Annotated in this window: 32 protein-coding genes and 2 tRNA genes (1 of these 34 cut by a window edge); 20 read left to right on the top strand and 14 right to left on the bottom strand. The window is 56.3% G+C overall.

Going from position 1 to position 48288, the window contains the following annotated elements:
- Positions 1-3216 (bottom strand): S6 family peptidase (locus tag HMPREF3039_RS01240; RefSeq protein WP_156473585.1); only part of this gene is annotated, 3216 nt, incomplete at its 3' end.
- Positions 3217-3421: 205 nt separating this feature from the next.
- Complete coding sequence (locus HMPREF3039_RS01235; protein WP_067951850.1) at positions 3422-7999, bottom strand: S6 family peptidase; 4578 nt, start codon at positions 7997-7999, stop codon at positions 3422-3424.
- 364 nt (positions 8000-8363) lie between these two features.
- On the opposite strand from HMPREF3039_RS01235, the gene HMPREF3039_RS01230 reads away from it, so the two are divergent.
- From HMPREF3039_RS01230 to HMPREF3039_RS01215, 4 genes are all read left to right on the top strand, one after another.
- Positions 8364-8849: a Panacea domain-containing protein gene (locus HMPREF3039_RS01230; protein ID WP_067982178.1), complete on the top strand. Its 486-nt coding sequence runs from the start codon at positions 8364-8366 to the stop codon at positions 8847-8849.
- A gap of 134 nt (positions 8850-8983) precedes the next feature.
- Positions 8984-9058 (top strand) — tRNA-Gln (locus HMPREF3039_RS01225).
- Between the two features lie 789 nt (positions 9059-9847).
- Positions 9848-10558 (top strand): hypothetical protein, encoded by a 711-nt coding sequence (locus HMPREF3039_RS01220; protein WP_067573513.1) that lies wholly within the window; start codon positions 9848-9850, stop codon positions 10556-10558.
- 202 nt (positions 10559-10760) lie between these two features.
- Complete coding sequence (locus tag HMPREF3039_RS01215) at positions 10761-11084, top strand: YbjQ family protein (protein WP_067573515.1); 324 nt, start codon at positions 10761-10763, stop codon at positions 11082-11084.
- 8 nt (positions 11085-11092) lie between these two features.
- Here HMPREF3039_RS01215 and HMPREF3039_RS01210 read toward each other — a convergent pair whose 3' ends face one another.
- Positions 11093-13072: a DUF2207 domain-containing protein gene (locus HMPREF3039_RS01210; RefSeq protein WP_067982174.1), complete on the bottom strand. Its 1980-nt coding sequence runs from the start codon at positions 13070-13072 to the stop codon at positions 11093-11095.
- Positions 13073-13330: 258 nt separating this feature from the next.
- Between HMPREF3039_RS01210 and purD the strand changes: the two genes are divergently transcribed.
- Both purD and HMPREF3039_RS01200 read left to right on the top strand, forming a co-directional pair.
- Positions 13331-14587, top strand: coding sequence for a phosphoribosylamine--glycine ligase (gene purD, locus HMPREF3039_RS01205; protein WP_067573628.1), 1257 nt, complete (start codon positions 13331-13333; stop codon positions 14585-14587).
- A gap of 92 nt (positions 14588-14679) precedes the next feature.
- The gene (locus tag HMPREF3039_RS01200; RefSeq protein WP_343124311.1) at positions 14680-15207 is read left to right on the top strand and encodes a DUF1287 domain-containing protein; all 528 of its coding nucleotides are present in this window, start codon (positions 14680-14682) and stop codon (positions 15205-15207) included.
- 142 nt (positions 15208-15349) lie between these two features.
- Here the strand turns inward: HMPREF3039_RS01200 and HMPREF3039_RS01195 are convergent, their stop codons facing one another.
- The 3 genes from HMPREF3039_RS01195 to HMPREF3039_RS01185 all read right to left on the bottom strand — a co-directional run bounded on the left by HMPREF3039_RS01195 (position 15350) and on the right by HMPREF3039_RS01185 (position 20547).
- The gene (locus tag HMPREF3039_RS01195) at positions 15350-18931 is read right to left on the bottom strand and encodes a bifunctional proline dehydrogenase/L-glutamate gamma-semialdehyde dehydrogenase (protein ID WP_067951848.1); all 3582 of its coding nucleotides are present in this window, start codon (positions 18929-18931) and stop codon (positions 15350-15352) included.
- Positions 18932-19093: 162 nt separating this feature from the next.
- Positions 19094-20089 (bottom strand): hypothetical protein, encoded by a 996-nt coding sequence (locus HMPREF3039_RS01190; protein ID WP_147549742.1) that lies wholly within the window; start codon positions 20087-20089, stop codon positions 19094-19096.
- An 8-nt stretch (positions 20090-20097) separates the two neighbouring features.
- Entirely contained in the window at positions 20098-20547 is a 450-nt protein-coding gene (locus HMPREF3039_RS01185; protein WP_067573525.1) for a Jag family protein, read from the bottom strand.
- A gap of 890 nt (positions 20548-21437) precedes the next feature.
- Here HMPREF3039_RS01185 and katE point away from each other — a divergent pair.
- A complete protein-coding gene (gene katE, locus HMPREF3039_RS01175) occupies positions 21438-23699 on the top strand; it encodes a catalase HPII (protein WP_067573529.1) in 2262 nt (753 codons plus the stop codon).
- A 97-nt stretch (positions 23700-23796) separates the two neighbouring features.
- On the opposite strand, the gene HMPREF3039_RS13215 is transcribed toward katE, so the two are convergent.
- Positions 23797-24285: a DUF3592 domain-containing protein gene (locus HMPREF3039_RS13215; RefSeq protein ID WP_082770139.1), complete on the bottom strand. Its 489-nt coding sequence runs from the start codon at positions 24283-24285 to the stop codon at positions 23797-23799.
- 613 nt (positions 24286-24898) lie between these two features.
- Here HMPREF3039_RS13215 and HMPREF3039_RS13210 point away from each other — a divergent pair.
- Positions 24899-25888, top strand: a complete 990-nt coding sequence (locus HMPREF3039_RS13210; RefSeq protein WP_082770137.1) for a DUF2971 domain-containing protein — start codon at positions 24899-24901, stop codon at positions 25886-25888.
- A gap of 29 nt (positions 25889-25917) precedes the next feature.
- Here HMPREF3039_RS13210 and HMPREF3039_RS01165 read toward each other — a convergent pair whose 3' ends face one another.
- The 7 genes from HMPREF3039_RS01165 to HMPREF3039_RS01135 all read right to left on the bottom strand — a co-directional run bounded on the left by HMPREF3039_RS01165 (position 25918) and on the right by HMPREF3039_RS01135 (position 34658).
- Positions 25918-26742, bottom strand: coding sequence for a hypothetical protein (locus HMPREF3039_RS01165; RefSeq protein WP_067573533.1), 825 nt, complete (start codon positions 26740-26742; stop codon positions 25918-25920).
- Between the two features lie 233 nt (positions 26743-26975).
- Positions 26976-27242, bottom strand: a complete 267-nt coding sequence (locus HMPREF3039_RS01160) for a hypothetical protein (protein ID WP_067982166.1) — start codon at positions 27240-27242, stop codon at positions 26976-26978.
- Between the two features lie 580 nt (positions 27243-27822).
- Positions 27823-27897: transfer RNA gene (locus HMPREF3039_RS01155), tRNA-Val, on the bottom strand.
- Between the two features lie 180 nt (positions 27898-28077).
- Entirely contained in the window at positions 28078-30738 is a 2661-nt protein-coding gene (gene ccsA, locus HMPREF3039_RS01150; RefSeq protein WP_067573537.1) for a cytochrome c biogenesis protein CcsA, read from the bottom strand.
- A 91-nt stretch (positions 30739-30829) separates the two neighbouring features.
- Positions 30830-31405, bottom strand: coding sequence for a rubrerythrin (rbr, locus tag HMPREF3039_RS01145; RefSeq protein ID WP_067573539.1), 576 nt, complete (start codon positions 31403-31405; stop codon positions 30830-30832).
- 84 nt (positions 31406-31489) lie between these two features.
- Positions 31490-32101, bottom strand: a complete 612-nt coding sequence (locus tag HMPREF3039_RS01140) for a hypothetical protein (protein WP_067573541.1) — start codon at positions 32099-32101, stop codon at positions 31490-31492.
- A 31-nt stretch (positions 32102-32132) separates the two neighbouring features.
- Positions 32133-34658, bottom strand: a complete 2526-nt coding sequence (locus HMPREF3039_RS01135; RefSeq protein ID WP_067573543.1) for an FtsK/SpoIIIE family DNA translocase — start codon at positions 34656-34658, stop codon at positions 32133-32135.
- A gap of 524 nt (positions 34659-35182) precedes the next feature.
- On the opposite strand from HMPREF3039_RS01135, the gene HMPREF3039_RS01130 reads away from it, so the two are divergent.
- From HMPREF3039_RS01130 to HMPREF3039_RS01075, 12 genes are all read left to right on the top strand, one after another.
- Positions 35183-35842 carry a sugar transferase gene (locus HMPREF3039_RS01130; protein ID WP_082770135.1) on the top strand — a complete coding sequence of 220 codons (660 nt, stop codon included), beginning with the start codon at positions 35183-35185 and terminating at the stop codon, positions 35840-35842.
- Positions 35843-35891: 49 nt separating this feature from the next.
- Positions 35892-36677: a polysaccharide biosynthesis/export family protein gene (locus HMPREF3039_RS01125; protein ID WP_067573547.1), complete on the top strand. Its 786-nt coding sequence runs from the start codon at positions 35892-35894 to the stop codon at positions 36675-36677.
- 62 nt (positions 36678-36739) lie between these two features.
- On the top strand, positions 36740-39109 hold the full coding sequence (locus tag HMPREF3039_RS01120) for a GumC family protein (RefSeq protein ID WP_067573549.1): 2370 nt from the start codon (positions 36740-36742) through the stop codon (positions 39107-39109).
- Between the two features lie 8 nt (positions 39110-39117).
- On the top strand, positions 39118-39780 hold the full coding sequence (locus tag HMPREF3039_RS01115) for a tyrosine-protein phosphatase (RefSeq protein ID WP_067951846.1): 663 nt from the start codon (positions 39118-39120) through the stop codon (positions 39778-39780).
- A gap of 40 nt (positions 39781-39820) precedes the next feature.
- Positions 39821-40606, top strand: coding sequence for a glycosyltransferase family 2 protein (locus HMPREF3039_RS01110; RefSeq protein WP_067573550.1), 786 nt, complete (start codon positions 39821-39823; stop codon positions 40604-40606).
- Positions 40607-40658: 52 nt separating this feature from the next.
- Positions 40659-41630, top strand: coding sequence for a glycosyltransferase family 2 protein (locus HMPREF3039_RS01105; protein WP_067573552.1), 972 nt, complete (start codon positions 40659-40661; stop codon positions 41628-41630).
- Entirely contained in the window at positions 41627-42829 is a 1203-nt protein-coding gene (locus tag HMPREF3039_RS01100; protein WP_067573554.1) for a glycosyltransferase, read from the top strand. Before HMPREF3039_RS01105 ends, HMPREF3039_RS01100 begins: the two co-directional genes overlap by 4 nt.
- Positions 42826-43842, top strand: coding sequence for an acyltransferase family protein (locus tag HMPREF3039_RS01095; protein ID WP_067573556.1), 1017 nt, complete (start codon positions 42826-42828; stop codon positions 43840-43842). The genes HMPREF3039_RS01100 and HMPREF3039_RS01095 overlap by 4 nt, the downstream gene beginning before the upstream one ends.
- A gap of 5 nt (positions 43843-43847) precedes the next feature.
- A complete protein-coding gene (locus HMPREF3039_RS01090) occupies positions 43848-45158 on the top strand; it encodes a glycosyltransferase family 4 protein (RefSeq protein WP_067982155.1) in 1311 nt (436 codons plus the stop codon).
- A gap of 14 nt (positions 45159-45172) precedes the next feature.
- The gene (locus HMPREF3039_RS01085; RefSeq protein ID WP_067573561.1) at positions 45173-46435 is read left to right on the top strand and encodes a glycosyltransferase; all 1263 of its coding nucleotides are present in this window, start codon (positions 45173-45175) and stop codon (positions 46433-46435) included.
- Positions 46432-47658: an O-antigen ligase family protein gene (locus HMPREF3039_RS01080; protein ID WP_067573563.1), complete on the top strand. Its 1227-nt coding sequence runs from the start codon at positions 46432-46434 to the stop codon at positions 47656-47658. Before HMPREF3039_RS01085 ends, HMPREF3039_RS01080 begins: the two co-directional genes overlap by 4 nt.
- On the top strand, positions 47655-48288 hold the 5' portion of the coding sequence (locus HMPREF3039_RS01075; protein ID WP_067573565.1) for a glycosyltransferase family 4 protein. Its footprint extends 497 nt past the window's final position; 634 of the gene's 1131 nt are visible here — the first part of the coding sequence; the start codon lies at positions 47655-47657; its stop codon lies beyond the right edge, outside the window. The genes HMPREF3039_RS01080 and HMPREF3039_RS01075 overlap by 4 nt, the downstream gene beginning before the upstream one ends.

The following is a 48288-nucleotide window of genomic DNA, read 5'->3' as shown; positions in this document are numbered from 1 at the left end:
CGATGTGTTCCAGAAATCGGTGGAATAGTCGATGGTCAGGGCGGCCAGCTTCAGCATGGCCCCCGCGTCAATCCGGAAGACGCCGGACCGGAGCATCAGGCTGTTGCACGCCAGTTCGTCCCCGGAGGAACCGCCTATGGACAAGGTCAATTCAAAGATGGAACCGGATTCCATGGTCGTATTCCCGGACAAGGTGGCGGAACCGGTCAGGATGCCCCCATCCTTCACCAGAATATTGTTCCCCAGGCTGACTGCAACGGCATCCGCTCCCGTTCCGCCCAAAACAAGGCTGCCGCCGGAATGGACCGTTGTCTGTCCCGTCCCAAGAGCCTGATTGGAAGCGGCAACCAGCGTTCCCCCCTGGATCGCGGTTCCTCCGGAATAGGTATTCTTGCCGGACAGAACCATGATGCCGTTGCCCGACTTGGCAACGGCGCCTTTGGCCCCGGAGAAATTGACGATGTTGCCGGAGACATTCAAATCGGACGCTCCCGTACCCCGTTCCACTACAAACGCCGTGGGGCTGCCGCCCCTCAGCCGGACATTGATATTCCTGATTTCCGATGCCCTGTCCGCCGCCCTCACCTGGAAAACGGTGTCCGTCCAGACGTCCATGGCACCCTTGCCCGTCACCACCTCGCTGTCCAGCATTCCCCCCGCCATCGCAACCGTCATATTCCTGAATGTCTGGTTTCTCGTATCGTTCAGGAACAGCGTTCCCCCGTTGATCTCCACATTCCCGACGCAGGCGTCATTCCCCGAATTGCCGAAGCAGTCAACCCCGCGGAGAGCAACCGCTCCGCCCCGGTTGATCACCAAATCCCCGCGGATGATGCCTTCCTCCCCTCCTGAAATCAGGAACAGCGTTCCCGCGTTGACCGTAGTTCCCCCCGTATAAGTCTGGCGTTTCTGCACGGCGAGCACTCCGGAACCCTCTTTCACGAGAGCTCCCGTTCCGGATACCACCGAATTGAGGGAAACAGAACCGGAGGCGTTGAAGGAAAGAACGCCATTGTTGACCACCGGACCGGAGCCCAGGGAACCGTTCCTTTCCCCGTCACCCACGGCCAGGATTCCCGCCTCAATCGTGGTTCCGCCGGAATAGGAATTGGCCCCGGTCAGCACCAGCGTTCCTTCCCCGGTTTTCACGAGGGAACCGGCTCCGGAAATCGCGCCGGACTCCATGGCGGAACCGGAATCCACCTCCGCCCGGAATATGGATGCCGCGCCGGACAGCACCACATTTCCACTGTGGCTGCCGCCGGAAAGAATGCCGAACATTCCTCCGTCCGCCACGTTGACGGAGGAAGCCACCTCCGCATGCGCTCCCGCCGTAAACCGCGCGCCATTCTCCACCTGCACTGTTCCGGTGGCAAAAACAGCCGTCTGCCAGTCGTTCTCATCCACATACCCTCCCGCGTGCAGGGTAGGAACTCCAGCCACCTTTACTTCCCCACTCTGCACCTTCCACGTTCCGGAATTGAGGATGACGCCGGACAGGTTCCAGACGAAACCTTCCGCCGCTCCGGGCGCGTACGCCACGTTCAACTGGCCGTTCTTCAGGGAACCTCCATCCAGAAAAGAACCCAGATAATGCTGTTCCCCGTCTCCCGTGAACGTGAATGTCACGGCGGAATTGGCTAGGAAATTGCCAAAGCACGCTCCGGAATCCAGATGCGTAATGGCAGACAAAGACATGTTGTGACCATACATGTCCACCATGCCCCCGCGGTGGCCGAAGATGAACTCCCCGGACAATTGGTTTTCTCCCGCCAGGCGCACGACCGCCCCGCCGCCGTTTATTTTTACGTTATGGGCCGCATAGCCGTCCCGGTCCAGGACCAGCATGCCGCCGCCGCCCACATTGATGTCCGCCGCGTTGTTCCCCTGGCCGCCCACGATCAATGTTCCCTCCCCGATCTTCCGCCACTCGTCCCCGGAAGTTCCGGTCAGCAGCGTGGTGACCACGGCCCCTTTATTGACCACGAAACCCGCCGTATTCAGGCGGTAGGAGGTATTGCCCCCGTCGCTCAATACGTAGTCGCGGTTGAAGGTCACGGAACCCGCTCCCGTGTCCACGGTGCCCTGAAGCACAATCGTTCCGCCCGAACCGTCAAAAATCAAATTGGTGCAGGCATTCAACTGTTCATTGGTCGCCTGCGTGCCCAGCGTGGAGGTGTCCCCGCGCACTCCGGAAACCAGGCCGATGTACTCCGTGGCGAGGTCCCCCTGCACGAAGGTGCCCTTACCATCGGCATCCGTCACATTCCACAGCACGTCCCCGCCCCCTGCCGATACGCTGACGGTGCGGTTGAAGCTGTCCACGTAAGCCTGCGCCCACTGGTTGCCGGAACGCATCTGGGTAGTCAGCCCATAACCGCTTCCGCCGGCAGACTGGGCGGCTCCGACCCATTCCCATCTGCCGGAATTTTCATTGTACACGTAGCTGGGACTGCCGCTGTCTCCGGACAACCCACCTGAAGGCAACGGATTGGCCTCGGAAGGCCTCTTGAAATTGTACCAAAACCGGTATGCCGGGTAAGTCTTGGCATTCTCCGGATCCGGCTCCCCGGTCCCTTCTACTTTTGCCTGCCCCTCAAAAACCAGAGTTCCTCCGGTCAAATAACCATAGGAACCGTCAATCTTTTCCTGCTTGCCGTTTCCGGTGGCGACCGCCTGAACTCCGGAACCGGCCCTCATGACCAGCCTTCCCTTCATGTTGTCCAGGTATTCCGGGTCCGTCAGGTAGGGAACGTATTCCGCCTCCGTCACAATCTTGCTCAACCGCTGCACGCGGTAATCGTATGTAAAATTGGAATCGTCTCCCCATGCATCCTTTCTGGTGACGCTGCGGTAGGAATCGTAAAACGGAGTTCCGGGCGTGGCTCCAAAACGTTTGGTGAATGTAACGAAATGATTGTAATAATCATGCGCCACCGTCGCAATGAAACCGGGCCCTCCCACCAGCGCGGCCTCCCCGATATGGGCATCCGCCACACTGTCGAAATTCATCATTTTGGGAATGGTGCCCACGTAATTGCCCTCCTTGTCATAGATGGCAATGTCCTTCGCATTGATGTCAAAAACGCCCCGGTTTTCCGCAAAATCACGGTAGGTCTGGACATCAAAGGCGTCAGACATCAGTCCTCCGTAAACGGGAGAAAGGAGGCAGGCCGCACCCACCAGTCCGGAATGGTAAATATAATGTAAATTCATGATATGATGGAAACAGAGAATTAATTTACTTGTATATCATGTACTATCCATATTCAAACACATTTTTTCAATAAAACCCATTCATCAATTAAAATATTAAAAAGCCCCTGCCTCCGCCGCTTTCCTCCAAAACCGGGCATGGCGGCTTTAGAAGGGAACGGCCGGGACAGGGGCTGTTTCAATCAACAGGAAATCAACAGGGCTCTTATTCCGCACGGGGCACGGAACGGCGGACGGCACACGCTCCCAAGGCCGCCAGCATCAGCATCGCGGCGGAAGGTTCCGGAACCGGCAGCGGCGCCGTAGCGGTAAATACCGCAGTCAGCGCGGGAGATACTTCCGGCGCGGCATTCGGCGTCCAGACCATGTTCATATCTTTGGAATCTTCACTCTTTTGCAGGCTCCACTGACCGTAGGCCGAGTAATTCCCCGCGGCGGACGTATCCAGCGTGAAATTGCCCGTCAGCGTGGCATTGTCCCCGCCGTCGATGAAATTCAGGATGTGCGATGTGTTCCAGAAATCGGTGGAATAGTCGATGCTCTGCGCCGCCAGCTTCAACTTGGCTCCCGCGTCAATCTGGAAGAGTCCGGACTGGAGCATCAGGCTGTTGCAAGCCAGTTCGTCCCCGGCTGAACCGCTCATGGTCAAGGTCAACTCAAATGTGGAACCGGACTGGAGCGTCGTATTCCCGGTCAGGGTGGCGGAACCGGAGAGAATCCCCCCGTTTTTCACCAGGATATCGTTTCCAAGAGCCACGGAGGAAATATCCGTTCCGAGTCCCCCCAGCGCCAGGCGCGCGCCTGAATTGACGGCAGCCGCACCGGTTCCCAGAGCCTGGCTGGAAGCTGCTACCAGCATTCCCCAGTTGACCGTGGTACCCCCGGAATAGGTATTCTTGCCGGAAAGGACCATGATGCCCGCGCCCTTCTTGATGAAAGAGCCTTTTACCCCGGAGGAATTGACGATGTTGGCGGAGACGTTCAAATCGGACGCTGCCGTGCCGCGTTCCACCATGAACACCGTAGGATTGGCGTCTCTGAGCTGGACATTGACATGCTTGATTTCCGAAGCTTTGCCGGCCGCCTTCACATTGACGACGGCCTTCGTCCAGATATCCATGCGGCCTCCCGTGACGCCATCCACAATGCCCCCGGTCAGGTTGAACACCGTATTCTGAAAGGTCTGGTTGTTCTTGTCCCCAAAGTACAGGGTGCCCCCGTTGATATTTACGTTCTTCACGGATGCGGCGCCGCCCGAATAACCAAAGCTGTCGCCTCCCTTTAATGTCACCTGCGCTCCTTCCCGGATGGCCAGATTCCCGCGGATCATGCCGTTGGCGCCGCCGGCGCCCAGCACAAGCGTGCCTTCATTCACAGTGGTTCCCCCGGTGTAGGAAAGCTGCTTCCGGATCGTCAATGTTCCGGAACCGTTTTTCACCAGCGATCCCGCTCCGGACATGGCCGTATTGAAAACGACGGCATCCGATCGGTTGAAGACCAGCACTCCGTTGTTGAAGACGGCTCCGGTTCCCAGAGAACCGCCGGTTCCTCCATCGCCCACAGTGAGCGTTCCCGCGGCAATCCTCGTGGCTCCGGTGTACGAATTGCTGCCCGTCAGCACCAGTTCCCCGCTGCCTTTCTGGACCAGGTTTCCGGTACCGGAAATAGAGTTCCCAACCGTCGTGCTGTCTGTCCTGTTGAACGACAGGGTCCCGTCATTGGCGACAGCTCCCGTTCCCAGGGTGCCGGACCTTCCTCCATCGCCCACCGACAGGGAAGCCCCGGACAGGATGCGCGTTTCACCGGAATAGGAATTATCCGCCGCCAGAATAACGCCGCCGGCCGAACCCATCCCCTGGGTGTCCACCGTCAGGGAATGGCTGCCATCCAGAGAACCGGCGACGGTCAATGTCCCGCCGCCGCCGAACAAATACCCCTGGGTTCCGGCCTTCACGGAACCGGACAAAACGGCCTGCCCGTCAGCACCGATGTAGGCGGAATTCAGCCCCATCCCGGCCATATCCAACACCGTGGTACGTTCCCCGGACAATAGCAGCACGCCGCCGGAAGAGTTGGAAACATGGGCCAGGGCCGCATCCGCTTCCGCACCGAGGGCGAAGGACGTACCATACTTGACGCGCACGTTCTTGTTCTCCACTCCCAGGGAGCGCACGTCCGTATAAACGAGGTTGACTCCTCCGTTCAGCTCAATGGCGCCGGAAAAGGCGTCGCCGCCTTCCGAATCACTGTTATGGGCGTTGGCAAGCACCACGGTGCCCGCATTGGAACCGTTGCCGATGGACAAGGTACCGGTGCCGCTGAGCTTCAAATTCACCGTCAATGTTCCGCCGCCTCCCCCCAGGGACCAGCCCCCGTCCGCGGTCCAGCCGGAAAGCAGTGCCGTGGTTCCCTGAGTCCCCAAACTTACCTTTCCCGCCGCACCTACGGACAGGTTCCGGAATCCGTCCAGGCCCTCGATCGTTGCCTGGTCTTCAAGCAGCACGAAAGTGCCGGAGGAAGACTGGTCCAGCCGTCCGGCCACAGAGGAGAAATCGGAACCGTCCACGGCCAGGGAACCGGGAGCGTTCAGCGTCCAGACCGCCTGTCCGAGAGATCCGGCGGAAGAAGCGTGCACCAGCCCGTCTTCCACCCGGGCGGTTCCGGAAAAACTGTTGTTCCCATTCTTCAGAAGCAGGGTACCTTCCCCGGTTTTCACGAGGGAGCCGGCTCCGGAAATCACGCCGGATTCCTCAGCGGAACCGGAATCCACTTCCGCCCTCATCACGGAGGCCGCCCCGGACAGCACCACGTTTCCGCCGTGATTCCCGCCGGAAAGAACTCCATACGTTCCCCCGTCATCCACCTGCACGTCAGAGGTCACCAGGGAATGACCGCCGGTGGTAAACCGCGCGCCGCTCTCCACCTGAACCGTTCCGGTGGCAAAAACGGCCGTCTGCCAGTCGTTCTCATCCACATATCCCCCCGCGTGCAGGGTGGGAACTCCGGCCACCTTCACTTCCCCGTCGCGCACCGTCCATGTTCCGGAATTGAAGATGGCTCCGGACAGGTTCCAGACGGAACCCTCACCCGTGCCGGGCGCGTACACCACATTCATCAATCCCCGGGAGGCGCCCCCTCCATCGTGCAGGGCCCCCAGGAACTTCTGCTCCCCGGAACCCGTGAATGTGAACGTTACGGTGGAACCGCCCAGGTAATTGGCAAAAACGGCTCCGGAATCCAGATGCGTGATGGCATCCAGCGTCAAATGGTGACCGTACAGGTCCACGGTACCCCCGCGGTGGCCGAAGATAAACTCTCCGGACAACTGGTTTTCTCCCGCCAGGCGCACCGTCACCCCGCCGCCGTTCAGCTTCACGTTATGGGCCGCGTAGCCGTCCCGGTCCAGGACCAGCATGCCGCCGCCCCCCACGTTGATGTCCGCCGCGTTGTTCCCCTGGCCGCTGACGATCAAATCTCCATCTCCCACCTTCCTCCATTCGTCTCCGGAGGTTCCGGTCAGTAGCGTCGTGACGGTGGCGCCCTTGTTCACGACAAAGCCGGCCGTATTCAGGCGGTAGGAGGCATTTCCCCCGTCGCTCAACACGTAATCCCGGTTGAAGGTCACGGAACCGGCTCCCGTGTCCACGGAGCCCTGGAGCACGATCGTTCCGCCCGAACCGTCGAAAATCAAGTTGTTGCATGCGCCCATCTGCGCATCCGCAGCCCGTGTGCCCTGTGTGGAGGTATCCCCGCGCAATCCGGAAGCCAGTCCGGTATAATTCGTGGAGAGGTCTCCCTGGATGAAGGTTCCCGCTCCGGAGGAATCCGTAGTGCTCCACAAGACATCCCCGCCTCCGGAAGATACGCTGACGGTCAGATTAAAACTGTCCACGTAATCGCTGGCCCACTGGTTGCCGGAGCGCATCTGACTGAACGCCCCGTAACCGCTGCCGCCACCGGACTGCCCGGCGCCCACCCATTCCCACCGGCCGGAATTCTCATTGTACACGTAGCTGGGGCTGCCGCTGTCCCCTCCCAGCACTCCGGAAGGCAGAGGGTTGGATTCGGACGGCTTCTTGAAATTATACCAGAAACGGTAGGCCGGATAAGTCTTGGCGTTTTCCGGGTCCGGTTCCCCGCTTCCGTTTACTTTCGCCTGTCCCTCGAAAACAACGGTCCCACCCGTCAGGTAGGTATATGCGCCTGCCACTCCCTCCTGTTTTCCATTTCCCGTGGCTATGGCCTGCGTGCCGGAGCCGGCCCTCAGCACCAGGCGTCCTTTCATGTTGTCCAGATATTCCGGGTCCGTCAGGTAGGGAGTGTATTCCGCCTCCGTCACGATCTTGCTGAGGCGCTGAACGCGGTAGTCGTACGTATAATTAGTGCTGTCCCCCCACGCATTCTTGATCACCACGCTGTGGTAGGAATCATAAAACGGAGTTCCGGCCGTAGCGCCAAAACGTTTGGTGAACGTGACGGGCTGGTTGTTGTAATCATGGGAAACGGTGGCGATAAAGCCGGGACCGCCCACCAGTGCGGCCTCTCCCGCATGGGCGTCCGCCAATCCGTCAAAATTCATCATTTTGGGAATGGTGCCTACGTAATTGCCCTCCTTGTCGTAGATGGCAATATCCTTCGCATTGACGTCAAAAATGCCGCGGTTTTCCGCAAAATCACGGTAGGTCTGGACATCAAGGACGTCAGACATCAGTCCCCCGTAAGCGGGAGAAAGGAGGCAGGCGGCACCCAAAAGGCCGGAATGGTAAATATAATGTAAATTCATGGCAGGATGGAATTAACGGGTTAAACGGTTTGAATGGTAAAATTTTCTTTATGTTCAAAATATTTTTGCAATTCAATCCATGAAGTTCAAAAAACGTATGGAATGAAAACTTGCAGCTTTCTTCGTCATTTGTTGGAAATGATCAAATCCATTTGTTCCCAATAATATTCATTACATTCCTGTTACGAAAAGAACGGCAGCGGAATTACGGCAGCAATATGACACGGAAAATTCCTCATCCTCATTTAAACCGGAAACATGTGCTGCATGAATTCCGACTTCCCGCCGTTTTTTCCGCAGGAGCCTTGAGGCGGATCAAACTGCGCCGTGTTTAGTATTGTGAAAAACACCCGCGCTTTCTATAATGGCGACAACAACTATCAGCATGGCCAATCACATTACCACGCAAAAACTCTGCAACTGGTTCATTCAACGGGCAAATGAAAGCGGAACTCCCCTGAACCCCGTCAAACTCAACCATCTGGTCATCCTGGCGGACTGGTGGCATCTGCACAGGAACGGAACGCGCCTCATCAACGAGACGGCCGAAGCATGGCCCCAAGGGCCCGTGCTTCCCTCCATCTACCACGAATACAAGGACGAGGTGCCCTGGTCCGCCATCGAACACCCCAGCCGGCGCCAGCCACCGCTGGAACCGGAGACGGACGCCATTCCCTTCCTGGAGCAGATATGGAAACAGTACGGCAAATACACGGCCCAGCAGCTGGCCCGCAGCGGCATGTCCGCCCATTCCCCCTGGCAGCTTGCCCAGGGACGCCACGGCACGCCGGAACGCCAGCAGATCACGGAAGAATACGTGCAGGAATACTTCCGCTCCCTGGCAGACTGAACCGTTAGGGAAAGGGCGGCCGCCCTTCATTCCCTCTTTTTTTGCCTCCGGACGTACATTTAAGTGAAAAAAAACTTGCAAAAAACGGCCGTTTCCGCTTAAATCCGCCCGCACCGCAAAGGTGCCCGTTACATAGCCCTATAGTGTAATCGGTAACACAGCGGATTCTGGTTCCGTATTTTGGGGTTCGAGTCCTCATAGGGCTACCACTTCAGGCTTTATCGCCATTCAAAACTCCTTGAGAAATCAAGGAGTTTTGCATTTCTTGCTTTCACAGCATCAGGCGAAATACTTCCCCCGATAGCGCATATCTTGTTGCCAGGCCTCTCTCCCCAACTCAAAAAAATCATGGTAGGACCAAGCAAAGTAAAAAACAAACGGATAGCTACCTTCTCGGTAGCCGGGCACAAGGTTTGTAAATCTACAAGTGTTGACATCATGCCTGCCTCTATTTCTCTGGACAAGAGCAAGGACCACCTTCTGAAGGAAGGTGAAGCCAAAGCCTTCATTATGGCCGGATAATTGGAAAAGCAGCCCAATGGTGAACGCGAAGACGCAGAAACTGTTAAGGCAGTTTCTTCAAATGAACGCAAAGCCAAGAAGATTCTAAAGGATCATCCTACATACAAGGAGTGCGTGATTATCCAGCTGAATGGAGGAGGACACGCAAGCCCTGTCTGTGAAGCAAAGATAAAAAGACAGTAGAACAGTTTCCGGCTTTCCCAGGTGATAACCAAGATATGCCGCTTGATATGATCAAGCCTGAACACAACCGCAAATTCATGGGGCGAAAACTTGAACGAGTCAAATCAGGTGGCGTTGGACAAGACTGCAACTTCAAGATTGTTGAAGGATGGTAAAGTAACACGATTCTTTACCTGTCTTTTGTAAACGTTTATATATAAGGGATTCTGTAATGCTAAAAAATGTGGTTATTTGAAAAACGTGGTTGAGATTCATTAGCTTATAATATAGAGAGTATCTACTCGACACACCTGATGAAAATTCTTACTACATTCCTTATCACCACCGTAGCACTACTGCTCACAAGTTGCGGTGGAGTGGGCTGGAACCTCTTCTACTGCGTCCGCGAACTGCCAAATACCTGCACGGGTGTCGATTTGACGAAGCCTGTGGGGGGAACCGTCTATGTACCGCAGTCAAAGGCGGTGGACAAGTTTCCTTCGGCGGTGGTCATGCAAGTGCCCGAAGTGACCTACAGCCCCTCCACCCGCCCGGTCTGCCTTGGAGACTTTGCATTTACCAACCAAGTGTATGCCCGTGGCGTGGAACCCACGGGACGCACTCTCTGGGTGAAGGTGGACAAGTACGAACACGGGGTAGAATTGCTTCCCGGACTGCCGAAGCAGGTGGAATATACGAAATGGTCGCAGGAACCGAACAGGAAAATCCGCCACCGCGAGACGCTGGTGCCCTACCGTGGCAAGAACAACTTGGTCCGAGTGGATGGCATCCATAACCCGCCGGGGCTTGCACAGCTCTCGACCTCTCGCAGCGCATGGGGCCCCCTCGCCACGATGGCTGCGCTGCCGCTTTATCCCGTGGACTGCGTGCTGGGGCTTGCCAGCAACACACTCTTCTATTCCGGCGGGCTCCTGTGGGCTGCCGTCAATGGTGCCCAGCAGACGGAGCCTAAGTCCTATGAGCAGTCAACGTCTCCACTGCCGGGCGAGGGGAAGGAAAAGTAAAACCTCCACGGCATTCTTCAGCCTGCTGAATAGGACGGCTCCCATGATTGCCGCAGAAGAGCGTAGAAACGAAAACTTTTTCTACAAGTCATTTTTATTCCTTCGGGAACGTCTCTGCACCTTCCGCACCGGGTACGGATGCGGATGCTCTTTCTCCGCTTATTTGCTTGATTTTCCTGCCCTTTTGCCAGAAACATGTTTCATGTACGTCAGCACTCTTGAAACAACTCCCGGCCAGTCCATTGAGAAGGTTCTGGGCCACGTGACCGGAAACGCCGTCAAGGCCCGCCATGTGGGCTCCGATATCATGGCAAGCCTGAAAACCCTGGTAGGCGGAGAGATCACACAGTATTCCCAGCTCATGAACGATACCCGCGCCCTGGCCATTGAGCGGATGCAGGAGAACGCACAGGCCATGGGGGCCAATGCCGTCATCGGACTGCGTTTTGCCAGCAGTGAAATCGGCCAGGGCCTCAGCGAATTGCTGGCTTACGGCACGGCCGTCGTCCTGCGTCCGGAGCCGTGATCCGGCTTTTACCACGAACCGCCGCCTCCGCCCCCGAATCCCCCTCCGCTGAATCCTCCGCCCCCGGAGGCCCCTCCCCTGCCGGAAAAGGAGGATGAGGAGCCGGCATCCCAGGGAGACATGCCGTTTCCCGGACCCGAGGGCAAGGACAGAAGGAACATGTTCAAATGGCAGGACAGGCTCCACGCAACGGCGTAAAACACCGGATTTTCAGCGTTCATCCCGCCCTGATACCATTCCGGGACAGGCATTTCCAAAGTCTTGAATTTCTGAATCCACTTGTCATCCACGCCCCATGTGTACGCATACGGAAGCAGGGACCAGAAATAGCCGGGGTTTGTCTCCGCCAGCCGCCGGAGCCGGTCCGGTTCCGCGTTTTTCATGAAGGCCAGCAGTTCCGCGGCCTCCGACGCCGTTTTTCTTTTGTAGGCGGATTCCTTACGGGCAAGCGCCAGGGCCAGAAACACAGTGCAAACGGACCCCAGGCAAACCCACAGCCACGCATCATAATAGAAGTTCACCATCACCGCATCGGCCAGAAGGCGGAAGGCCGCCGCCACGCCGAACAGCAGCCCGGCCATGCAGAGACCGGGAAGGACAACCCTGATCCACAGCCCCCTTCCCGAGTGCCTGCCGGATGTATAAATCATGCCCGTCCCCAAAAAGCCCAGCACGATCGTGCCGCCCATGATGGCGCAGAAATGGACCATGAAGGAATGATGCCAGCCCGCCAGGCTGATGGCGGCGGAGGCCGCCAGGGAAATGGCAAAAGCCATCAGCGCCATGCGGCCGCCCAGTCCGTTCCCAAGCCTGCGTTCTCCCCGGAATCCGTCCTCAAGCTGTTGAAAGGATTTCTCCAGCACGCGGGAAAAACCGGACCGGAAGAGTCCCAGGGGCACCCAGTTTCCCTTGCCGGATGCGAACAGGCCGTGCAGGAACGTGCGCGCATGCGGCGGCAGATGATGCGCACCCTTCATCAGGCGCACGAAAACGGTCCCATCCTCTTCCTTCACCTTCATGCAACCCTTGGAGACCAGCCAGAGAACCAGGGAAAGAAGCAGCCTGTTGCGCGGAACGCCGCCCCGTGCAAACGCCAGGGAGGCACTGTCCAGTTCCGGAGGAACAGGAAAGGGACTCCCCGTTTCCCTTTTGTGATTTCTTCCGGTCCGGAAGGTCCGGAACATCAGGCAGACAGCCCCGGCGGCCAGACCGGCACACACGGCGGCAAAAACGGAAATCAGGAAGGAAGGGGGCTTGGGAGCGCCTTCAAAATACCCTTCCGGCAGACGTACATAAGCCGTTAACCCCTCATGCGCCCCCAGCCTGCCGTCCACCGTTCCGCGAACGGCATTGCCGGAGATTTCATAGTCCATTCCACGTTCATCCCTGCTTCCATAGGTTTCCCGGTACATCCGGAAGCCGGACAAGTCGGCGGCCTTGTCAAAGGCAATGGAAAAGCGCACGCCGTTCAAAGGGACTTCCCAGTCCGTGCCGATGATATTGTAGTAGAATTCGTCGTATTCCTTCACCAGGTCATCGGGCATTTGCACCGTGTAGGAAAGCACATATTCGGCATCGCCCTTCTGCAACCGGTCCGGGTTTCCAGCCCGTATCAGAAGGCTTCTGCCCTCATCCTGCTGTCTTTGGCAGGAGAAGCCGCCACCCTGCACCCTGACGTCGTCCACCCGGAGGCGGTACAGGTATTCCTTTTCCCGTCCGTTGACGATGCGCTTCATGCGCAGGGCCGTGGGGATGGTGCGGTACAGGCCGTGGCTGTATTCGCTGAAGAAGACGGAGATGCGCTCCGTTACGGAAACGCCCGCATTCCGGGAAACCCTCATTTCCACATCATACCCGCGCACCTCCCAGGAGGCCCCGGCCGCCCGCATTCCTCCGCAAACCGCCAGGAACACGAGAAAAAGCGGCAGGCAGGCTCCCGCCATCCAACGTATCCCGGCATGGCTGATGTGGTATGCGGCATTCATCATTTCCCTTTTTCCGGCCTCCCCCCGCAGACGGCGAGGGAAAACCGCTGTCATTAAAACAGAAGGAGTCCCGCCCGGCAAGATTGGAAGTGCATGGAATACCACGGAAAAACACGGCGGGGATTTTTTCCGTGCTGTTTTCATGAAATTACCGCACAAACGGGAGAGCCGCGCCCCCTGGCGGACATGCCCTCAAACGGCCCGTTTCTCCATTCATTTCAGCTTGGCAAATTCGCTCCGCGCCTGCATACTCATGTGCGTATGAAAATTGCCGTCATTGGAAAAGGTGGGCGTGAACACGCGCTGGTCAAGGCACTGAAGGAATCTCCGTCCGCTCCGGAAATGTATTGCTTCCCGGGCAGCGACGCCATCAACCGCCTGGCCGAGCCCATTCCCGCCAGGGATCTGCCTACGCTGATCGACTGGATGGTTTCCAATAAGGTGGACCTGTGCGTAGCCGGGGAAGAAAGCTACCTGGTGAAGGACGAAGGACTGGCCAACGCCTGCGCCAGGGTCGGGATTCCATGCTGGGGGCCGGTCAAGGAAAGCGCCCAGCTGGAAGCCAGCAAGGAATTCGCCAAGGAGTTCCTGCTGCGCCACCGGATTCCCACCGGGCAGGCCCGCGTGGCCGCCACGCTGGAAGAGGCGCAGGAGTTCATCGGCGGCGTTTATCCCACCGTCCTGAAGTTTGACGGACTGGCCGCAGGCAAGGGCGTGGCCGTGTGCATGTGCCGGGAGGAGGCGGATGCCTTCCTGAAAGAGGTGTTCACGGACAGGCGCTTTGGAGAAGGCCGCCTGCTGGTGGAAGAGTTTTTAACCGGACCGGAGGTTTCCATCTTCGGAGCCCTGGTGGACGACCATTACCTGATCCTGTGCCCGGCGCGGGACTACAAGCGCCTCAAGGAGGGCGACGCCGGCCCCAACACGGGCGGCATGGGCGCCGTGGCATCCCGCCAGCTGGTAGAGCCTGAAATGCTGGAACGCATTGAGAAGGAAATCGTGGCCCCGACCGTGGCCGGCCTGAAGAAAGACGGCCTTCCCTACCGCGGCTTCCTGTACTTTGGGCTGATGCTGACTCCGAACGGCCCCAAGGTCATTGAGTACAATTGCCGCTTCGGCGATCCGGAATGCCAGGCCGTGATGCCCCTGCTTTCCGGCGATCTGGCTTCCTTCTGCCTGCACGGCGCCAGGGGGGAATTCACGCCGGAGGAAATCTCCTTTAAGAATGGCTGGAGCGTCTGCTGCGTTCTGGCTTCCAAAGGGTATCCGGAATCATCCCATTCCGGGGACGCCATCAGCGGCCTGGACGACGTGGCGAATGCCTCCGTCTATCACGCCGGCACCCGGTGGAACGGAGACAGGAACTGCTATGAAACCAACGGCGGCCGCGTGCTGGCCGTGGTGGCGCAGGGAGAAACCCTTTCCGAGGCGCGCCAGCGCGCCCATAACGAAACGAAGAAAGTGAGCTTTGACGGCTTGCAGCGCAGGCCGGACATCGGCTTTGCCAGCTTTGTCTGACCTTCCGCACACTTCCGCAACTCTCTCAACAACGACCTATGAAATTTGCCGCCGCTCTCTCTTTCCTGTTCCTCTCCTGTTCCGCGTTCCTGATGGCGGACAACGCCGCGCTGGCCGCCAAGGCGCGCGAACAGATAGGGGTGACCACCTCCTACGATGGTTCCTACCAGGTCATCCCCTACCCCAACGGGGATGTTCCCAAGAACACGGGCGTATGCACGGACGTGGTCATCCGCGCCCTGCGGGCATTCGGCCTGGACCTCCAGAAAGCGGTGCACGAGGACATGAAGGCCAATTTTTCCAGGTACCCGAACCTGTGGGGCCTGAAGGGCACGGACCGCAGCATCGACCACCGCCGTGTGCCCAACCTGCGCACCTTCTTTACCCGCAAGGGCTGGTCCGTCCCCGTCACGAAGACGGCGGCGGATTACCTGCCCGGCGATCTCGTCACGTGGAATCTGGACGCAGGGGGCGTTCCGCACATCGGCATCGTTTCCGACAAGAAGACAAAGCAAGGCACGCCGCTGATCATCCACAACATCGGCAGCGGCACGCAGGAGGAAGACTGCCTGTTTTCCTTCACCATCACCGGACATTACCGCCCGGTGCTGAAACGCTGACACGCGGAACGACATTCAAAAACCTGTTAGGAAACGAGGCGGGGAGAGCCCATACTCCCGCCTCGTTTTCAAGACGATATTCCGCGGATATTCCGGGCCCGGAGAAATATCCTCCGGAGCGGCGGAAACGCACGGTATTGTTTTAAGCCGTAGCTCCCTTGAAGCTGTCCGGCGGAGGAATGATGTTGCCGTAACGGTGCACCGTCTCGGAAACGGCCTGTTCCCGGAAAAAGCCGAGCAGTTCCAGGCGGCCGTTGGCCAGCACGGGACGGACCAGCACTTCCAGTTCCCGGACGCGTGCTGCGTCAAACAGGGCGTTGGAAATGCCCTTCGCGCGCAGGAATTGCACGCCTCCGGCTATTTCCGGCAGGCGGTCGATGAGCTCCGACTCCGTTTCCACGGCCAGGGAGGCGTAATAACCGTTCATCTTCTGAATCCACGGACGCCCTTCCTCCACGCTGAGGTGCAGTTCCACGCCGCACAGCTTGGCGCCCAGCAGCAGGATGGCCACATCGTCGTCCGCCATGCCTTCCGTCCGGACCAGGATTCCCTTCACGGGAACGTAGCGGAATGTGTTGTTTTCCCCATAAACGCGGGAGGGGTCATGTTCCACGCCGAATTCCTCCATCCACCACTTGGCCTGGGAGCCCGCGGCGGAACGGATGCGCTTGGCGCAGTCCGGCAGTTCGGAACACAGTTTTTCCACCAGTCCGGCGATGCGTTCGCCGGGAGTCCGCAGTTTCTGGGGAAGTTCCTTTTCCGACCACCGCCCGAGCATGGTCAGGTAGTTGGGCCCTCCGGCCTTGGAGCCGGGGCCCATGGAGGAGTGTTTCCAGCCGCCGAAGGGCTGACGGCGGACGATGGCCCCGGTAATGACGCGGTTGATGTAGGCGTTGCCCACCTGTACCTTGCTCTTCCACAGGGCTATTTCCCGTTCATCCAAGGATTGCAGGCCCCCGGTCAGGCCGAATTCGGAGTCGTTCTGAATGTCGATGGCTTCTTCCAGATTTTCCGCGCGGATGATGCCCAGCACCGGGCCAAAGCATTCCGTCTGGTGGAACCAGCTTCCCGGCTTCACGCCCAGGCGGATGCCGGGCGACCACAGGCACGGGTTGTCTTCCGACTGCTCCGGCTTCAGCAGCCATTCCTCTCCGGGCTCCAGCTGGGTGAGCGCCCGCAGCAGATTGCCTTCCGGTTCCTTGATAAGCGGCGTCACCACGGAGTTGACCTCCCAGGAGCCGCCCACCTTCAGGCTGGCGGCGGCGTCCTTCAACTGGCGCAGGAAGGCGGGGTTGTCATAGACGGAAGCCTCCACGATGGCCAGGCTGGCGGCGGAGCACTTCTGCCCGGAATGGCCGAAGGCGCTTTTCACCAAGTCTTTCACGGCCTGGTCCGGGTCCGCCGTGGCGGTGATGACCATGGCGTCCTTACCGCTGGTTTCCGCCAGAACGGCCAAGTCCGGACGCAGTTCCCGCAGCATTTTTCCGGTGCGGTAGGAGCCCGTCATGATCACGCCGTGCAGGCGCGGGTCCGTCAGGAATTTGTGGGAGATTTCATTGCGCGGCATGGGCACGAACTGAAGCACCTCCTTCGGCACTCCCGCGCGCCAGAATGCCTGGACAATCTGCCAGGCCGTATAAACGGCCAGCTCGGACGGCTTGAAGACCACCGTGTTCCCGGCCATCAGCGCGGCGGCCACGCCCCCGGTGGGAATGGCAAAGGGGAAGTTCCACGGGGACATCACGCAAACGGTACCCAGCGGGGTCATTTCCACCCCGTCATTCATGCCGTCCCGGTCCAGGCCTTCCGCATAATAACGGCAGAAGTCAATGGCTTCACTCACTTCCACGTCCGCTTCCGTGGGCGCCTTGCCCGCATCCCTGACCATGGCGGCAATAGCCTCCCCGCGGATGGCGGAGAGTTCCCGCGCGGCGTTGTGCAGGATTTCCGCACGCTCACCGACGCTTCTGGCCGCCCAGGAAGTCCGCGCCTTGTCGGCCGTGTCCAGGGCATGTTCAACCTGGTCGAAGTCCGCGTAGGCGAACTTGTAGGAGACCTCGTTGTGCCGGGACGGGTCACGGCCCACGCCCCACAGGTTGGTCGTGATCTGCTCACCGTTGATGACCAGGGGAATTTCCTCCCCGGATTTCTCCTTTTCCGCGGCAATCAGGCCGTTGATCCATTCGGAATTCTGCCGCAGGGACCAGTCCGTGTCGCGCTCGTTGGCAAAGGCGTCCCGGTAATGGGTGGGTTCCACGGGGTCCGTGGCGCGGTTCTGCGTGCGGTTGGGACCGTACTTGACGCTGTCCTTCTCCTGGCAGGCTTTCAGGAAGCGCCTTTTCTGGATGTCCCAGGTACGGGAGCCCGGCGCCATGCCGAAGAGGTCGTGCAGGAAATTCTCCTCGCTGGTGTTCTCGTCCAGACGGCGCACCAGATAGGCAATGGCGCTGTGGAAGTCCTCCTTCAGCACCACGGGGGCGTACAGCAGCAGGCCGTCCGCGGATTCCCTGATCACGCGGGCCTGGTGGTTGGCCATTCCTTCCAGCATTTCAAACTCCACGTAGTCCTTCACGCCCTCGCGCTCCCGCAGGAGCATAGCGTAGCACAGGTCAAACAGGTTGTGGGAGGCCACGCCGAACTGGACGTACCTGGCGTTCTCCGGCATGCAGCCGTAATGCAGCATGCGCTTGTAGTTGGCGTCCACCTGGGCTTTCGTTCCGTACGGGGCCTGCGCCCAGTCGTGCATGGAGGCCTCCACCTTTTCCATGGCCAGGTTGGCCCCTTTCACCAGGCGTATCTTGATGCGGGCGCCCCCCTGCTCCACGCGCTCCTTCGCCCAGGCGCACAGCTTCATCTGTTCCTCCCAGGAATCCGGCAAATAGGCCTGGAGGACGATTCCGGCTTCCAGATGCATGAACTCCTCCTCCATCAGCGTGCGCTTGAACGCCTCCGCCGTCAGGTGGAGGTCCCGGTATTCCTCCATGTCCAGATTCACGAATTTGGGCTTTTTGGAGCCGTCCGGCAGCGTGACCGCATTCGTGATGGCCGCACGGTAAAGAATGCGCAGCCGCTCCTGGATCAGCTTGACCGTTTCTTCAAAGGCCACCAGATGGATCTGGCTGAAAATGGCGGAAATCTTGACGGAAATATAGTCGCAGTCCTTGTCCCCCAGGCGGTCCACCACCTGCTGGAGGCGGTGGTGGGCTTCCGACTCGCCCAGAATGGCCTCGCCAAGCTGGTTGATATTCATCCGGATGCCGGCCTTGCGCCTGCGGCGCAGATGGGGGCGCAGCTTCCTGTCCTCCGCCGGAAGAATCACGTTGGAGCTCTCCTTCCTCAACTGGCTGGTGATCATGGGCATCACCACGCCGGGGAACTGAACGGACAGCCTGTCCCCCACCTTCATGGCCAGACGGTCCATGCCGGACAGATATTTGGGCACGCCGTAGCCGCCCAGCAGGTAGCGGAACAGCTCCGCGCCGCGGGCGGGGGAAGAGGGGCGGAATACGCGGTCCGCCAGAGCCAGGGTGAACGCCTTGCCCGCGGGATCGTCCATCATCCGTTCCAATTGCTCCGCCTGCTTCCTTTCATGTCTGCGCATCCCGGCATTGGCCTGTCTGAGAATGGATTCAGCCAATTCAACCGCCTTGGTTGCCAGCTGCTGGTCGGTCCATTTGTCACGGCGCGCCGCCGCCATCATGTCCGGAATGGAGGAATCTGTCATAACGGTCCGCAGACTAGCCCGTTCCATGTGCAAAATCAAGCCAATTTGCCGGGCCCCTTCCTGTAGCCCGGAGAATCGCGCAGGAAAAGGGCATCCCCCGGTTCCGGCCCGCGCCGCGGGGAGCTTCCTGTCCGGGTTGCGGAAGACAAATTATCCGGCCCTTCAATCGTACCGCGCCGCGGCCAGCCGGGCCTTCCTCAGCTCTTCCCGGATCTGGTGCGCGCGCCTGCCGCAAACGCTGGAGCGGTCCATGTCCCTCACTTCCTCCAGCACGGCAATGGCGCTGTTGAAAGCCTCCTCGCTTTCGGCGCTGTGCGCCCCCTGGTACAGGGCTTCCTCCAGCCGAACCCAGAGGGGGTGGACCATGGCCAGCAGCAGCAACTGCCGGTCGGCCACGGGCAGCGCGGGATCATCCGCCTTCTTCCGCCACGCGGCCAGGCAATCCCGGATGGAAGAAGCATCCCGGGCCAAAAAGGATTCGCGCAGCAGGGAGGCCGTCTCCCGGTTCTTCGCCAAACGGTCCGCCGCCTCGCGGGCGGCCAGGAAGGAAGGCTCCGTGCAGTCCAGTTTTTCCAGCCTTTTCATGGTCCGAGGGTAATCCCGGTACCACGCTTCCGCAGGCACCTGCTCCATGGCGCGGCAGATGGCGGCCGCTTCCTCCCGCGGGTCGCCGCCTTTGGGAATGTCATTGACCACCGTCAGGGGCCGGACACGGGACACCTTTTCCTTCAGCAAGGCGACTTTTCCGGGCAGGGAGGCTTCATCCGCCCCTCCGGCCATCCAGTCGAAGACGCGTCCCTTGGAATCGAGCATGATCACGGTCGGCAACGCGCGCACCCCGTGCAGGGAAGCCCGGAACAACCGTCCTTCCTCGCCCCAGTCCTCCAGGGCCGGGCGGGACGGCATCGTCACTATCTGAACGTCCTTCACATGGCCGTCCAGAATGCGGCGTCCTTCTCCCCCGGGCCGGAGCGCCGCAAGCCATCGGGATTCCTCCGCGCCGGGATTTGAGGACGCGTAAACCACCAGTACGGGACTGGGCGGCGGAACGGCGGCATCGGAGGCCGCGGAACTTTCCGGCGCAGCCCGGACCACGGCGGCCAGAACCGCCGTCAGCCAGATGCCGGAAATGACCGCTCCGCGCCTCATGGAATTCAAGCGGGATGCTATACCCGGCGGATCGTGATCCGCTTGTAGCGGCCGTCCCCTTCCTCAGACTCCGTCGTGACGCCCTCCACGGATTGAAGGGCATTGTGAACCAGGCGGCGGTGATAGGCGTTGAGGGGCTGCATCTTCATGGGCTTGCCGCTCTCCTGCACGCGGGCGGCCAGGGAAAGGGCCTTCTCCAGAAGGCGCGCTTCGTTGCGTTCCCGGTAATGGTCGCAATCCACCTTCACGCGGGGCGCGTCTTCAATCTTGCGCTGGATCATGCGGTTGACCAGATATTGCAGGTCATCCAGCCTGTCCCCGTCATTTCCGATGATGTACCTGGAGTCCGGGGAGGAAACGTTCAGGCATATGATGCCGTCCGTCTCCGTTATTTCAACTTCCGCAGAAAATCCCAGTGAAGCCAGCAGGCTCTTCAAACTTTGTTCAGCTATTTCTTGCACCGTCATAACCCTTTAACATAAATGAAAGATCAGTTCCCGCACCGGACAGGCAACCGTATGAGGACGCCGCATGCCTCCGGTACGCAATTTACGGAATCATCATAACCTATTTATCCCGCACGTCTATGAAAATTTGCGGAAGTTCTGTCTCCCCCCACGGGGCGCCGGAAATTTTCCACGGAAGAAACCTTTCACCCACTACATAACCCTCCCCGCCATCCGGCACGCTTCCTTCCCGATGCCCTGCTTCCTGTTCCATCCGGTATTTCCGAACCGGCAGAAGTCATTGATTAAATTCACCACCCTGTTCCCGCCCCGCCGCCGTTCCCTCGCAGTACGTTTTACAATACGCCAACCTGGCGCAAGAACACCCCTTTCACCATGAGTAAAGCTGCCACGCAGCCTGAACGGCCGGAAACAGGCGGTTTTCCGGGAAAACGGAACAGGTGCATGCAGCAAACCCTCTTCCGGCATGACACGGCCTGCCCGGAAAATGAAAACGGGGATGGGCATGGCCGCCAGGGGCGGAAGAATTCCCGGACACGGCGGGAGTGTCCTCAGGTTCCCCATGCGGGGAATTAGGGAACTGCGGAACTTCGCCCCACCCCGTCCATTTATTAACGGCGCTATCCTGTTTTTCCCGGCAGGAGGAGAAGACACGGAAAATCCCGAGTTCCCTACTGACAGCCTACTGACAGAAACGTCATGCCAGTCAAACAGGCTCCGTTTCCGCCTCCCGTTTCCTATCGTTTATTTCATTCCTGCCAAGTCATTTTCAGCATTTTTCCATCATTTCAATTCCACATGAACTGACAAAATAAGGCAGAACATCGTCCGGGAAGCCAGGGTCGAACTCCTTACTCATAGGAAAATTCAATCCCTTCAGAAACAAGCCAATGAAAAAAAAGACCCAGCAGATGCAAGACCGGCTCGCCCCGTTCCCGGACGGGAAAGAGGCGGAACCCCATTATACGGACACCATTGATCCGGAACTGATCAAGCCGACGCCCAAACCCACCCCTCCCAACGCGGAACCTTCCGCCCCCGGCTCCATGAAAATGCCGGAAAACACCTCGGAAAAAATCAAAGACCTGGATACCATGCGCGACAACGGCATGGGAAAGCCCCTTACCACCAACCTCGGAGTAAAAATAGCCGATGATCAAAACACGCTCAAGGCAGGCAGCAGAGGACCCTCCCTGCTGGAAGACTTTCACTTTCTGGAAAAAATGGCTCATTTTGACCAGGAGCGGATACCGGAACGAGTGGTTCACGCAAGAGGTTCCGGGGCACATGGTTATTTTCAGGTATACAAATCCCTTTCCAAGTACACCAAGGCGGCCTTTCTGCAGGATCCGTCAGAAAAAACACCAGTCTTTGTGCGTTTTTCCAACGTGCAGGGATTCCGGGGATCCCCGGATACGGTGAGGGACATCCGCGGATTCGCCACCAAATTCTATACCAGGGAGGGAAATTACGACTTGGTGGGCAACGACACGCCCGTCTTCTTCATTCAGGACTCCATCAAATTCCCGGACTTCATCCATGCCGTGAAGCCGGAGCCCCACAACGAAATGCCGCAGGGGCAGACCGCCCACGACTCCTTCTGGGATTATGTCTCCCTGCAGCCGGAAACGCTGCACAACGTCATGTGGCTCATGTCCGACCGCGGCATACCCAGAAGCTACAGGACCATTGAAGGATTCGGCATCCATACGTACAAACTGGTTAACGCAGATGGGAAAAGCACCTTCGTCCGCTTCCACTGGAAACCCGTTTACGGGAAAAAATCCCTGATCTGGGACGAAGCCCAGGACCTTACCGGACGGGACCCGGACTTCCACCGCAAAGACCTGTGGCAGTCCATTGAAGGCGGAGACTACCCGGAATTTGAACTGGGCCTGCAAATCATTCCGGAAGAAGACTTGGACAAATTCGACTTCGACATCCTGGACGCTACCAAGCTCATCCCCGAAGCGCTGGTACCCGTGGAAATCGTCGGGAAAATGGTGCTGAACCGCAACCCGGACAACTTCTTTGCAGAAACGGAACAGGTCGCCTTCTGCCCCGCCAACATTGTTCCGGGCATCGACTTCTCCGACGACCCGCTGCTGCAGGGCCGCATCTTCTCCTACAGCGACACCCAGCGCCACCGCCTGGGAGGGGCGAACTTTACGGAAATCCCCATCAACCGCCCCGTCTGCCCCTTCCACAACAACCAGAGGGACGGATTCCACCGCATGCAGATAGATACCGCTCCGGCCAATTACAATCCCAACTCCATCGGCGACAATTGGCCGCGGGAAACTCCGGAAGCCGCGGAAGACGGAGGGTTCACCACCACTCCGGAACGCGTGGAAGGAATCAAGGAACGCCTCAGGAGCCCCTCCTTTGCGGAGTACTACTCCCATCCGCGCCTGTTCTGGATGAGCCAGACGCCCGTGGAACAGGAACACATCATTAACGCCTTCGGCTTTGAACTGAGCAAGGTGACCCGCCCCTACATCCGTGAACGCGTCGTGGACCTGCTGACGCGCATTGATCCGGACCTGGCTGGCGGAGTAGCCCGCAACCTGGGCATTGAACTGACCAGGGAACAGCTCAGCCGCGAATTGCCCAAGCCGGTCTGCGGCCTGGAAAAGGACCCGGCGTTGAGCCTGTACGCCAAGCCCGACGGCAACCTCAAGGGCATGCGCGTCTCCCTGCTGGTGGCGGACGGCGTCAGCCTGAAATCCGTGGAGGAAATCTGCGACGCCCTGCACAAGGAAGGAGTCCACCCCCAGATCATTGCCGCACATATGGGAACCGTTAAAACGGAAGAAGGGGAAGACCTGCTGGTGGACGGCAGCCTGGCCGCCAATCTTTCCGTCCTGTTTGACTCCGTCATCGTGCCCGAAGGCGCGCAGAGCATCCAGACCCTCCTGACGGACGGGGACGCCAAATACCACCTGCGCCAGGCCTACAGGCACCTGAAGGCCATCGGCCTGCCGGGAGACGCCAGGGAAATGCTCCAGGCCGCCTCCCTGCCCGACGACATGGACGATGCCGGTCTGCTCACCCCGAAGGACACCAAGGCGCTGATGAAGCCCTTCATCACGGCGATGAAGCAGCACCGCACCTGGGCCCGGGAACACAAGGCGCTGGACTTCGGCGCCTGACAGGGACAAGTCCTCTGAACATCACCATATGCCTGTAAGCTTAAACGCTTGCAGGCATATTTTTTAGGGGGAATTCCCGACGAAATCTGATCAATTTTTATTTATTTCTTCCTTTTAACAAATGAAATACCTCTTTAAAAACCACCACCAGGGGAAAAACAGAAAATAATAAACACATTCCTAGAGCTATCCAGATATATCCTGCGATGCCTTTTGATAAAATAGACTTTTCAGGATTACTTTCATTAACAAAAACAGGAATTTCTTTTCCAACACGCAGTTTCCTGTACGGAATGTCAAAATTGCATCCCTGGTTATCGGTATGATACATTTCCGATTTCCATTCAAATTTCACGTCAAGGTCCAAATGAATAACAGAACCATGAGTACTTGAAACGGAGCTTTCCCTTCTCCATTCAACGAACGTAATGGTACCTTTTGTCTCCGGCCATTCTTCACTGGACCAGCAGAGCCTTATTTGAGAGAACAGCCATGAAGTTAAAAAAAGGATGATAACTATTCTTGCGGATGATGCATGTGGACAGGACGTGTTTTTAAGGAAGCTCTGGTTTTGCCGTATTCCCATGCAAAGGGGGAATCAGAACCTTCAAGATTCATCGCGACTAGCCGGCCGCCTTGCCCTTATCAGGAAAAGAAAAAATCTATTGCTACAACCATCTCCCCAGCGTAGCATTTCCATATATGCCAACGTTTATCAATATTACGGCCATTTTCTTCAACCTGATTCCCCTATCATTTGCGGCATTTACCTCATTTATATAGGAGAATGGAAAATCATTACTGGATATATTGCTCTACATTTCCTCCCTCTCGACAGCATTATTAGGACGATTGCAATAACCTTCACCAATTTCTTCTGGAGCCTTATCATTTTCGCCCTATATACCATTCTGATATATTACCTCGCTATCTACGCCCTTCCAGTCCATACACTATAAGCAAATCTACTTCTTTGCCAATGGTATCGCCATAATGCCAGCACAAGAAGTACTGAAATCCGCTCAACAGTCCTTTATCTCCCTCTCTCTTATCATGGCAAAGGAACGCCATCCAAACATCATTACTTCTGCTACAACACTTATCATTCTTAGCTATTTATTTTCTTCCATTTACATTATTATTCATTTCATTTACTATTGATACAATAAAGATCAAGAGAAACCTAACCTCATATTCCTATGAAAGGGAAAAAACGATATAGAAAATCAGTAAATTCACATAAACAAATCTCTCAAGATACTCAAAATCAAGAAAATGAAAAAAGATTGCTATTATATAGATATATGCCTTATGAAGCTTTTGAAAAAACTATAGAAAACTGGTCACTAAAACTTACAATCCCTTATGAAACTAATGATCCATTTGAATTTATGCCTCGCTGCAAAAATTTAAAAGATGTTACTGATAAACAAATTCTGACTGCAAAAAAAAATCCTCCAGGAATGTTATGCTTTTCTACATCCATGACATCAGCAGCTATGTGGGGACATTATGCAGATAAACACAAAGGGGTATGCTTAATTTTTGATTTTCCTTGTATATCTAAAATGGTTCCTATCATGAGTAGAACAGACACAATTCAATCTTATATCATCGGAAAATATGAAAATTTAGAGAAAGAACCGGATCCGAAATTATTAATTTTTCCTGTCATGTACTCTTCCCAAAGGCCTCCTAGTGTTCAAAAACATGCATACGATACCTCTGGAGGTCATGACTTTGGACAACTTATTAGATTGCTTACGACAAAAGATCAATCATGGGAAATAGAACAAGAACATAGAATCTTTATCCCTATCAAAGACAAAAATAATTCTATAAAAAACAGAATGATTTTCTCTTCTTTTCACATGAAATATCTTAGAGGGGTAATACTTGGACCTCGATGCCCCTATTCAAAAAATTATATATCCCTTTGGATTAAACAGAACCATACAACATCAAAGACAAGTAATAATATTGACATATATAGTAGTGAATATCATCCAATAGAATATAAAATAATTGCTATAGAGTGGATAAAAATTCTTCGAAAAATGAAGTCCAATCTATTTTTTCTCTCAATTAGATATATAGCATTACTAGTTCGGTTAAAGATAATTCACCATCCTAATAATTCACAAAGTTTTCCTTTCACGCTCATAAAAATTCCTTGGATGCCAGCATAAAAATATTCAGGGGAAAAGTAAAAATGTTTTTATTTCTTTCTATTATTTCTTGTTTCCCAATAATTTTTCAATTCTACACCATATATCTTTCTTCCTACCTTTTTCCATTTTTTAAAATATTCTTTATATTCCATTTTTTCCTTTCTAAGATCTTCATTGCGAAATTTCTCATTATCTAAATCATTTCCGTAATATCCTGCTAAACGATCATACAACTCTTTGATATATCCATTCTTTAAATATTCTTCACCTGAAAACAATTTCATCATTAAACTGTAATCATGAAATGAAATAAAACCTTTTAAAATTTTACTAATAAGACCATCAGAAGATTTTGTTTCTTTAGCCAACTGAAGCATATTGATTCCAAATGACAACTTATAGCTGAGAGATTGCCAAAGACTCTCAAAATGCATCTTTCCATTCACGGGCACAGTAAATTCATCATAATAAATCTTAATCATATTTTTCTCAAAATCATTATAAGTATTTTTAAAATTAAGTAATTGAAAATCTAATTTATAACTAAATAATATATGAGAAATTTCTTCTAAATTTTCTTGAGGTAAATTTAAATCAATAATAAATTTATCATAAAAAGAATCTATAATAGCATTTGCGTAAACATTGCGCTCAGTTAATGCTTCGTCTTGAACGCGAGTAAACAAATCTTGAATATTATTCAACTCTACAAGATTTTTGGCATCTTCTGCAATCTGGACTGACCGTTCGGAAACCCGATAAGAAAAATACCCGATTACCATAGTAGTAATAGCCACTGAAACAGTCGCTATAGCTGATACAGCAGACCATTTATTATTCTTCTTGAGTAGAAATTCTTCTTTGGAATCCATAGCCAAATGATAATTATATTTTACCAAAAAACAATCTTTTTTTAATTGTCAAAAAATCACAACTCTGACACTTCTTCAATGCCTTCTCCGTCGCCTCAACACCGATTTAATATACATCGTCGCCACCATATAACGCAGGGAATGGAAAGACAGCTCATTCTTCACCCTTCTTTTCCCGACCTGTTTTCTGAGTCACAAATCTTCACCACTTCCTTTTTCCAATCCACAGCATCCTACCTCAGCATCGCCACATCCCCCAACCTCTGACCACCAAGATAAAGAGAACATAACACCATACTCCTCCAGAGCAAACCCTCGCCGGACAGGGCTTTCATATCCGCCTTTTTATCCTTTGGCAACTCCCCCCCCATTCTAGGATTCCTCTCAATTACTCCCAACTTAACAGCAGAATTAAAAATAGCACAAACCATCCCAAACTCTTTCTTCACCGTGTTGACGGCAAATACCCCGGCCAGTTCCAGCATAAAATCATTCATCATGCGAGGGAGGGTATACGCTCCATTGACCAATCAATCCTGTCTCCTAAAAAAGTGTAAAACTTATTTGTAGCATTACGATAATTCCGGACAGTTGCAACAGACTTCCCTCTTCTATTCAACCCAGCTATAAAATCACCAAACCATGCACACACAGTAGGAGTAGATATTTCTTCACCTGTTACCTGTACAGCTAACTCCCCAATCACCCTTCGTATATGACTTCCGAGCATCCGTCGCGGACATTCCAGCCTCAATCTTCTCCTGCTTCATCCCACTACTTAAAAGCCTCTGAGCTCCTTCTCAGATATAGCTCCTGCCGGAACAACTTCAATCTTGGTACTATGAGGACCAGTTTCCACTTCCCAGTAGCAGTAGGAATATAAAAACAAGCATGCCAAAAATGCTATCCTTTTCTGCATCTCAAAAACGCCATATAATATCATAACTAGCATCAAAAAGCAACAATTCATATCCCGTCATATCCTATCCCCTAACAAATCATTCATCAAATAACCCGCTTAAAAACAACAAAAAAGCCCGCACTTTCATTGTGCGAGCTTTTTGTTCAAAAAGAAATTTTTGGTACAGGGAGAGGGACTCGAACCCCCGACCAACTGTGTGTAAGACAGCCGCTCTACCACTGAGCTATCCCTGCATGAGGTGGCGGGAATATATACCGGACGGGATGGGACGGCAAGGATAAAATAGGAAAATGGCGTCCTTTTCCCATTTTTACTCCTGCACTGCCAGCTGCCTTCCTTCCCTTCCCTGCACAAACGGAAGTCCCGCATGTCCGCCCTTCTCCTCGGTCTGGCAAGGGAAGACCGCTACGGAATTATCCCATCTCCGCCTGCCGGAGGGCCCGGTAATGCAGGATGATGAAGAGGACGCACAGCACGGCTTCCGACCAGTAGAAGATGTCCAGGGCATCCCGCCCGGATGTGAAGCCGTAGGAATGCAGCCCCACTCCCAGCATGTTCACACCCCACCACGCAAAGGCGATGATGACGCCGCCAAGCACGTTGCTGAAGTGGAGAAGCCACGGAGAAAGCCATCCCGCTTTTCTGGCGTGAAGCACGACCAACTGCCACAGCACAATCATCAATGCCCCGTTTTCCTTGGGGTCCCATCCCCAGAAGCGCCCCCAGGATTCATTGCCCCAGATGCCGCCGAAGACGGTGCCCACCAGCGTGAAGACCAGGGAGAAGCACAGGATGCCGTATGCCATGCGGTCCAGGGATTGCTCCGTTTTCCGGCCGATCAGGCGCAGGGGGGAGGCCAGCAGATATACATGGGAAAGCACCGCCGCCAGCAGTCCGGCCGCATACCCCAGGACGATGGTGATGACGTGGGTGGAGAGCAGGAAGTTGGAACGCAGGATGGCCACCAGCGGATCCATGTGGTCCACGGCCTGGGAAGATTCATACATGATGCCCATCTGGCAGGAGAGCGCCCCCAGGATCAACCCGGCCGCCAGCACGATTCCCTTTTTGCTGAAGAGTTCCGCCGCCAGCGCGCAGATCACGCCCATGCAGGCGATGAAGGCGATGGTTTCATAGGTATTGCCTACCGGGGACCTCATGGTGATCAGCACGCGTATGGTCAGGGCGGCCATCAGAACGGCCGCGCCCGCCGCGCCCAGAATCCACGCCGGGCTGAAGCCGCCGGGCCGCAGAAAACGCCTCCAGAACGGCGCATTCCGCATGGGGCGGAACAGCGCGCAGACCACCAGGCAGACAAAGGCGGCCACAAAGACAGCCAGGGAAACATACAGCGGGTCCAGCCGGTAATAGAAGATTTCCCGGTTCAGAGCCTTCCGTTCCCCGGCGGAAGCGGCTTCATTCGGCTGTACCAGCCGTTCCATCAGCAGGTTTTCCGCCTTGGCACGCAGCTCTCCGCCTTTCGGCCCTTCTTCTTCAATGGCCTTGCGCTCCATCAGAGAAGCCATGGCTAGAAAAGCTCCGGCTCCCTTGCCCGGAACGGCGCTCCACTCCTGTTCTTCATTCCGTCCGGATGCCGGGAACCACCGGGGGAATTCCATCCGTTCCATGGCAGCGGGGTCTTCCAGCATGATGCGGGAACTGAGCATCCAGCCGCGCACCACGTCAAAGTTGCGGGAAAGCGCCAGGATTTCCTTCTGCGCCTCCGTGAGCTGCGTTTCCCCCAGCATCCGGATTTCCCTCACGGCACGGGACATTTCCTCCCACTGTCCGGCAATCTGGGCATAGGAGTATTTTTTCCTCTTGTCCGCCTGGTCCGGCAGGTGCAGGCGGCGCACTACTTCCTCCCGGTTGACCAGGAATACCGGGTATTGCTCCGCAAATTCCGGCCTGAACATGCAGTCCAGCATCCATTCCACCGGAGTGAGCTTTTTCCCGCCGTCCGGGGTGTCTATGGAGAAGCTCCTCCTGCCCAGGGTCCGGAGCAAATGGAACCCGGCATACGTGGAGGCGGGCTTGACGCGGCCACCATCCTGAACGGCCATGCCCTCCACCTTTTCTACCAGGGAGGAGGACCAGGGCGTATAGCGTTCCACGCGGACCGTATGGACGGACGGCCTGGCCGCCAGCATGCCGACGGCGAAGATTCCGGCCACCAGCACGCAGATGCCGGCCAGACGCCAGCGTTTCCCCTTCCCGGCACCATCCGCGTTTCCTCTGGATTGTTCCGGAACGGGTTCCTTTTCCAGCTTTTGTTCCGGCTTGCGGCGCAGGTACCTCCCGAAGACCAGGGCAAAATGCCACAACAACCCCACGGCAATGATGTAGGAAGACCATTTGGGCATTTGTTCCAGCGGATTGTGGGAGGCGCGGAGAATGGATATCAGCCTGCCGGGATGCAGGGAGTCCTGCCCCCAGCTCATCTGGTACAGGGTCCAGCCGGATACCCGCAGCGGTTCGTTCATCCGGATGACGGCGTCATAATGGCCGCCGGATTCCGGAAAAATGGTGACCTGGGATTCATAGGATTTAGGCTTGGACGTTCCGGGGTAGAATTCCGGAATAAAGCGGTTGAGGCGGATGTCAAAGGGAAGCTCCCGCTCATGCACGCGGTCGCCCTGCGGCAGTTCCACCTGGTCCACGGCCACGGTCATTCTGTTGCCCAGCATGATGCCGGCCAGCAGAAGGAGGATTCCGCCGTGGGCAATCAGGATGCCCGCATGCCTCCACGTCCATCTCACGCGGAACATGCCGCCCAGGAGCAGGTTGACGAACAGCAGGGCGCATGTAATGCCCATGCCGGGCAGCGGCAGGGAAATGAGGGAGTGCTCCCCGCCCAGGGGAATGAGCACGTAGGGAGCGCCGAAGAAGGATTCTATGGCCGCCTCCGATCCCAGGGAGGGAGCCAGCCGGACCTGGTGCAGGGTACCGGCAAATGTCAGCACCAGCAGGATGAGCATCAGGGCGATTCCCAGCCCGTAGCTGCCGCCGAATTTCCAGAGTTTCCGGCCGTATTTCCTCCACGCCGCTTCCGTATGTTCCCTGTCCCTGTTCATGATATGGGGTTGTCCCTGATGGAAAAAAGGGGGCCGATCACACGATCAGATCGTGAAACCGGCCCCAATCATGTTTCCGAATGGAAAATGATTAGAAGTTGTCCGCCAGCACTTCAAAGAATGCCTGGGGATGCACGCAGGCGGGGCACACCTTGGGAGCCGTGTCTCCGGTGTGGATGTAACCGCAGTTGCGGCACTTCCACTGGGTTTCCTGCTTCTTGGCGAATACGGCGCCTTCGCGCACGTTTTCCGCCAGTTTGCGGTAACGGGCTTCATGGTGCTGTTCCACCGTGGCGATTTTGCGGAAGGTTTCCGCAATGGCGGGGAAGCCTTCCCTGTCCGCCACTTCGGCAAAGGTGGGGTACATCTCCGACCACTCATCGTGTTCTCCGGCGGCGGCGGCCAGCAGGCACTCCTCCGTGGATTCCAGGGGGGCCGTGCAAACGGTGTGCGTCACTTCAATGCAGGCGTCTTTCAACAGTTTGAAGAACACTTTGGCGTGTTCCTTTTCATTGTCGGCCGTTTCCAGGAAAATGGCCGCGATCTGCTCGTAACCGGCTTTTTTGGCCACACCGGCAAAGTAGGTGTAGCGGTTGCGGGCTTCGGACTCCCCGGCAAACGCCTTGAGGAGATTTTTTTCTGTTTCTGTGCCTTTGATGGATTTCATAAACTAGTCACCAATTTGTGTAAGTGGGTTCATCCTACCGGGGGAATGCCAAAAGACAAGCATTTATTGAATGAATCTAAAAAATCACCTTGCCGATTTTTTCTCCGGACTTACCGCTCTCAAGGAGTCCTCCAAAGTACCCGGAACGGTATCCAGATCTTTCATGATTTCATCCTGAATGGAGCGGGCACCGGGGGACCGGGAGGGTTTGTCCGCGGGGGCTTCCGGCTCTGCGGGGCGCTCGCCGGGCAGCGGCAGCAGGCCGTCCGGAGATACGGGGGGGGTGATTTCCTTTCCGGGTTCGGGAGTGTCCGTGGGCTCTTCACCCGTTTTTCCGGAGCTTTCAGGCACGGCCAGATTCTGGTACAGGAACACCAGGTCTCCCGCTTCCGCCGTGCCGCTGCGTATGTCCGCCGGAATGCGCGTGCGCCCCATTCTTTCTTCCGTCACGATGAGGTTGGCGACGCGCCGGTTTTCCCCCGAGCCGGCGGATTGGGAGATGAGCACCGTTCCCGGTTCATACACGGTACCGGCCAGGGCTATCAGCACATAGTTGTGGCGGGGGTAAACCCGTTCCACTTTTCCCACGTAAACCGGACTTCTGCCTGCTTTTTTGACGGGCTGTACCTGCTGGGAACAGGAAGCCGCCAGCAGCACGCATCCCAGGAGGGCGGACACGGGAAGGATTTTATTCATGACGGAGAGGAAAGTAAGAGGGTTGTCCGTTTCATTCCACCAGCACCTTGCGCGGACGGTTGGTGTTGTCCGCAGGGGCGATGATCCCGCGGGATTCCAGCAGGTCCATCATGCGCGCGGCGCGACCGTAGCCGATGCTCAGGCGCCGCTGCAGGAGGGAGGTGCTTACCTTGCGTTCGACGACGGCCACTTCCAGGCATTTGGCGTAGCATTCCTCCTCCGCGTCGTCCAGCGGGCTGTCCGCTCCGCCGTGGGAGGCTTCGTCCAGCGTCTTCTGGACCTCTTCATGGAATTTCTGCCTGGCCTGGGACGCACAGTGGGCCACCAGGGCTTCCACCTCGTCGTCGGAAATGAATGCGCCCTGGGCTCGTTCCACCTGGGCGGAACCGGGCGGCAGGTACAAAAGGTCGCCCTTCCCCACCAGTTTTTCAGCTCCCTGCCTGTCCAGAATCACGCGGCTGTCCGTGCCGCTGGCCACCTGGAAGGCGATGCGCGTGGGAATGTTGGCCTTGATGGTGCCCGTCACCACCTGCCGCCGCGGCGTCTGCGTGGCGACAATGAGGTGAATTCCGGCAGCGCGGGCTTTCTGGGTCAGGCGGCCGATGTTGGTTTCAATGTCCGCGCCCACCGTCTGCATCAGGTCGGCAAGCTCGTCAATGATGATCACGATGTAGGGGAAGCGTTCGGGAATCACGCCGTCGTCGTCCAGGTCCAGTTCGTCATCCTCTTCCGCAGGCCATTCCCCCTGGGATTCCAGCTCCCGGGCGATGGATTCCGCCAGTTCTTCGTCCACTTCCCCGGATTCCGGTTCTTCTTCCTCTTCCGCGGGCATTTCAGGCGGCCGCTTGTTGAAGGCTTCAAAGTTGCGCACGCCCACCTTGGCAAAGCAGTGGTAGCGGTGTTCCATCTCATTCACGCACCAGCGCAGGGCGTTCGGCACCTTTTTGGGGTCCGTCACCACGGGAACGATCAAATGGGGCAGCTTGGAGTACGGCTGCATTTCCACCACCTTGGGGTCCACCAGGATCAGCCGGAGTTCGTCCGGCCTGAATTTCAGCAGCATGGAGGAGATGATGCTGTTGATGCACACGGATTTGCCGGAGCCCGTAGCCCCCGCCACCAGCAGGTGGGGCATGGAGGCCAGGTCTCCTATCACGGTACGGCCATACACGTCCTTGCCCAGGGCCAGCGGAATTTTCTTTTTGGGAGAACAGAATTCGGGGTCCTGGAGCAGTTCCCGGAGCGGCACGGCCACTTTTTTGCGGTTGACGATTTCAATGCCCACCGTGTCCTTGCCCGGAATGGGGGCCACGATGTTCACGCTTTCCGCCCTGGTCGCCAGCGCGATGTCCTTGGAATACTGGTCAAACGTGTTCACGCGCACGCCGCGCGCGGGATATACCTCATACCGGGTGATAGTCGGGCCGCGGGTGATGTCCCCCGGCGTCACGTCCACACGGAACGTCGTCAGCGTCTCGATGATTTTTTGCTGGATTTCCAGCATTTCCTCCCGGTCCGCATCCGTGGGGCCGTCCGGTTTTTCCTCATAATGCAGCAGTTCGAAGCCGGGAAGCTGGTAATCCTTGAATTCCTCCGTAGGCGGCGTGGCTATTTTGGCAAAGGGCTGCACCTTGGGAGCAGGCTTGATTTCCGCAGGCTCCGCCACCGTGATTTTCGGGGTCGTCGTCAGCGGCAGGTTCCCCTGCGTCCGCGGAGCGGAAGATTTTTTCGGGGGTGCGGGCATCCGGACAGAGGGAGCGGCGGCCACTTCGTTGTATAACCCTTCCAGGTCATCCCCGGTACGGTGCAGGCGGGAAGAAGATTCCCGGCTCCGTCTGGCGGGAGAGGGAGAAGACAGGGCCGCGTCCTCCATGCTGGCTCTCACGCGGGCGGCTTCCCTGGCCAGTTGGGAGGAACGGCGTTCCATCTTCTTTTCTTTCCTGTTCATTCTCCATGAACGGAACTCCCGGAGAACGGCGCGGAAAAGGGGACGGGGCCGCAGGCCCGCCGCATAGATCAAGGCAATGATGTATCCCAGCCCGGAAACCGCCAGAATGGCGGATACCCCAGCCAAAGGAACCAGCAGATGCGTTCCGAGAAGGTTGCCGACAAGGCCGCCCGCGCCCAGCACCTGATGACGCTCCACCCATTCCGCCCCCGTAACATGGCCGGCAGTCAGGAACAGGCACCCGCTCACCAGCAGGAAGACGCCTCCATAGATCACACCGCGGGTCAGCCGTCCCCGGTGGGTAAAACGGTAACATCCCCACCAGGCCAGCAAAATCACCAGCATCCAGGCCATCCCTCCCAGCACCCAGTAAACGATGCCGGCTCCATACAGCCCCACCACGTTCAGAAGATTGGTCGTCCCCTCCATCACCTCGCCGGATTTGTTGAGATAATTCCAGCCTATTTCCCGGACGTCAAAGGTCAGCATGGAAGCCAGCAAAGCCGCTCCGGCCAGTACGGAAACGGCGCCCCATGCCATTCCCATCCAAACGGGGGGATGGTCCTCTTCATGCTCAAATACATGACGCTCCTGCGCATCCAATGCCATACGTGGCATCTATACTAACAACACCGGGAGCCGAACTCAAGGCCAAACCAAGGGGGACCTGTTCTCTTCCTCGTGAAGATTTCTTTTCCGCCGGAACCCCTTCATCATGAAAAAAAAGGGGACGGACACCCCTTCCCGGCAGGCAACGGCCGCCAGGACTCTTTTTCCTGTGAAATTACCCCATCCGCGTTAAAAAACAATACAACCTCAAATTTCCCCATTCCGCTTCTTTTATGCGATTGATTTTGCAAATTCAACAAAACTTTTGCTACAAAAAAATTATTATATGTAATTCATATTCGAATATAAGAAAATATTCAACGGATTGCAAATCCTATCAAAATAATAGGAAACATTAAAACTATATATAATATATTAAATATCAATTTATTATTATGAACAAAAGTCATATTCGTTTATAATTTTGTTCTTATAATTTTACGGGATATGACAAATAAGTATTTTTTCTTTAACGATTACTATTGACACCGGATTTGCAATCCGCTACTCACGTCCTAGCCTTTATGTACATGCATATCTGCAAACCTGTCATCAGTAGCCTGCTCGCCGGGATGGCGCTCGTCATTCTCAGCCCGTTGCTGCTAACGATATCTGTGCTTCTTTTTCTATCTACGCGGAAATCCCCCTTCTTTCTTCAAACGCGCGTTGGATATCAGGGAAAATTGTTCAAAATCATCAAATTCAAAACGATGACGGATGCGTGCGACGAACATGGGCGCCTGCTTCCGGACAACCAGAGATTGTTCGCTCTCGGCAACTTCCTCCGCAGCAATTCACTGGACGAACTTCCGCAACTGATCAACATCCTGAAAGGGGACATGGTCATCGTAGGCCCCCGCCCCTGGATTCCTTCCCAGATGGAAGCCCTTCCTCCCAATTATTGTCGCCAGCGCTATTCCGTCCGGCCAGGCATCACCGGCATGGCCCAGATCCACGGCCGCAACGGCATTCCCTTCTGCCGCCGACTGTGCTACGACGTGCTTTACGTGCGCCGCGTTTCCTTCCTGCTGGATGTTTCACTGGTCTTCCGGACAGCCCGGAAAGTCCTGGTCCGGGAAGGCATCCAGCAATGCAACGAAGCTTTCCAGAACAAACTGGGGGAAACCCTCCTTCAGAACGATCTTTCCCTCCCCTCTACCACGGAGGCGACCAGATCCTTCTAACCCCCGTTACCAAGCCTTCCCTTTATCCTACTATATATTACTTCAACTAATGAACAAACACCATCTCCTCAGCAAAGCTCTCCTGTGTTCCGCCGCCCTGGCGGGAGCCAGCCTCCTTCCTTCCTGCGTCAGTCCCAAGGAAGTCCTGTACATCCAGGACGTCTCCGGCTACTCCAAGGAAAAGATTCAGGGCAGCTACCAAACCCTGATTCAGAAGGACGACCAGCTTTCCATCACTGTCAGCAGCAAGCAGCCCGAACTGACCGCACCTTTTGCCGTCTCTGAAATCGGCACCTCCGGCCCCAGCTCCAGCTCCCGGTCCAAAGGTTACCTGGTCGATGCCAGAGGCTACATCGTCCTGCCGGTTATCGGCAAAATCAAGGCGGCCGGCAAGACCTGCTCCGCCCTGGGAGACGACATTGCCGCCGCTCTGAGAAACAACGACTACATCAGCGACGCTTCCGTCAACGTGCAGATCACCAATTTCAAGTTCTCCATTCTGGGCGAAGTTTCCTCCCCCGGAACATACAACATTGACGGCCAGCGCCTGACCATTCTTGAAGCCATCAGCCGTGCGGGCGACTTGAGCATTGACGGCAACCGGGACGTCACGCTGATCCGTGAAACGAACGGCCACCGCCAGATTGCCAAAATCGATCTGCGCAGCAAGGATTTATTCCAGTCCCCCTATTACTACATTCAGCAGAACGACACCATTTACGTCACCCCTGCCGAACGTAAAATCAATACCCGCAGCGACACCGTCCAATACATCGGCTGGACGGCATCCGGCGTGGGCCTGATCATCGGCATCATCGCCCTGTGCGCCTTGTGACCCTTCTTCCGTAGCCGGCTTTCCGCAGACAGCGGAAAGCCGGTGAAGTATTTCATTTCCTTATGCCGCAACCTACCGTTCCGCCTGTATCTTCCCCCGCGCCCGAGACGCCGGATTCCTCCCTGTCTCTGGACATTGTCGCCATCATTCTCCGCAGGCGCTGGTACTGGATATTGTTCTGCGCCCTTCTGGGAGGAACTGCAGCCTACTATATGGCGGCCACGCAGAATTACGTATTTGAAAAAACCGCCAGCGTCATGATGAGGGAAGCCAGCAAGGATTCCTCCACAGACCGCATCATGGTGGAACTGGGGGTGGATTCCGGAGCGGCCAACCTGGCCAATGAAAGTTTTATCCTCAGGTCCTCCACCGTCATGCGGCATACGGTTGAAGACCTGAAACTGAACGTATCCTACTGGAAAAAACGGGACCTGCGCCAGATAGACCTGTACCGGGAAAGCCCTGTGGAAGTCATCTTTGAAAACATCCCCAGCGACAGGTCCTGTTCTTTCGATATTACCCTGAAAGGGGACAGCGCCCTGTCCCTGACCTACCAGGGCAGCGACGGAAAACCCGTACAGTTGGAAGAGGAACTGAAAAAGCCCGTCCATCTCCCTTTTGCAACCATCACGGTTTATCCCACTTCCCATATGCCGGAGACAATTCCAGGCACCACCATTACCGTACGGCGCGTTCCCATCAACGCCGCCGCGGACCAGCTCCTCGCCAACTTCACCGTCAAGCGCCCGGACGCCAAGGAATCCAGCCTCCTCCAGATGACGCTCACTTCCTCCAATCCCGATAAAGCAACGGATACGCTGAATAAACTGATCGAAATCTATAACGAACATTCCAGAGAAGAACGCCGCGCCATCGCCGTCAAGACGAAAGAATTCATTCGCCGGCAACTCGAACAGATCGGCGAAGAATTGAAAAGGCTGGACAGCGAACGGGACGACATCAAGTTCGAGAACGACATCATTGCCGACACGCAAGCCTCGCTGTCCGCCGATTTCAGCACCGCACAAACGCTGGACAATTCCATTTTCGAGCTCCAGACGCAGATCATGCTAGCCAATGACTTGGAAAACAACTTGAAAGCCGTCAGTAAAAAAGCGGAACTTATTTCCCTGGACACCGGCATCGCGGACTCCGGGGTTTCCCGTCAAATTGAAGCCTACAACACCGCCTATCTGGAATACCAGAAAATCGCGGGCAGCGCGGGCTCACAAAACCCCATCGTCGTTTCCCTGACCAAGAAGATGGACGCTACTCGCGCGGCCGCCTTCAGATCCCTGTCCAACTTGCGCGATAACTTGAATTTACGGCTCCAGGAGCTTACGAGGAAGCGGGAAGACATTACCAGGCGCCTGGCCGCCACATCCGGAAAGGCGCGGAAACTCACCCCTCTGAACCGCGAACACGGGGTAAAGGAAGAATATTACCTTACGCTGCTGACCAAGGAACAGGAAAATGAACTGGCTCTGGAAACCACACCTTCCTCCGCACGCGTTCTGGAAACGGCACACGGCTCCAACGCCCCGATTGCTCCCAATACCAGGAAATTCGTTCTCGGCGGGGCGGCCGGAGGCGCAGCCCTCTGCCTGTTCGCTTTCATGGGCGTGGCCATACTCAACAACAAGGTCAAAAACAGGCATGACCTGGATGCCATCACCACTCTTCCCGTGATTGCAGAGCTTCCCGCCATGAGCAAAAAGGAACAGAAACAGGTATCCCTGATGCTCCCTGACGAACATTCCGTCATGGCGGAATATTTCCATATCATGTGCCACAATGTGGACTCCATGCTTCCCTTTTCCGAGCATCAGGGCCATGTGATCCTGCTCGCTTCCACCACGCCGGGAGAAGGAAAAACCTTCATTTCCGCCAATCTGGCCCAGGCTTTTTCCAAGATCGGAAAGCGCGTGCTCCTGATTGACGGCGATCTGCGCAAGACCTCCCTCTCCAGCCAGCTTGGCGGCAAGGGCCGCAAGGGCCTGAGCACTATCCTGCTCAACAAGGTTTCCGACCTTTCCTCCGTCATTCATCCCCTTCCGGATCATCCGGGGGTGGACATCCTCTACGGAGGCCCCCATGTTCCCAATCCCGTTTCCCTGCTCTCCCGGCCCGAGATTGAGCAGCTTATCCAGTCCTTCAAGCGATCTTACGATGCCGTTATCATTGACGCGCCACCCTACGGCATTCTGGCGGATACGGCCATTTTTGCCAAACTGGCGGACATTTCCCTGTACGTCATCCGCAGCAACAAGATAGACAAGCGCTATATAGCCACTATCCAGCAGCTTGCCAATGAAGGGAAGCTTCCCAACATGGGATTTGTCATCAATGCCGTGGACTTCAAGGCGGCCGGCCATCACTATTACGGTTACGGCTACCATTACAACTACGGGTACAACACCACCAATTCCTGATTTCCGCCTTGTTCTCCGCCCTGTTCCAGCCAAAGCTCAAGCTCTGTACCCTCTGTCCGGACGGAATGGACATGCACAGCCATCTGCTCTGGGGTGTGGACGACGGCGCGCGGACGCAGGCGGAAAGCCTGGAACTCATTTCCCTGCTGAAAAAACGGGGATTCCGGGGAGCCTGCTGCACTCCCCATGTCATCAGCCGCTATCCCTGGAATACGGCAACGAGTTTAAAAGTACGCTTTCGGGAGCTTGTGAACGCCGTGCCGGACGGGGATTTTGAACTCCGGCTGGCGGCGGAATACATGCTGGACGATCATTTTGAACGGCAATTCACGGAAGAGGAGCCTCTCAGCCCGGACGGCACGCACATTCTTGTGGAACTCCCGCAATACCGCCTTCCGGACGCGTGGATGGACATGCTCCTGCTCATTAAGGACAGAGGATATGTTCCCGTGCTGGCCCATCCTGAACGCTACGGCAAAATCCTGACTCCGGAGGAACTCGCCGCCCTGGCCACACAAGGCATTCTTTTCCAGGGAAACATAGGCTCCCTGTGCGGATTCTACGGGCAGAAATGCCGGGAGCTGGCGCGGAAATTCCAACAGGAAAACCTCTATTTCTGGTGGGGGACGGACGCCCACAACGCCGTCATGATCAACAAGCTCCGCCTCTGACAGGCGGACGCGGCACGGAAAACGACTTACGGCCCTTTTCATGAAAATCTCCATCATCACGGTCTGCTTCAACAATGCCTCCACCTTGCGCGACACCATGCGCAGCGTTCTGGGGCAAACCCATCCGGATATGGAATACATCGTCGTGGACGGCGCCAGCACGGACGGGACGGTATCCATTCTCCGGGAAATGGAACCCTTGTTCCGCAGCAGGATGAAGTGGGTTTCCGAGCCGGACGAGGGGATTTACGACGCCATGAACAAGGGCATCCTCATGGCTACGGGGGACGTGGTGGGCTTTCTCAACGGAGACGATTATTACCAGGACAACCGCGTACTGGAAGATATTGCACGCGCTTTTTCCGAAAACGGTACGGACGCCGTGCATGGCAACTTGTCCTATATCAATTCCGAACGGAAGGTCGTCCGCACCTGGCAAGGCTCCCCCTACCGCCCCGGAGCGTTTCAGAGAGGCTGGAATCCCGCCCACCCCACCTTTTACTGCACCCGGGAATGCTTTGAGCGCTACGGCCTGTTTGATCCCTCCATCGGCAGCGCGGCGGACTTCGAGCTCATGCTCCGGTTTGTGGAAAAACACCATATTTCCACGCACTACCTGGACCGTTTCATGGTGTTCATGCGCACGGGAGGCTCCAGCACGGCAGGCCTCAAGGCAGTTTGTCGCAATACCAGGCAGAACAAGCAGGCATTCAGGAAAAACCGTATTCCCTGCCCCTGGCATTACGGAATCTCCCGCCTGGCTTCCAAAATCCTTTCCGTCAAGCACCCTTTTCTCTACCTGGCCAAATCCCTGAAAAATTCCTGATTCCCCAACCTCTGCTTCATCCGGAAAACTTCATGTCCATGCCTTCTTTCCAATGCTGATTTCCGCCATCGTTCCCGTTTACAACCTTGAGCATCTCGTCAGCCGGTGCCTGGATTCTCTCGTGCGCCAGACGCACGCAGAGCTGGAAATTATTTGCATTGACGACGGATCCACGGACGGTTCCGCAGCCATCCTGAAACAGGCGGCACGGCAGGACAAGCGCATCCAGGTTGTCACCAAACGGAACGAAGGGCTGCCGATGGCCCGCAAAACGGGCATTGACCGGGCTTCCGGGGAATTCATCATCCATGTGGACGGGGACGATTATCTGGAACCGGATGCAATTGAAGGGCTTGCCGGACGCCAGCATGAGACGGGCGCGGATATTGTCGTATCCGACTACTTCTCGGAAATGGAAGACAGTTCCGGAAGAAAGGCGTGTACGGACTACCACTTTGACGTGCTGGACGGAAAAACCTTTCTACGGGCGCTGCTGACGGAAGAGAAATACTTCATCTGGGGAAGACTGATCCGTACAAGCCTTTGCCGGGAGATTTCCATTCCGCCCGATATCCATTACACGGAAGACATGGTCGGCATGGTCCAGCTCGCGGCGCTGGCCCGTACCGTCGCCAAGCTGGACCGGCCCCTCTACCATTACATCAAACGGTCCGGGGCCTTTACCCATGCGCCGGGCGCCAGGTCCTTCAAGGACTGGTACAGGGCGGTCCGCCTGACCGGCGACTACTGCCGAGCCCTCCCGGACGGCGCGCAGTTCCGCCAGCTTCTTCTGGACCGGGAAACCGTCCAGGCAGACGTCTATCTGCGGAACACCCGCACAACCGGCTATTACAGGAAGGACATCCGCTCCCTGGTCTGGAAGCTTCTGCTCCATTACCGGAACGAAGGGCGGCACGCCCTGGCGAAATTGCCGGGAAGCAACAGGCTGTTCCTGACGGCGGCCCTGATATCCCAGCGCCTGGCTTCATGCGCCCACACCCTTTACGCCAAAAGCAACAGATGACCCCCGCCAGGAAAAAAATCATCATCACGATGACCTACATGCATATAGGAGGTGCGGAACGCAGCCTTCTGGGGTTGCTGCACGCCATCGACTACACGCAGTACGACGTGGATCTGTTCCTGTTCAGCCATGAAGGGGAATTCATGGACATGATCCCTCCCCAGGTAAATCTTCTTCCGGAAATTTCCGCATACAGGACGCTTGTCACCCCCCTGAACCGCCGGAACGGAAAGCACCGTTTCCTCTATCTGATGAAGAAACTGGGTATTCTGCTGGCGGCGGCCCGTTATAAAATGATGCGCAGACCGATCCACGAACACGGCATCATGCAGTACTGCCAGCATCTCATGCTTCCGTGGCTTCCGGACATCAGCAACAGGCATTATGACCTCGGCATCAGTTTCCTCGGCTTCCATGACGTCATCTCGGACAAGGTAAAAGCAGATGTGAAGCTGGGCTGGTACCATACGGACTACGGAAGCGTCAGGCCATTCATGCGCATGGACGGAAAAATGTGGAACCGGCTGGATAAAATCGTCCTGGTGTCTGAAAGCGCCATGCTGTCCTTCCTCCGCAGTCATCCGGGCCTGGCCGGCAAGGCATGCGTCATTGAAAACATCCTGTCCCCCGCCTTCATCAGAAGCCAGGCACAGGACTTCCTCCCCGCCCCCGCAGGCCCGGAACAAGGCATATCACTTCTGACAGTAGGGCGTCTCTGCGAGGAAAAGGCCTATGGCCGGGCCATGGATGCCTGCCGCATCCTGCTTGACAGTGGTTACCGGATCAAATGGACAGTCCTTGGAGAAGGGCATCTGGAATCCGTCTTAAGGGAGCGCATCAGTAAGCTGAATCTTCAGGACCATTTCATTCTGGCGGGAGCCGCGGCCAATCCGTATCCCTACTTCCGCCATTGCGATATTTATGTGCAGCCTTCCAATGTGGAGGGGAAATCCGTCTCCGTCAGGGAGGCCCAAATCCTGGGGAAACCCGTCATTGTCACCAGATATCCCACAGCCGCCAGCCAGATTGAAGACGGCATTGACGGCATTATCACGGACATGAGCGCGGAGGCAGTGGCGCAGGCGGCGGCACGGCTTATCGACCATCCCGAACTGAGGCGGGGACTTTCCGGCAACTGCGCTGCCCGCGATTACGGAAACGAGGGGGAAATCAACCACATTTACCAGATGATGCCATGAATGCCGACCTTCCCCATGCCGCTTCCGGGCGCATTTCCTATCTTGACTTTCTTAAGGGCTTTTCCGTCCTATGGGTGGTCCTGATGCACGTCCATTACGAATATGACCCGGGGTGCATGCCGTCATGGATCACCCTGCCGTACTACATGCCCATCTTCTGCTTCGTTTCCGGCGTCTTTTTCAGGGAAAAACCATGGCATGAACTGATCGCGGCAAAGGCCAGAACCCTTCTGGTCCCCTTCCTTACGTTCTATCTGTTCACCCTGCTTCTGTACAAACTGCACGAACTGCTCCTCGCGCTTCATCAGGAAACCGGTTTCCGTCCGTTCACGGACAGCTTGTTCGGCCCCCATGCCGTTTATTCCTATCAGGTTCTGAACGGAGCGCTCTGGTTCTTCATAGGCCTGTTCTGCATCACCCTCCTTTATGCGTTTTTGAAAAAATTCCTTTCGCCCATCATGACTGTGGGCGCCAGCCTAGCGTGCTCCCTGGCGGGTTTGTTCCTGTGGGCGCGTCCGGAATACAACCCCATCACTCCTCTTTTCCCGCTCTCTCATATCCTGTATTTCCTGATTTATTTCACGCTGGGGGCCCTGTACGGTAAAAAACTGCTGCAACTGGTTGAAAACGGACACAGCAAGTTTCTCCTGCTCCTGTGCATCATTCCCGTCGTGCTGATCAATGCCGGCTACGGACTTCTGCCCTGGATGCGCCTTCTCCCGTACATGGCCTGGCAAATGGTTTGCTCCGCATGTTTCATTGCCTTTTCCGTCTTGTGCGCCAAATACCTGGACGGCGTGAAACTATTGCGCCCCCTGCGCTTTTACGGGAAAAACTCCCTGATCGTCTTTGCCACGCACATGCCCATCTTCGGCCTGTACTACCACGCTTGGTTTAAAACGAACACATTCGGAAAAATCGGTTTTTTCATCCTCTTTCTCGGCATTGAGTACCTCCTGATCCTTTTCTTCAACCGGTGCTGTCCCAGGCTGATCGGCCAACGTCCCCAATGAAAGCCATGACGACGAACATCTCCACCCTGGCCATCTACTTCCCCGCCCTGGAAAACCTGGGGGGCATTGAACGCGTTGTGGAGGCGCAAACCCTCATCTTTGCCAAACATGGAATCCACGTCCTTCTCGTCACGGAACAGCCCGTAGGCAAATTGCGCCCTTCCCTGGAAAACCATTGCCGGTTCGTCCACCTCAATCCGGAATCTCCCCGGGCGGACCAGTGGAAAGAAATCATCCGCGAACACCGTCCCTCCCTGGTCATTCTGCACGGCGCCTTTTATGCCGCTGCCATGGAAACGGCGGCCATTCTCCGCCCTCTTCCGGTCAAAACCATCCTCAATATCCATTTCTCCTTCCCTACCCCCCTCTACCTGACGGGGGATGAAGGGATGTATGATTCCCATCTGGAAACCGGCCGCCTCTGCGACGCCGTAGCCGTTGTTTCCGGAACAGACCGCCGGTTCTGGACCGCTCTGGGCTGCCGCGCCCATTACGTTCAGAATCCCGTCAGGCATGCAGCCTCCGCGCCTGTTCCGGCCCCACCGCGCTCCAGGCGCACACTGCTGTGGCTTGGGCGCCTCATGGAACCCAAAATGCCGGAAGAAGCCCTGTACATCATGGCGGAACTATTGCCCCGCGTGCCTGATGCCAGGCTGGTCATGGCGGGAGGCCGCGAGGCGGACTCCGGAAAACTCCTCCAATTAACCAAAGCTCTGGGCATCAGCTCCAGCGTGACATTCATCCCTGAACAGGCTGATGTGGAACCTCTTTACGCGGAAAGCGGCATCCATCTGCTGACCTCTCAGGCGGAATCATTCTGCCTGGTTCTGGCAGAGGCGAAGGCACGCGGCATCCCCACGGTCATGTATGATGTTCCCTACCTGGAACTCCTGCACAACCGCCGGGGAGTGTCCGTCCTCCCCTATGGGGACCGGCGCGGCATGGCGGACAGGATAGCCGCCCTCATGCTGGACGAAGAATTGTACGCCCGCCAGAGTGAGCAGGCCAGGGAAAGCCTTCTGCCTTTCAATGATGAAGCCGTCTTCCAGACCTGGAACGCCATTTTCTGCGACCTTGCCGGACAGGAGGCCGCCCCGGAGGACATCCGCGAGGGACAACAGGCTGAGGAAGACCTGCGCCTGATCGTCTCCGAAATGTACCGGGCATGGAGCTACCGCATGGAAAAGGACTTATGGAAGATCGAATTCTGGAACAACCTGGAAAAAATGCTGGGGACGTTCGCCGCGGCCCGGCTCCGCAGATGGGGGGAAGCCCTGTTCCAGCGGCTTAAAAAACTGAAAAGGAGCATCAAATAACGGAGCTGCATTCCATGAAGCCGTATTACCTTGTCATCACTCCCTTTTTTCCCACGGAATCGTCATTCCGGGGGCCCTTCATTTATGACCAGGTACGGGCCATCAAAAAGACGGGGCGCTACCGGGACGTGCTCGTTTTCAAGCCGGCCTCCCCGTTCGACCGCCGCACTTCCTATGATTATGAAGGCATCACGGTGCGCCTTTTTCCTTTCCTCCAAATGCCTTCCCTAATCCTGAACGGCCTGACTAACGGGATCAACTCAGCCCTGTTCCTGAAAGCTTTCCGGCGTGCCGGTTTTTCCCCGGACCGGATCGCCGTGGCGCACGCCCACACCTCCGTATTTGCGGCGTGCGCACTTTCCCTGAAAGCCGCCTCTCCACAGACCGTGGCACTGGTCCAGCATCATGACGGTGATCCCTACACCATCAGAAACGGCAAATTTGCCTCCTGCGCCTTCAATGCGCGCTACCGGGCGAAGAAGAACATCAGGCTTTTCAACAGGATGGACTGCCACGTTTCCATCAGCAAATTCGTGGAGCGCCATCTTCTTGAATTTCCGGCCGTCAACCCCCAGGACTATTTCGAATCCTACCGGAACAGCCTGTCCCTGGTGCAGAACCTGCCTTCCATCACTCCCAAAAAATCGCTCATCCTGTACAATGGGGTGGACACTGGCCAATTTCATCCTTCACCGCGCCAGCGGAAGAACGAAAAGCTGACGATAGGCTGTGTTGGGAATTTCGTGGACCTCAAGGACCAGATCACCCTGATCAAGGCGGTGGAACAACTTCTCGCGCGGGAACAGGGCTCCGGCATTTTGCTGAAATTCATCGGAACAGGCCCCACCCTGGAAGAATGCCGCGCCTACGTGCGGGAGCACCGCCTGGAAAGCAGCATTACTTTTCAGACGGAAATTCCTCACGCCGAACTGGCCGCCTTTTACCATTCCCTGGACCTCTTCGTGCTGCCTTCCTTCTTTGAGGGCTTCGGCTGCGTTCTGTTGGAAGCCCACGCCTGCGGCGTTCCCTTCATGACATGCCGCGGTCAGGGGGGAGCGGAATACATTCCCCCGGAAGACGGAGACAAATGGCTGTTCGCACCCCGGGACCATGTCGGCCTGGCCGCACTCATCAGCCGGTTCAACAAGGAACGCTATCCGCAGAGCGTCCGCCATGAATATGACATCAACATCCTGATCACCCGTTTTCTGGACCAGATCGACCCGGCAGGAAGCGAACGAACGGAAAACGGAAACGGAGGACAAACCGGCCCATGAAAAAAATTCTGCAATATATCAGGAACCACGGCGCCTGGGCCTTTGCGTTCATGATTGCCATGGCCTCACCCATTCTGGGGCCCCTGGCCGCCTTGTCCCCTCTTTATCCACTTGCCTTCGCGTCGGGAACAGCCGTCGTGCTGCTGACGAGGAACCTTCGTATCAGCCTGCCCATGGCCTTCCTTGTCCTAGCCTGCGCGGCAAGCATCATCCTGGCCAATCCGCTCCCCATTTTCCAACCCTGGGTGAGACTATGCTACAGCCTGCTCGTCTTCATCGTCCTGAGTCCTCTGCTGTCTTCCCCAACATTGGAGGAATTCCGCATCCGGCTTTATGAATGGGTCATGCGCCTGAGCGTTTTCATCGGCGTAGCCTCCTTTTTCTGTTACTTTGCAGGCATCAACTACATGACCACCTTTTACAAGGCCTCTCCCGGTACCGCGGGGCTTTTCGGCGGCCTGACCGTCCAGTCCATGCTGCTGGGCCCCATGGCCGGCATCGGCTTCATTCATCTGCTGTACCGGACGCTGAAGGAGATGATGACTTACGGAACCTTGTCACTTCCCAGGTTGTTCATGATGTTGGCCTGCCTGTGTTCCGTTCTTCTTTCCGCCTCGCGGGGCGCCTTCCTGTCCACGGCCGCCGCTGCGGGCTATCTGTTCTTCATGTTCCTGAAGGACAAGCCACGTCAGTTGCTGAAAACAGTCGTCTGCCTGCTTCTTGTATCGGGAGCCGCCTATCCGTTCATGGGGTATTTTGCCTCCGGCATGATCTCCAAGCAGGAGGCCAATGAAAAATCGGGCGGAACCTTTTCCTCCCGGGAAATTTTATGGAACGACAGAAAACGTGAATTTCTGGACTCCCCCGTTTACGGAGTCGGATTCGCCTCCCAGCGCATTGTTTCCTATGCCGTTTCCCTGCGTACAGGGGTCATTGAACCCGGCACCTCCTACGGAGCCATCTTCGCCATGACGGGACTGATGGGCGGCCTGCCTTTCATGTACATTCTCCTGACCAATATCCTGAAAAGGCCTTTTCCGCGACGGTACGGCGCTCCTGTCTCTCCGGCCCAGGCTACCCTCGTTTTCTTTTCCCTGCATATGGTAACGGAAGGCTACGTCTTTGCCGCCGGTGCGTCCCTGGGAGCCGTTTTCTGGTGCTCCCTGGGAGCCGCAGCCGCCTACCGCCACCAGACTCACACGCACCCTCTGGAAATACCATGACATTCATTTTCTGGCAAAACATCATCAGCCTCCACCAGGCAGCCTTTCTGAAAGCGCTGGCGAAACGCCATGAGGTGATCCTGGTCGCGGAACAGCCTCTCACCAGGGAGCGTGCGGAAGAAGGCTGGAACCTCCCGGACATGGGAGCCGTGCGAACCGTCACAAAACCTGACACCGCGCAAATCAACCGTCTTCTTGAAGAATACCGCGATTCCCTGCACTGCTTTTCCGGAATAGACGCCTTCCCCATGGTTTACCGCGCCTTCCGCCTGGCCTGCACGCAGGGAATACGTCCTCTACTCTATCTGGAACCTTACGAATGGCGCGGCTGGAAAGGATTTCTGCGGCGCGTGAAATATACTATTCACCGCGTGCGTTATGGAAAAAGCATCCGGGCCATCCTGACCACCGGTTCCCGGGGAAAAATCTGCTATGAACGGGCCTTCTTCTCCCCCGGAATCATTTTTGACTGGGGATATTTTACTGATGCCCCCCCGGATGACGCATCATCCGGGGAAAAACGGAATGATGAAGAAGAAGACGGCAGCGGCCTCCCCCGCCTCCTTTTTGTCGGCAGGCTGGACGGCAACAAGAGGATTCTTCCCCTGCTGGAGGAACTCATGCCACTCC

Origin of the sequence: Akkermansia sp. KLE1798 (assembly GCF_001580195.1) — a bacterium.
Classification (GTDB): domain Bacteria; phylum Verrucomicrobiota; class Verrucomicrobiia; order Verrucomicrobiales; family Akkermansiaceae; genus Akkermansia; species Akkermansia biwaensis.
The sequence above is the reverse complement of the archived record's forward strand: the minus strand, read 5'-3'. Positions and strand labels throughout refer to the sequence as shown.

Coding starts and splice junctions, on each gene's coding strand:
- HMPREF3039_RS01080 (WP_067573563.1), top strand. CDS start 46,432: ATGAAAAAAATTCTGCAATATATCAGGAACCACGGCGCCTGGGCCTTT.
- HMPREF3039_RS01185 (WP_067573525.1), bottom strand. CDS start 20,547: ATGACGGTGCAAGAAATAGCTGAACAAAGTTTGAAGAGCCTGCTGGCT.
- ccsA (WP_067573537.1), bottom strand. CDS start 30,738: ATGAACAGGGACAGGGAACATACGGAAGCGGCGTGGAGGAAATACGGC.
- HMPREF3039_RS01230 (WP_067982178.1), top strand. CDS start 8,364: ATGGCGACAACAACTATCAGCATGGCCAATCACATTACCACGCAAAAA.
- purD (WP_067573628.1), top strand. CDS start 13,331: ATGAAAATTGCCGTCATTGGAAAAGGTGGGCGTGAACACGCGCTGGTC.
- HMPREF3039_RS01135 (WP_067573543.1), bottom strand. CDS start 34,658: ATGGCATTGGATGCGCAGGAGCGTCATGTATTTGAGCATGAAGAGGAC.
- HMPREF3039_RS01105 (WP_067573552.1), top strand. CDS start 40,659: ATGCTGATTTCCGCCATCGTTCCCGTTTACAACCTTGAGCATCTCGTC.
- HMPREF3039_RS13215 (WP_082770139.1), bottom strand. CDS start 24,285: ATGGGAATACGGCAAAACCAGAGCTTCCTTAAAAACACGTCCTGTCCA.
- HMPREF3039_RS13210 (WP_082770137.1), top strand. CDS start 24,899: ATGAAAGGGAAAAAACGATATAGAAAATCAGTAAATTCACATAAACAA.
- HMPREF3039_RS01140 (WP_067573541.1), bottom strand. CDS start 32,101: ATGAATAAAATCCTTCCCGTGTCCGCCCTCCTGGGATGCGTGCTGCTG.
- HMPREF3039_RS01210 (WP_067982174.1), bottom strand. CDS start 13,072: ATGATGAATGCCGCATACCACATCAGCCATGCCGGGATACGTTGGATG.
- katE (WP_067573529.1), top strand. CDS start 21,438: ATGAAAAAAAAGACCCAGCAGATGCAAGACCGGCTCGCCCCGTTCCCG.
- HMPREF3039_RS01160 (WP_067982166.1), bottom strand. CDS start 27,242: ATGATGAATGATTTTATGCTGGAACTGGCCGGGGTATTTGCCGTCAAC.
- HMPREF3039_RS01235 (WP_067951850.1), bottom strand. CDS start 7,999: ATGAATTTACATTATATTTACCATTCCGGCCTTTTGGGTGCCGCCTGC.
- HMPREF3039_RS01195 (WP_067951848.1), bottom strand. CDS start 18,931: ATGACAGATTCCTCCATTCCGGACATGATGGCGGCGGCGCGCCGTGAC.
- rbr (WP_067573539.1), bottom strand. CDS start 31,405: ATGAAATCCATCAAAGGCACAGAAACAGAAAAAAATCTCCTCAAGGCG.
- HMPREF3039_RS01100 (WP_067573554.1), top strand. CDS start 41,627: ATGACCCCCGCCAGGAAAAAAATCATCATCACGATGACCTACATGCAT.
- HMPREF3039_RS01090 (WP_067982155.1), top strand. CDS start 43,848: ATGACGACGAACATCTCCACCCTGGCCATCTACTTCCCCGCCCTGGAA.
- HMPREF3039_RS01215 (WP_067573515.1), top strand. CDS start 10,761: ATGTACGTCAGCACTCTTGAAACAACTCCCGGCCAGTCCATTGAGAAG.
- HMPREF3039_RS01120 (WP_067573549.1), top strand. CDS start 36,740: ATGCCGCAACCTACCGTTCCGCCTGTATCTTCCCCCGCGCCCGAGACG.
- HMPREF3039_RS01095 (WP_067573556.1), top strand. CDS start 42,826: ATGAATGCCGACCTTCCCCATGCCGCTTCCGGGCGCATTTCCTATCTT.
- HMPREF3039_RS01085 (WP_067573561.1), top strand. CDS start 45,173: ATGAAGCCGTATTACCTTGTCATCACTCCCTTTTTTCCCACGGAATCG.
- HMPREF3039_RS01165 (WP_067573533.1), bottom strand. CDS start 26,742: ATGGATTCCAAAGAAGAATTTCTACTCAAGAAGAATAATAAATGGTCT.
- HMPREF3039_RS01130 (WP_082770135.1), top strand. CDS start 35,183: ATGTACATGCATATCTGCAAACCTGTCATCAGTAGCCTGCTCGCCGGG.
- HMPREF3039_RS01125 (WP_067573547.1), top strand. CDS start 35,892: ATGAACAAACACCATCTCCTCAGCAAAGCTCTCCTGTGTTCCGCCGCC.
- HMPREF3039_RS01110 (WP_067573550.1), top strand. CDS start 39,821: ATGAAAATCTCCATCATCACGGTCTGCTTCAACAATGCCTCCACCTTG.
- HMPREF3039_RS01200 (WP_343124311.1), top strand. CDS start 14,680: ATGGCGGACAACGCCGCGCTGGCCGCCAAGGCGCGCGAACAGATAGGG.
- HMPREF3039_RS01220 (WP_067573513.1), top strand. CDS start 9,848: ATGAAAATTCTTACTACATTCCTTATCACCACCGTAGCACTACTGCTC.